The sequence below is a fragment of the Pseudomonas frederiksbergensis genome (assembly GCF_003732275.1).
GTDB classification, from domain to species: domain Bacteria; phylum Pseudomonadota; class Gammaproteobacteria; order Pseudomonadales; family Pseudomonadaceae; genus Aquipseudomonas; species Aquipseudomonas frederiksbergensis_H.
Map to the genome: position 1 here is coordinate 1 of NZ_MOBM01000017.1, position 56,852 is coordinate 56,852.

Annotated in this window: 55 protein-coding genes, 1 tRNA gene and 3 pseudogenes (1 of these 59 running past the window's edge); 29 read left to right on the forward strand and 30 right to left on the reverse strand. The window is 52.0% G+C overall.

Annotated elements, in window-relative coordinates:
• On the forward strand, positions 1 to 506 hold a 506-nt coding region (locus BK662_RS35045; protein WP_123358428.1), incomplete at its 5' end, for a hypothetical protein.
• A gap of 77 nt (positions 507 to 583) precedes the next feature.
• On the opposite strand, the gene BK662_RS13220 is transcribed toward BK662_RS35045, so the two are convergent.
• From BK662_RS13220 to BK662_RS13230, 3 genes and pseudogenes are all read right to left on the reverse strand, one after another.
• Positions 584 to 970, reverse strand: coding sequence for a GNAT family N-acetyltransferase (locus BK662_RS13220; protein WP_123358429.1), 387 nt, complete (start codon positions 968 to 970; stop codon positions 584 to 586).
• Positions 971 to 1,148: 178 nt separating this feature from the next.
• A complete protein-coding gene (locus BK662_RS13225) occupies positions 1,149 to 1,571 on the reverse strand; it encodes a hypothetical protein (RefSeq protein WP_123358430.1) in 423 nt (140 codons plus the stop codon).
• A 237-nt stretch (positions 1,572 to 1,808) separates the two neighbouring features.
• Positions 1,809 to 1,979: pseudogene (locus BK662_RS13230) on the reverse strand (IS66 family transposase); the annotation flags it as partial.
• A 101-nt stretch (positions 1,980 to 2,080) separates the two neighbouring features.
• Here BK662_RS13230 and BK662_RS13235 point away from each other — a divergent pair.
• From BK662_RS13235 to BK662_RS13245, 3 genes are all read left to right on the forward strand, one after another.
• Entirely contained in the window at positions 2,081 to 2,476 is a 396-nt protein-coding gene (locus BK662_RS13235; protein ID WP_123358431.1) for a VOC family protein, read from the forward strand.
• A 542-nt stretch (positions 2,477 to 3,018) separates the two neighbouring features.
• Positions 3,019 to 4,137 carry an iron-containing redox enzyme family protein gene (locus BK662_RS13240; RefSeq protein WP_123358432.1) on the forward strand — a complete coding sequence of 373 codons (1,119 nt, stop codon included), beginning with the start codon at positions 3,019 to 3,021 and terminating at the stop codon, positions 4,135 to 4,137.
• A 15-nt stretch (positions 4,138 to 4,152) separates the two neighbouring features.
• Positions 4,153 to 4,719, forward strand: coding sequence for a TetR/AcrR family transcriptional regulator (locus BK662_RS13245; protein ID WP_259695910.1), 567 nt, complete (start codon positions 4,153 to 4,155; stop codon positions 4,717 to 4,719).
• Between the two features lie 159 nt (positions 4,720 to 4,878).
• On the opposite strand, the gene BK662_RS13250 is transcribed toward BK662_RS13245, so the two are convergent.
• From BK662_RS13250 to amcB, 8 genes are read right to left on the reverse strand one after another with little or no spacing between them, the layout of a single operon-like run.
• Entirely contained in the window at positions 4,879 to 6,057 is a 1,179-nt protein-coding gene (locus BK662_RS13250; RefSeq protein ID WP_123358434.1) for an MFS transporter, read from the reverse strand.
• Positions 6,057 to 6,842: a hypothetical protein gene (locus BK662_RS13255; RefSeq protein ID WP_123358435.1), complete on the reverse strand. Its 786-nt coding sequence runs from the start codon at positions 6,840 to 6,842 to the stop codon at positions 6,057 to 6,059. The genes BK662_RS13250 and BK662_RS13255 overlap by 1 nt, the downstream gene beginning before the upstream one ends.
• Positions 6,835 to 7,866, reverse strand: coding sequence for an aldo/keto reductase (locus BK662_RS13260; RefSeq protein ID WP_123358436.1), 1,032 nt, complete (start codon positions 7,864 to 7,866; stop codon positions 6,835 to 6,837). Before BK662_RS13260 ends, BK662_RS13255 begins: the two co-directional genes overlap by 8 nt.
• Positions 7,867 to 7,868: 2 nt before the next feature.
• Complete coding sequence (locus BK662_RS13265) at positions 7,869 to 8,552, reverse strand: thioesterase II family protein (RefSeq protein ID WP_123358437.1); 684 nt, start codon at positions 8,550 to 8,552, stop codon at positions 7,869 to 7,871.
• Positions 8,553 to 8,560: 8 nt separating this feature from the next.
• A complete protein-coding gene (gene amcH / locus BK662_RS13270; protein WP_123358438.1) occupies positions 8,561 to 9,913 on the reverse strand; it encodes an adenylate-forming 2-oxoglutaryl-ACP ligase AmcH in 1,353 nt (450 codons plus the stop codon).
• A complete protein-coding gene (gene amcG / locus BK662_RS34650; protein ID WP_148057932.1) occupies positions 9,910 to 10,434 on the reverse strand; it encodes a cispentacin moiety biosynthesis protein AmcG in 525 nt (174 codons plus the stop codon). Before amcG ends, amcH begins: the two co-directional genes overlap by 4 nt.
• Complete coding sequence (gene amcF / locus BK662_RS13275) at positions 10,435 to 11,535, reverse strand: cispentacin biosynthesis acyltransferase subunit AmcF (protein WP_123358439.1); 1,101 nt, start codon at positions 11,533 to 11,535, stop codon at positions 10,435 to 10,437. It abuts the gene before it with no gap.
• Positions 11,536 to 11,544: 9 nt separating this feature from the next.
• The gene (gene amcB / locus BK662_RS13280) at positions 11,545 to 11,790 is read right to left on the reverse strand and encodes a cispentacin biosynthesis acyl carrier protein AmcB (protein WP_123358440.1); all 246 of its coding nucleotides are present in this window, start codon (positions 11,788 to 11,790) and stop codon (positions 11,545 to 11,547) included.
• A 577-nt stretch (positions 11,791 to 12,367) separates the two neighbouring features.
• Between amcB and BK662_RS13285 the strand changes: the two are divergent.
• The 3 genes and pseudogenes from BK662_RS13285 to BK662_RS13300 all read left to right on the forward strand — a co-directional run.
• Positions 12,368 to 12,598 (forward strand): annotated as a pseudogene (locus tag BK662_RS13285) (IS66 family transposase zinc-finger binding domain-containing protein); the annotation flags it as partial.
• A gap of 692 nt (positions 12,599 to 13,290) precedes the next feature.
• Complete coding sequence (gene ltrA / locus BK662_RS13295; protein ID WP_221179105.1) at positions 13,291 to 14,520, forward strand: group II intron reverse transcriptase/maturase; 1,230 nt, start codon at positions 13,291 to 13,293, stop codon at positions 14,518 to 14,520.
• 82 nt (positions 14,521 to 14,602) lie between these two features.
• A pseudogene (locus BK662_RS13300) lies at positions 14,603 to 14,809 on the forward strand (transposase domain-containing protein); the annotation flags it as partial.
• 9 nt (positions 14,810 to 14,818) lie between these two features.
• Here BK662_RS13300 and BK662_RS13305 read toward each other — a convergent pair.
• Positions 14,819 to 15,739, reverse strand: a complete 921-nt coding sequence (locus tag BK662_RS13305) for an AraC family transcriptional regulator (protein WP_123358514.1) — start codon at positions 15,737 to 15,739, stop codon at positions 14,819 to 14,821.
• A gap of 124 nt (positions 15,740 to 15,863) precedes the next feature.
• On the opposite strand from BK662_RS13305, the gene BK662_RS13310 reads away from it, so the two are divergent.
• From BK662_RS13310 to BK662_RS35265, 7 genes are all read left to right on the forward strand, one after another.
• Positions 15,864 to 16,826: an SDR family NAD(P)-dependent oxidoreductase gene (locus BK662_RS13310; RefSeq protein ID WP_123358442.1), complete on the forward strand. Its 963-nt coding sequence runs from the start codon at positions 15,864 to 15,866 to the stop codon at positions 16,824 to 16,826.
• Between the two features lie 352 nt (positions 16,827 to 17,178).
• The gene (locus tag BK662_RS35260) at positions 17,179 to 17,520 is read left to right on the forward strand and encodes a hypothetical protein (protein WP_123358443.1); all 342 of its coding nucleotides are present in this window, start codon (positions 17,179 to 17,181) and stop codon (positions 17,518 to 17,520) included.
• A gap of 100 nt (positions 17,521 to 17,620) precedes the next feature.
• Positions 17,621 to 18,877 carry a TolC family protein gene (locus tag BK662_RS13320; RefSeq protein ID WP_123358444.1) on the forward strand — a complete coding sequence of 419 codons (1,257 nt, stop codon included), beginning with the start codon at positions 17,621 to 17,623 and terminating at the stop codon, positions 18,875 to 18,877.
• Complete coding sequence (locus BK662_RS13325) at positions 18,874 to 20,358, forward strand: efflux RND transporter periplasmic adaptor subunit (protein WP_123358445.1); 1,485 nt, start codon at positions 18,874 to 18,876, stop codon at positions 20,356 to 20,358. Before BK662_RS13320 ends, BK662_RS13325 begins: the two co-directional genes overlap by 4 nt.
• Entirely contained in the window at positions 20,355 to 23,513 is a 3,159-nt protein-coding gene (locus BK662_RS13330) for an efflux RND transporter permease subunit (protein WP_123358446.1), read from the forward strand. Before BK662_RS13325 ends, BK662_RS13330 begins: the two co-directional genes overlap by 4 nt.
• The gene (locus BK662_RS13335; RefSeq protein ID WP_123358447.1) at positions 23,510 to 23,860 is read left to right on the forward strand and encodes a copper-binding protein; all 351 of its coding nucleotides are present in this window, start codon (positions 23,510 to 23,512) and stop codon (positions 23,858 to 23,860) included. Before BK662_RS13330 ends, BK662_RS13335 begins: the two co-directional genes overlap by 4 nt.
• 1,136 nt (positions 23,861 to 24,996) lie before the next feature.
• On the forward strand, positions 24,997 to 25,287 hold the full coding sequence (locus BK662_RS35265) for a hypothetical protein (protein ID WP_123358450.1): 291 nt from the start codon (positions 24,997 to 24,999) through the stop codon (positions 25,285 to 25,287).
• Positions 25,288 to 25,507: 220 nt separating this feature from the next.
• Here the strand turns inward: BK662_RS35265 and BK662_RS13355 are convergent, their stop codons facing one another.
• A complete protein-coding gene (locus BK662_RS13355; RefSeq protein ID WP_123358451.1) occupies positions 25,508 to 25,729 on the reverse strand; it encodes a hypothetical protein in 222 nt (73 codons plus the stop codon).
• Positions 25,730 to 25,979: 250 nt separating this feature from the next.
• On the opposite strand from BK662_RS13355, the gene BK662_RS13360 reads away from it, so the two are divergent.
• The 3 genes from BK662_RS13360 (at position 25,980) to BK662_RS34790 (ending at position 27,144) form a co-directional block, all read left to right on the forward strand.
• Positions 25,980 to 26,399: a hypothetical protein gene (locus tag BK662_RS13360; RefSeq protein WP_123358452.1), complete on the forward strand. Its 420-nt coding sequence runs from the start codon at positions 25,980 to 25,982 to the stop codon at positions 26,397 to 26,399.
• A gap of 66 nt (positions 26,400 to 26,465) precedes the next feature.
• On the forward strand, positions 26,466 to 26,648 hold the full coding sequence (locus BK662_RS13365; RefSeq protein WP_185047122.1) for a DUF2934 domain-containing protein: 183 nt from the start codon (positions 26,466 to 26,468) through the stop codon (positions 26,646 to 26,648).
• A gap of 298 nt (positions 26,649 to 26,946) precedes the next feature.
• Entirely contained in the window at positions 26,947 to 27,144 is a 198-nt protein-coding gene (locus BK662_RS34790) for a hypothetical protein (protein WP_259695911.1), read from the forward strand.
• Between the two features lie 141 nt (positions 27,145 to 27,285).
• On the opposite strand, the gene BK662_RS13375 is transcribed toward BK662_RS34790, so the two are convergent.
• The 5 genes from BK662_RS13375 to BK662_RS36010 all read right to left on the reverse strand — a co-directional run bounded on the left by BK662_RS13375 (position 27,286) and on the right by BK662_RS36010 (position 31,257).
• Positions 27,286 to 27,495 (reverse strand): hypothetical protein, encoded by a 210-nt coding sequence (locus tag BK662_RS13375; protein ID WP_123358454.1) that lies wholly within the window; start codon positions 27,493 to 27,495, stop codon positions 27,286 to 27,288.
• A gap of 84 nt (positions 27,496 to 27,579) precedes the next feature.
• Positions 27,580 to 27,897 carry a DUF7693 family protein gene (locus BK662_RS13380; protein ID WP_123358455.1) on the reverse strand — a complete coding sequence of 106 codons (318 nt, stop codon included), beginning with the start codon at positions 27,895 to 27,897 and terminating at the stop codon, positions 27,580 to 27,582.
• Between the two features lie 229 nt (positions 27,898 to 28,126).
• On the reverse strand, positions 28,127 to 29,032 hold the full coding sequence (locus tag BK662_RS13385) for a hypothetical protein (RefSeq protein WP_123358456.1): 906 nt from the start codon (positions 29,030 to 29,032) through the stop codon (positions 28,127 to 28,129).
• 710 nt (positions 29,033 to 29,742) lie between these two features.
• Positions 29,743 to 30,882 (reverse strand): AAA family ATPase, encoded by a 1,140-nt coding sequence (locus BK662_RS13390; RefSeq protein ID WP_185047123.1) that lies wholly within the window; start codon positions 30,880 to 30,882, stop codon positions 29,743 to 29,745.
• A gap of 258 nt (positions 30,883 to 31,140) precedes the next feature.
• Positions 31,141 to 31,257: a DUF7693 family protein gene (locus BK662_RS36010; protein ID WP_446033147.1), complete on the reverse strand. Its 117-nt coding sequence runs from the start codon at positions 31,255 to 31,257 to the stop codon at positions 31,141 to 31,143.
• Between the two features lie 403 nt (positions 31,258 to 31,660).
• Between BK662_RS36010 and BK662_RS13395 the strand changes: the two genes are divergently transcribed.
• The gene (locus tag BK662_RS13395; protein ID WP_123358458.1) at positions 31,661 to 31,996 is read left to right on the forward strand and encodes a hypothetical protein; all 336 of its coding nucleotides are present in this window, start codon (positions 31,661 to 31,663) and stop codon (positions 31,994 to 31,996) included.
• A 337-nt stretch (positions 31,997 to 32,333) separates the two neighbouring features.
• Here BK662_RS13395 and BK662_RS13400 read toward each other — a convergent pair whose 3' ends face one another.
• From BK662_RS13400 to BK662_RS13425, 5 genes are all read right to left on the reverse strand, one after another.
• On the reverse strand, positions 32,334 to 32,567 hold the full coding sequence (locus BK662_RS13400; RefSeq protein ID WP_123358459.1) for an AbrB/MazE/SpoVT family DNA-binding domain-containing protein: 234 nt from the start codon (positions 32,565 to 32,567) through the stop codon (positions 32,334 to 32,336).
• A gap of 62 nt (positions 32,568 to 32,629) precedes the next feature.
• Positions 32,630 to 32,911 (reverse strand): hypothetical protein, encoded by a 282-nt coding sequence (locus BK662_RS13405; RefSeq protein ID WP_123358460.1) that lies wholly within the window; start codon positions 32,909 to 32,911, stop codon positions 32,630 to 32,632.
• A gap of 367 nt (positions 32,912 to 33,278) precedes the next feature.
• A complete protein-coding gene (locus BK662_RS13415; protein WP_123358461.1) occupies positions 33,279 to 34,436 on the reverse strand; it encodes a HEPN-associated N-terminal domain-containing protein in 1,158 nt (385 codons plus the stop codon).
• A gap of 42 nt (positions 34,437 to 34,478) precedes the next feature.
• Positions 34,479 to 34,799: a DUF7693 family protein gene (locus BK662_RS36015; protein ID WP_446033148.1), complete on the reverse strand. Its 321-nt coding sequence runs from the start codon at positions 34,797 to 34,799 to the stop codon at positions 34,479 to 34,481.
• Positions 34,800 to 34,895: 96 nt separating this feature from the next.
• Entirely contained in the window at positions 34,896 to 35,513 is a 618-nt protein-coding gene (locus BK662_RS13425; protein ID WP_123358462.1) for a 3'-5' exonuclease, read from the reverse strand.
• Between the two features lie 209 nt (positions 35,514 to 35,722).
• Here BK662_RS13425 and BK662_RS35275 point away from each other — a divergent pair, with 209 nt between their 5' ends.
• Positions 35,723 to 35,845, forward strand: coding sequence for a hypothetical protein (locus tag BK662_RS35275; protein ID WP_259695912.1), 123 nt, complete (start codon positions 35,723 to 35,725; stop codon positions 35,843 to 35,845).
• 320 nt (positions 35,846 to 36,165) lie between these two features.
• Here the strand turns inward: BK662_RS35275 and BK662_RS13430 are convergent, their stop codons facing one another.
• The 3 genes from BK662_RS13430 to BK662_RS13440 form a co-directional block, all read right to left on the reverse strand.
• Positions 36,166 to 37,344, reverse strand: coding sequence for a relaxase/mobilization nuclease domain-containing protein (locus tag BK662_RS13430; protein WP_123358463.1), 1,179 nt, complete (start codon positions 37,342 to 37,344; stop codon positions 36,166 to 36,168).
• Positions 37,341 to 37,634: a plasmid mobilization protein gene (locus BK662_RS13435; RefSeq protein WP_123358464.1), complete on the reverse strand. Its 294-nt coding sequence runs from the start codon at positions 37,632 to 37,634 to the stop codon at positions 37,341 to 37,343. The genes BK662_RS13430 and BK662_RS13435 overlap by 4 nt, the downstream gene beginning before the upstream one ends.
• Positions 37,635 to 38,054: 420 nt before the next feature.
• A complete protein-coding gene (locus tag BK662_RS13440) occupies positions 38,055 to 39,428 on the reverse strand; it encodes a tyrosine-type recombinase/integrase (protein ID WP_123358465.1) in 1,374 nt (457 codons plus the stop codon).
• A gap of 79 nt (positions 39,429 to 39,507) precedes the next feature.
• Between BK662_RS13440 and BK662_RS13445 the strand changes: the two genes are divergently transcribed.
• From BK662_RS13445 to BK662_RS13470, 6 genes are all read left to right on the forward strand, one after another.
• Positions 39,508 to 39,592: transfer RNA gene (locus BK662_RS13445), tRNA-Leu, on the forward strand.
• Positions 39,593 to 40,145: 553 nt separating this feature from the next.
• Entirely contained in the window at positions 40,146 to 41,465 is a 1,320-nt protein-coding gene (locus BK662_RS13450; protein WP_063321340.1) for a tyrosine-type recombinase/integrase, read from the forward strand.
• The gene (locus tag BK662_RS13455; protein WP_123358466.1) at positions 41,456 to 42,115 is read left to right on the forward strand and encodes a hypothetical protein; all 660 of its coding nucleotides are present in this window, start codon (positions 41,456 to 41,458) and stop codon (positions 42,113 to 42,115) included. The genes BK662_RS13450 and BK662_RS13455 overlap by 10 nt, the downstream gene beginning before the upstream one ends.
• Before the next feature lie 77 nt (positions 42,116 to 42,192).
• On the forward strand, positions 42,193 to 42,414 hold the full coding sequence (locus BK662_RS35280; protein ID WP_063321337.1) for a helix-turn-helix transcriptional regulator: 222 nt from the start codon (positions 42,193 to 42,195) through the stop codon (positions 42,412 to 42,414).
• Positions 42,415 to 42,536: 122 nt separating this feature from the next.
• Positions 42,537 to 45,011, forward strand: coding sequence for an AICE element replication initiation protein (locus BK662_RS13465; protein ID WP_259695913.1), 2,475 nt, complete (start codon positions 42,537 to 42,539; stop codon positions 45,009 to 45,011).
• Entirely contained in the window at positions 45,011 to 45,301 is a 291-nt protein-coding gene (locus BK662_RS13470) for a hypothetical protein (RefSeq protein WP_063321336.1), read from the forward strand. The genes BK662_RS13465 and BK662_RS13470 overlap by 1 nt, the downstream gene beginning before the upstream one ends.
• A gap of 361 nt (positions 45,302 to 45,662) precedes the next feature.
• Here BK662_RS13470 and BK662_RS35285 read toward each other — a convergent pair whose 3' ends face one another.
• A complete protein-coding gene (locus BK662_RS35285) occupies positions 45,663 to 46,088 on the reverse strand; it encodes a hypothetical protein (RefSeq protein WP_259695919.1) in 426 nt (141 codons plus the stop codon).
• Here BK662_RS35285 and BK662_RS35290 point away from each other — a divergent pair.
• Positions 46,008 to 46,196 carry an HNH endonuclease gene (locus tag BK662_RS35290; RefSeq protein ID WP_259695918.1) on the forward strand — a complete coding sequence of 63 codons (189 nt, stop codon included), beginning with the start codon at positions 46,008 to 46,010 and terminating at the stop codon, positions 46,194 to 46,196. The genes BK662_RS35285 and BK662_RS35290 overlap by 81 nt on opposite strands.
• 1,569 nt (positions 46,197 to 47,765) lie before the next feature.
• On the forward strand, positions 47,766 to 48,260 hold the full coding sequence (locus BK662_RS13480) for a hypothetical protein (RefSeq protein ID WP_123358468.1): 495 nt from the start codon (positions 47,766 to 47,768) through the stop codon (positions 48,258 to 48,260).
• 184 nt (positions 48,261 to 48,444) lie between these two features.
• Here the strand turns inward: BK662_RS13480 and BK662_RS13485 are convergent, their stop codons facing one another.
• Positions 48,445 to 49,449, reverse strand: coding sequence for a hypothetical protein (locus BK662_RS13485; RefSeq protein ID WP_123358469.1), 1,005 nt, complete (start codon positions 49,447 to 49,449; stop codon positions 48,445 to 48,447).
• Positions 49,450 to 50,123: 674 nt separating this feature from the next.
• Between BK662_RS13485 and BK662_RS13490 the strand changes: the two genes are divergently transcribed.
• Together BK662_RS13490 and BK662_RS13495 are read left to right on the forward strand one after the other, a co-directional pair.
• On the forward strand, positions 50,124 to 50,909 hold the full coding sequence (locus BK662_RS13490) for an HNH endonuclease (RefSeq protein WP_185047124.1): 786 nt from the start codon (positions 50,124 to 50,126) through the stop codon (positions 50,907 to 50,909).
• 93 nt (positions 50,910 to 51,002) lie between these two features.
• On the forward strand, positions 51,003 to 51,929 hold the full coding sequence (locus tag BK662_RS13495) for a putative phage abortive infection protein (protein ID WP_123358471.1): 927 nt from the start codon (positions 51,003 to 51,005) through the stop codon (positions 51,927 to 51,929).
• A gap of 148 nt (positions 51,930 to 52,077) precedes the next feature.
• On the opposite strand, the gene BK662_RS13500 is transcribed toward BK662_RS13495, so the two are convergent.
• Both BK662_RS13500 and BK662_RS13510 read right to left on the reverse strand, forming a co-directional pair.
• Positions 52,078 to 52,761 carry a hypothetical protein gene (locus tag BK662_RS13500; RefSeq protein WP_123358472.1) on the reverse strand — a complete coding sequence of 228 codons (684 nt, stop codon included), beginning with the start codon at positions 52,759 to 52,761 and terminating at the stop codon, positions 52,078 to 52,080.
• Between the two features lie 467 nt (positions 52,762 to 53,228).
• On the reverse strand, positions 53,229 to 56,852 hold the 3' portion of the coding sequence (locus BK662_RS13510) for a hypothetical protein (RefSeq protein ID WP_148057933.1). It continues 51 nt past the right edge of the window; only the last 3,624 of its 3,675 coding nucleotides appear in the window; the start codon falls outside the window, past its right edge; its stop codon occupies positions 53,229 to 53,231.

Consider the following 56,852-nt stretch of genomic DNA (forward strand, 5'->3'; position numbering starts at 1 on the left):
AGTGGGTCAGTTTTCAACCGGTAGGGTGGGTCAGTTTTGCATCGGTACTGACAGACAATCTCGTGGATGCAATGAATACACGCCTCGCAGAGCGCCTGTTAGAAGAAGGATGCAACCCATCCATGTATGCCATCGGCTCCCGTGGCGGGGCGTCAGACGCCTTTTACCTAAGCCACAGGGACACGCAGTGGCAGGTCTGTTATACGGAGCGGGGTCATGATTCACAGCCAATCTATGCCTCAGGCAGTGAGTCTCAAGCATGCGAGTTCTTCTTTCAATACATCATGGCAATGCGTCATGACCACTGTGTTGGCTTCTTTAAGTCCAAAGACAACGCCGTGGCCCTGGAGCACGAGCTCAGAGAGCTAGGGGTACTCAGTTGGTCTGATAAAATTCCCTACGCTGGCAAACACGATCCTCGGCACCGAGTCTTTGTCACCGGTAAGGAGATATTCGTGGCCAGAGAAGCCCTTGGCGTAGTGCCGCGACGCGACACTGGTGCTTAGTAAGCGTTCGGGCAATACACGCTGCTCACCAGTTTTATATTTTGATCAAGGTGACGTGCTCGCCGAATTTAAACTTACTATGCCCCGGAAGAATCATACCGTTTGACAAACCGACGCTCGTCGACCGCGTAACCTTGCTGCTGATAAAAAGTGTGAACCTGTATTCGGTGGTCACTGCTAGTCACCTCAGCCCGGACGCAAAGTTGCTCTGTAAAAAACGCGTCAGCAGCGAAAACTAGCATTGCCCCTACTCCTTGTCCTCGGAAGTCATCATCAATGACAAGGGAGGTAATGCGTCCGAGCCTACCCGGCTGATGAAACAGTTCAAGTACGTGTAAACTTATGACACCGATAATATTTTCACCGTCTTGTGCCAGCAGCACGGTATCGCGAGCGCTAAATTCTAAAGCCTCAAGCTTATCTCGGATTAGCTTTGGCGAGGCTTGGTAGCCTACCCTGAGGATCGCTTCGCGTCACATACTCGAGGCAGGAGCCGTATGCGGTAGTTCCGCACGTACGGATCTGTGCGGGGGGCGGCAGGTAACTGCCGTCCCTACCGCGACCCCTCTAAGGTGAAAGGGGCAGCAAAAAAACGCCCGAAATAATGGGTGTTTTGAGGAGGCGGTATATGGCCATAATTTTTTATGAGTTTCTGACGCCAATTATTGTTGCCTTGTCGGAGTTGTAGTCAATGTAGTGCCATGAGTTAAAAGTTGTATTGCATGGATAAATATCGCCAGTTTCGTCTTTGAATTGGAATTCCCATCCTTTGCTGTTCTGGAAGTTAATGCGGTATTCGTAAATTGGCCCTCTGTCATGGCTAACATAACCTGCCGCAATCCCTATTTTTTGAACTTCTGCTGAAGGGCTAGTCTGCGGAGCCCCAGGAATCCATTGCAAGCTTAAAAAGGGACTGTCTTGTAGTTCGTGCGATTTAATGTTTTCGAGAATTTTCTCTTCGGTGTATCCATCCTTTATTGGATACCCGACCTCATACTTGTGGCCTGCTTTAGATGAAAGCTCAACAATTATGTGGGTGTTGGTGGTGCGGATTTTGTGAGTCATTTTCTTGTCCTTGAAAGAAGTTTTCCATGGGTGAAGCAAGTCGAGCATAGCAGTGATAAAGCCTAGCGCTAGTTGAGGGTGTGCAGAATTTTGTGTAACCGGGGGGCGCGGCTACTGCCTCGGCAGTCTTTCCGCGTAGCTCATCATAAATCGGGCCATGTGAGTAACAGCGATCCCCGGCCTTGCGTCTCTCCACCGAAGGTTCCGACCGGTTTTCACAGCGAATTTCAATCCATGTAGCGACCCCGCAAAGAGCCAGTTCTTTCGTCCAAGAGCCCATGGTCGGATCTGGTTCTCGGCCCAATTGTTTTCTATGGGTACGGCCCCGTCGTCGAGGTAGCGCGACAGCGCTGCCCAGCGTTTCAGGCTGTAATCCAACGCGTGCTGACGCAGTTGCCGACACAGCAAGTGAGTGAAATCGGTAATCTTCTGCCGCATAAGTGGGTGCCGGCATGACCTTCACAAGGTAAAGTTGAGTCGACGGATGCCCTAACCAATCGGAGCGCCTGATGTTCAGCCATGTCACTATCGGCACCAACAATTTCACCCGCGCCACAGACTTCTATAAGCGCCTGCTTGCACCGCTAGGCATCAACCTGCTTGCGCTCAAGCACAAGCCAGACCGCGCTCTATTCACTCAAAGTACGACTACCTCAGGTACGGCGTTCTGCGTCTACAGCCCGTTGAATGGCGAACCAGCGACACCAGGTAACGGGTCAATGGTTGCGTTCGAAGCCCAAGCGCGGGCGCAGGTTGATGACTTCTACGCGGTCGCTATGGCTAACGGGGCATTAGACGAAGGCGCACCAGGGCTGCGTCCTCAGTACTCTCCGGATTATTACGGTGCTTACATCAGAGACCCCGACGGCAACAAGATATGTTGTGTATGTCACAGCGCTGACTGACCTTCGACTTTTGCGCTGATGAGGTTGCCGACTCAGCGGGTTCTTACCTAAGTCACGCAAGGTGACTTGGGCAGACGCTTACGATTTTGCTCAAAGACTGGCTGCTGGTTCTTGTCATGGTGCGTGTGCTCAGTGCGACGTCCTTCAGTACCTGGTCGCCCTCGCGGGCGGTGAGAGGGGAGGTTGTGTTCAAATTTTTTCCATTGACTTGGTTAGCGATCCGCGTTTGCAGTTTGGTTTTCGAAACTTGAAAAGTGCCTCACTCGGTTTTCAGCTATTTGCCTCACACAGCAATGCGTACATGAAAAGCCGTATTGAGGAGGCCGCGGGTACTAAGCGCAGTGGAATGAGGGACATCCTACCTCACTGTTTCAACTACGTATTCTAAATCACTATGTGATCCAGCGATGAATCAATGGAAGAAAATCCAATACCGGTAAAAACAGCATGCTGATTAGAAAAAAAGTCCACGGCAGATATCTTGATGAGACAGACCTGTATGTATATAATGAGTGTTCTCATTTGGTAAGGATGCCCCACCCATGATCGTCGATGGACAACAAGTTGCAGGACTCCCTAAGACAGAAAACCTTTCTAAGGCTATGGTTGATGTGATGGAGCAGCCATTGCATGAGCGTATAAGGATTTTAAGAGATATCGAATTCCTTGATGAAAAAGTAGATTCGATAAGCGGATATATGGAACGCTTTCTCTCATCTGTGATGTCAGAACTAAAGTTTGCCTTTTCTGAGTTTGAAGAAAGGAGCTTGTATTCGGTACATAGATCGTTGTTTCTTTTGTATGAGTTGCAGGTCATCGATCCAGCACACTCGGCGGCGACAAATCAATACAGTGTTTTCCTTCAGAAAGTGAAGAGTGCAATTGAGAGTTCTTGGTTGGCTAGTCAAGCGGTTGCTTCTTTTGTGGAGGCGGAGCCAATCTATGATATTGAAGAGCAGCTTGTGAAACTCTACGAAAGTCATCCTGTTACCAATCATCGCCTATTCGACTATCTTCGTGATACGGCTGATATGGATCAGTTGATTAGTTTTTTTAAAAGTGATTGCGCACTAAATAATAGGTTTTTTGATCTTATAGTGTTGACGCTAGTGGGTGCGCGCCCCAACACCAGAGTTGAAATATCGAAAAATATATGGGATGAAGCGGGGCAAGGGAACGCCGGAAAAAGTCATGTTGAGCTATATAATTCTCTTCTGGTTTCGCTAGATATTGACCTTGTTGGTGACGATTATGCATCGCTGTTGAGTTGGCAGGGGCTCGAAGGATATAATCTGTTCATGATGGGGGCCTTGAATAGACAGCATTACTTTAAACTGCTGGGTATCATGGCTATGACAGAAATGTTGGATCCGCAAAATTATGACAAATTAATCTCCGGATGTCGTCGCTTAGGGGTCTGTGATGAACTGCAGCTTGCATATTATGAAGAGCATGCGGAAATCGATATACTTCATGCGAAGGGATGGGTTGAGAGTGTAGTGCGCCCTATTGTTAAAGATACGCCTAGTGCTGGGCAGGAAATATATATTGGCGCAAAGTATCGACTTGATTCCTGCAATAGATATTACGATTATTTGTTAAATGCTCTGGAGTCCGAGAGGGCGTCGAGGATTCATGAGGGCTTTGCTAGTAGGAAATGATAGAGGATTAGGATAGTGGAAAAAAAACAGGCGATAATCGAGACTGCCACAAAACTTTTTGAAGAGCATGGATTTCATGCGGTGGGCATTGATACGATAATCGCCGAAGCTAAAGTTGCTAAAATGACGATGTATCGTCATTTTAGCAAGAAAAACAATTTGATCGTAGAGGTTCTGAAAGCTCGAGAGTTGATGTGTAAAAGCTCAATGGATGAATTGGTTTCTCAATTTGAATCTCCGATTGAGAAACTCCAGGCAGTTTTTGAGTGGCATAATAATTGGTATCAATCTGATAGCTTTACCGGATGTATGTTTGCTCATGCGGCATCGGAGTTTAATAACGGTGCTGACGAAATAAAAGACGCCGCTGCGAACCAGAAAATTAAACTTGTGGAGTTTGTAGAAGGGATCTTAGTTAGTCTGGTTTCGGCCGATGAGGCTAAGAGGCTTTCACCAATTTTCATCATGCTTCTTGATGGTGCTACGCTGTCAGCTCAAGTTATGGGGCAGCGCAATGCAGCTCGGGATGCATGGAATGCTGTACAAGCTCTTTTGTCAAGTTCTATAAATTCAGAGCGGTAGCACGCAGAAAGCTGGTGCTCTGAAAAGTTGGTGTCTTTCTAGCGAGGCGAGGGAAAAATATTTGAAAGGCTACTTGCTGTTTTGGATGGTTGCGTCAGAGGTTGTTGAGCGCATTGAAAACAGCAAGTGCAGATCGTTTATGGGGTGGAGCAACAAGAGTTATTGAGCATATTCTAATTTTTTGTTGCGGTTTTTTACTAGGTTATATGCTGATAGGGCTATGACGAAACCACCAAAAAGGCACACAGCTTCTGAAGTTTGCATCAATGTTGATAAAACCCCAACGCAGAAGACTGGAATTCCTACCCCAAGATAAATTGCTATATTGTATGCTGCAAGAATCTCTGTTCGTGCCTCAAGCTTGGAAATGGTAGCGTTTAAAAGCCTGGTTGCTCCTAGGAATGTTAAGCCGTGTCCGATTCCTCCCAAAACTGAGCTGGCTAAAATTATGGAAAATGCGGATGAAAATTCGCCATAGATCAATAAGCTCGCTGCAATAACGAGTGTGTAGTAACCACATTGTAAAGCTATTTCTGGTTTCAAACGCATTCCTAGCGCTTGAGTGATGCCGGATACTATAAGGACAGCGCCGGCAGCAATGGCGGGATAAATCAAGTTGCTGTTAGGTAAGTGGCTCGCCACTACAACTGGAACTACCGAAAGAAATATCGCAGGAACTGTCCAAGCTAAAAATGCGGCAGTTGCTGATCTTTTGAAAACATCTTTATGGCTGTGAGGGACGCGCGGCAGATTTATCTTGGGATTACTATTTTTAACGTGGGGCATTGAGAAAGTGAGTGGCAGCATCATGCAAAGGAGTAGAACAATGATCAGATAAGGAGTGAGCGTAGGGTGAGCGAAATATTGTGCAATTAATGCCCCTATAATTGGCGCCAAGCCCCCCCCGTTAGTCATTGCAAGTCCAGTTGCTAGCGCGGCTCTGTGATGGTTGCCATTGGGTTCCAGTCGAACAATAGCGGCTGCAAGATTACTTGTAGACAAGCCTACTGCTATCCCCTGAAAAATACGGCCACAAAGAAAGTAGGAAAACTCGTTTCCTAGTCCAATTATTAGTGTACCGATAATCGAGCAGGTGAGAGCGGTAAGTATTACTATGCGTAACCCATATTTTGAGTGTAGCCAAGACGATATCAGAAGGGTAGGGATAAGACCGAATATGTATGCTGCGAAGACTTCAGTGATTTGAAGAGCATTTAAAATGTTAAGTGATTTGTAAAGTGGGTAGACACCCGATGCTATGTTGGTACTCATCATGAGTAATATGGAACAGGTGACGCAAGCCCAATACGCAATTTTTGACTGAAAGGAATTAGACATTAGCTTGCACCAGTGTCAAGTAAGATTTCGGCTACAATCGTCTCGTCCTGAATTATCTGGGCGTGAGCCAATGTAGGGTTTATATGGAATTCGAATGGGAGTCTTGGATCGGTGTACCGATAGAATTTAACTTCTATGGACGAAATGCTTAATTTGTATCTGTGCTCGATATTGGATAGCACTATTTCAATGAGCGATATCGCGGGGATGTGATCCATTCTCTTGCCATCAATCAACCTGTCAGATTCGCCAGGTATGTGCCTGAAACTGTACTCGGCATGGTTCTCTGTTACGCCCTCTGCAGGGGAAATGCTTATGTCTTTATAATCATTGAAGTTTCTCGAAGAGCGTACGAAACGCTCCATGCTCTGAGGCAGGATACCAAATTCAAATTCAACTGAATAATGTTCTTTGCTGAGCGAGGTTGTAATAGTAGATCGTACCGAGTCGATTCTGTTCTTTTTTTGATTTGTGATTTCGAAGGCTATCTCATGACTTGCTCTCGTTTCGATGGCTTCAAGCGGAGTAACATCAATAGACTTTACTGAGATGGTGACCCCTTCATCGAAACCATAATGTTGATGAATCAGCGCAAGACTGAGTGCGCGTGCGGCAAAGATTTTATTTAACATCTTTGACGTGTACGTATTAAGGTTGTTTGCAGTGCCCGTAGATTGCGGTGAGACCTTTACAAGGTAACTGGAGTCGTGGACGCTCCAGTCCAGCAACTCTCCTCCGCCAATTTCGAAAATTGTCCTGTCGAGAATGATTTTGAGGTTATCCATTTCGGCGTCTCAGATTGGAGTCAGTGATGGCAGGAGGCAAGTAACCACGATCATCATCGCTAACAGTCGTCCCAGGTGGGACAATCTCGTCAATTATGTCCAATAGCTCTGCCGGGAGCTGCGTATCTACTGATTGGATAGTGGCTTCAAGGTGGGAAATTGTTCGTGGCCCGATTATTGCGGATGCAACCCCGGGGTGGTTGAGAACAAACGCAATTGCAGCTACATTCAATTGGATGTCAAATTTCGCGCACGCTTGAGACAGTTGCTGAACGATACGAAGCTTTGTCTGGTTAACTGGTTTTGACATGTCATATCGGTCGCCCCAGTAGCGTGATCGCTCGGTTGCAACATCAGAGCCGGAGTTAATCTTGCCTGCGAGCCATCCACCTGCTAATGGACTCCAAACAGAAGCGCCAACTTTGTATTGCTCGCAGAAGGGAAGTATTTCCCGTTCAATATCTCGTGCTAAGATTGAGTACGGTGGTTGCTCAACCATAGGTCGGGCTCGCTTTGATGTTTCCGCTATCCATTGGGACTGCATTAGAGTTGTGATTGGGAAAGTTGACGTTCCAAAATATCGGATTTTCCCGGCTTGCACTAAGTCTTGCAGTGTTGAAATGGTTTCAGACAGTTCGGTATTAGGGTCTGGTCTGTGCAGCTGATAGATGTCAATCCAGTCGGTGTCTAACCGACGAAGACTTTCTTCAACAGCCTTGGTAATCCAACGCCTGGAGCTTCCTCGTGAGTTAGGGTCGGCCCCCATAGGGGAGTTGACTTTAGTCGCGATAATCACACGGTCTCGTTTCTTGGATTTTTTAAGTGATCTGCCTAAAAAAGTTTCACTTTCCCCTCGGGAATAAGAGTCGGCGGTGTCAAAGTAATTGATGCCCAGTGAAAGTGCTCGCTGAATAATGTTGTCTGAATCATCAAAAGTGTTCTTGCCCCATGCACTGAGCATTAACGTTCCAAGACACAGCTCGCTAACTTGAAGGCCGGTGCCTCCCAAGGTTCTATACTTCATTTTTATTCCTTGAACTCGTTAATGAGATTGGCGACAGCTTCAGCTTGGTCATAGATAAAATAGTGCTCACCATCCATAAAATTGAGTTCCACCTTGGATGACGTAAAGTCTTGCCATTGGAGAAGCGCCTCGGTGTTGGTCATGACGTCATCCTTACCAGCTAGTACCAGTATGGGGACGTCAACTTTTTCGTCGTCGGGCGAATACTGGTGGACAATTTTCTGATCTTTTCTAATGATCGTTAAAAACTGTTGTGCCATGGCAAAGCTAAGTCCTCGAGGTGCACCGCCAACGGATTTCAGCTCCTCAAATAGCTTCTCATCATCAAGGCCTGCAACTCGAAGGCCCCAGTCGGTCTGGTAACCTGGAGCATTTCTTCCAGATACGACCAAAAGTGTTGGGAGTTTTCGTTTTTTTCTTTTAAGAGCTTTTAGCGTTTCGAAGGCTAAAAGAGCACCCATGCAATGTCCGTGCAGGATGTAATCGGATTCTTCGTTCGGGATTTGGTCAATCGAGTCTTCAATGCATTCGTGAATTGTATTGGAAAATGGTTCAGTGCCTCGCTTTCCACGACCAGGAATTTCAATTGGAACTACTTTTCCAATGCTCTCGGGAAATTGATGTTTAAATGCTTTGTAGTTGAGTGTAGACCCGCCTGCGTGGGGGTACGAATACATATTAGTCATGAGTGCCCTTATTTTTGAAATTCTGTAAAACTGGCATGAGTTATTTCGGCTGGCATTTCAAAGCGTTGCAGCCGTTGTTCAAGAAATTTACTAAGATCTGAGGTTTCGATTGATGTATCTTCTCGTGGACTCACAGCTAATGACAGTTTTCCGTCAGTAGTCAAAGTGGTCTTAGCAAATCTGACTGCCGGGTGGCGTTCGGCAGTTTGGCTGATACTTTTTGTGTTTACCTTTTCACCCCGAATGAACACGAAGTCTTTTGTGCGTCCAACGAAGCGTAAAACACCCAGTTTGTCTTTGGTAAACAAGTCGCCGGTAGCTAAGAATCCATCTGCTCGCAGTGGCTGTGTGACATTGTCGCCAACTTTTCGATGTAGTGCCGTGGGAGTTTTTATTAAAAGCTCTCCTGGTTCATTTTCCCGAGGGGAGTCGATCCTGGTTTCAATTCCCTCAAGCGGCAGACCTACGGAGTTTAGTTGTTCCACATCCGCCGAATGAGCCGCTAGCGTAGCGACCCGCGGCCCAGCTTCTGTTAGCCCATAAGTAATGTATAACTCATTTACAAATGGTTTGGTTCGAATTGCATCGACATCACTTGACTTTAATTGATCGCCACCTACGCTTAAAACCCGTATTTCAGGTAGGCAGCTATTGCTCTGTAGTATTTCGCGTACAAGCGTTGGGGTGATCGCTGAGACGGTAATATTTTTTTGATGGGATAGATTTGCAAATCTTTCCACTGTGAATGGAGGCCCATCAATGATTAGTTTGCAACCGCTAATCATCGATCCAATCGCTTGGGCTACCATCGCATACGAGTAATACATTGGAAGGACTAATAGCTGAGTGTCCGAACTATGAATGCCCAATGCTTTGTTATGCATGGCTGCGTTGTTGACCATGGAGGAAATGCTATGGACACACGCAGTATTAATGCCTGACGTCCCAGATGTAAGTATCAATGCTTCATCCGGAGCGTAGGCCGCAGGTGTATTGCGAAACTCCAGAAATCGAAGAGTGCCAATTTCAACGTAATGATTAGCACCGTAAAGAGCAGGATTTATTTTGGCGCCAACGAGCCCCGAAATTTTTAAGGACTCCTGTAGATCCAAAATTCTAGTCGATTTCAGAGATGGAGAAGCGGGTACAGGTACTAGCCCGTTTGCGACGATAGCAATCCAATGTTGCAGAAACTCAAAGCTGTTGGACGTCAGGATAATAATCGCTGACCCGGGCTCCAAGTTGAGGTTTGCATACGAATCCAAGATTGAATTGAAACGTATTCTTACTGATGAGGTGTCCGTAAAACGCTTGCTAAAGTCTTCAATACCATCCAAAAGTAGTTTTGCTGCTGCACTCATTGCGCATCTCCTCCACTCTGGCAGACCGTACTGATTACTCCTGCGTCTAACGCTTGTTCATCGGAAATAAGAGTGCCCCCCAGCTTGTCAGAGTCGGTAAGATCTGTCGATTTCTTGTGAGTGATTACTAATACCGAGTGTACGCCGCTGTGTTTGAACCAGTATCTTGCTACAGATGTTACCGCCTTGCTTGCATTAGCTGGATTCATTGTCAGCGTTACAGATGGGCCCCGGAGTTTGTACTGGATGGCGGTGAGTCCAGTAACAACTCCTGGGTTAGCTCCAGCAAATTTTAGTGGGGAAATTTTACCATCTTTACTGGTGGCGGAAAGTGCACGCATAGTGGCTAAACTACAGTAGTCACTTACTACAATAATGCCGACGTTCTCAAGGCTCTCCTCTGGTACTTTGTTAAGGAGGGATGCGGAAAAATCAACAACGGCCCAGGCCAGTGGATCGGCGTAGAGCGAGGGGCGATTCATTGATGTAATCGATTCATATGTTGAAAATTTGACGTTCATTCATCCGACCCTCGCGATTAACGCAGTGTTGAAACCGCCAAACCCTAAAGTTACGGTGATACCGGTATTTGTATGAAGTGAAACCGGCAAATCCTCACGAAAGCGATTTTTAATATTGGGCATCGGTTCACTTAGACCAACGGTGGGAGGAAGGGCGGATTTTTTGAGTACGTGAATTAGGATAATAAACTCCAGTAATCCACACGCCCCAAGTGAATGTCCAAGCGCCCCTTTTGTTCCAAGAATCTTCAAACGCCCATTTTGGTTAAAAATGTCCTCAATGACCTTTGATTCTATTTCATCGTTGATATGTGTCCCAGTTCCGTGGGCCAGATATACTGAGATATCTTGCGCATCGATTTTTGCTGGTTTGAAGGCTCGTTGTATAGCAAGTCGCACAGAGTCTCCCGACAGATCAGGCGTTGTTAGCCCAGATGCATCGTTAGAGGCGCCATAGCCAACCAACTCACCAAAATGGGATGTGCAGTCTGTGGTTCTGCGTAATACAAGAGCAGCGGCCGCATCGCCGAGCACCATCCCATTCCTCTCCACATCAAAAGGTTTGGGAGTATCGTCGGTCATGGTACCTAACCCTGAGTGGGCTAGGCGTTTAGCTTCTGTGACGATGTCTACCGCAATGATGATAACAGTGTCGTAACTATGATCTTCAAGAAGCGCAGACGCCATACCTAAGGCATCAGAACCAGCTGAGCAGGCTGTTCCAATAACAATTGGTTCTATGGAGCTACCCAAGTCACGTGCACAATCGATCGCCCAAGTAGACATAGTATCGTCTCCAGGATTGTCAAGAAGGTGCCCGTAGCTGGTCGCAAAAATAAACGCCAATCTATCGTCGGTTGCATCTATATTGGCCTCAGATAACACGCTTTGGCCTACCGATAACGCGAGTTCACGTTGTCGGTGATGGTAAGTGTCACTTTTCACCGTGCTTTTGATGACGGCGGCATGATTGTTACGCAATTCAAATTTCGAAGGATGAATTGCGATACCAGATTTTGAGTCAAATAATGCCGCTAACGTTTCGGTTTCATTACCAAGCGGTGTTATCAACGCCTTCGCTATGACTGCGACACTTTTCATAGAGCACCGTTACGACTTGAGTTTGGTGATGAGAGCGGTGAGTGCGCGAATTGTTGCAAAGTTTTCTGGAGTGAAGTCTTTATCTTCGATTTTTATCTTATACTCATTCTCCATTTGGTCTTTCAGCTCTACAAAACCCATGGAGTCGACGCCGAAAACGTCTCGCATTGAGTCGTCAAGTTGCATGTCTGCAATAGCGACTTCGGCGTAAACGTCACTCACCAAAATTTCTTTGATTCGTTGTTCGATGTTCATATTTCACCTTTGATTTTTAGTGTGTTTGGACTTTGCTGTTAATTTTTACATGGGGCTTTTGTTGCGGAAAATTAAGCGATATGCGCCGAAGCCTTACCCATCGTATTTAAACGGCATGCGTAGGGATATGACTTCTTTTTGGCGATTCAGTAAGAGATGCTCCTTATAAAGGAGATATCTTTTGGAAAGATATTGGCGGCCTTAGAGTCCAAGCTCCAATGGTTGAAGCGTGACTTCAAAAAAATAATACGGCCGATTGAAAATTCAACAAAGGAGTAAGCTTTCATCCGTGAGCATCTCGTTTAGTCTGTAGTTTTATTGATATACATCAATAGGAAGCAGATACATGAGATATCGACGCCCTCTGTCCATTCCATGGAATTACTTTGAAGCTCTATGTGGTGAGACAGGTCTGTATCTTACGTCTGCTGTTTTTTACTTGGCAAGTTTTTTTCAAAATATTTCAAGAGCTTGCGCCTCTAAATGGTGCGTTCTGGCGTGTTTTGGTGCGCTTTAGGAAGCATTAAATGCGAAAAGCATGCAGTGCATGCTTCCTCTTACTCCGCTCGCCATTTGGCTGAAGTACGTGCCGGCACGATTTAAGGTGATTCGCCATGTCTGCCCCAAGCTGGGCTGCCGGTGCTGCGAACACATTGCCCAGGTGCCGGCACCGAGTCGACCGATTGCCCGAGGCCCTGCAGGCCCCGGGCTTCTGGCCCATGTGCTGGTCTCCAAATTCTTTGATCACTTGCCGTTGTATCGACAGTCCGTAATCTTGAGATCTACCACCTACGCTGCCCGAGGGATGTGCAATTTTCCTATGCCGATGATGTACAACCTGGTACCTAGAGGTGCCTTTAGCAGGGGCTTGAACCGTGTGCTGGGAAACTCCTATGTACGGTTCTTAGGGGGTTGGACGCGGGCAACCGCGTCTGACTACCCGACAACCAGATCCACCCATCGGCACTTGGACGCTCGAACTGGTTGTGTGTGTCACGAAGGAGTCGTCATGACGACGAGATGAAAACGGCGGCATGACACTCCATGTTCCAAGTTGGATGGAGGTAGGCCCTCCGGTCAGGGCGTGCAGGCGTACTGATCAAACGACCCGATGCTGCGAACATGTTCAGCATGTTGGTGGTGAGCGATTCGGGAAAAGGCAGAGTAACTACTGTCACGTAAGGCTCAGGTAGTTGAACGAAAGTGAACTGACTGATGAAGCGACGAAATCTCCACTGGTGTCAAAACGGGCTTGTATAGCCGGGCCCCGAGAAGTGCAGAGGACACCTGTCTACCGACTGCACGGCGCCCGTTGTTAAGGCAGCAAGAACTTGAGCCAGGCCATTTTGGGGAACGTGAGAACCTATCCTCGGCACGTATCGTGGGGATAGGGACGGACTCACCCGTAGTAGTGATGAAAGACCTGTAATGGGAATGGAGCGAAGGGGTGGGGATCACTTTCGTTGTGCGGGACACAACTCAAACGAGGATGACGTTTTAGTGCCGCGAAAAGCATTCGAGATACCGAAGTCGCTGGTGTGGATGGCGTATCAGGATGTACGCCGCAATCGTGGCGCGCCGGGCTGTGATGGTCGGACGCTCACGGACTTTGATCGGCAGCGCGATCATAACCTCTACCGCATCTGGAACCGGTTGTGCTCAGGGTCGTATTTCCCGCCACCTGTACGGGAAAAGCGCATTCCGAAAGACAACGGCAAGGAGCGCATCCTTGGCATCCCAACGGTCTCTGATCGGGTAGCTCAAGGCGCGGTGAAAAGATATGTGGAGGCTGTGATCGATCCGATTTTTCATCCTGACTCGTATGGGTACAGACCCGGAAGATCGGCCCACGATGCTTTGCGTCAATGTTCCATTCGGTGCCGTCGTAAGAACTGGGTACTGGAAGTGGATATCAGCGCGTTCTTCGACCACGTTGGGCACGACCTGATCATCAAGGCTCTGGAACATCACCAGATGCCGAAATGGGTGATCTTGTACTGTCGACGCTGGCTGCAAGCGCCGATGCAGAGTGAGACGGGATTGCTTCAGGAGCGGGGACGAGGGACACCTCAAGGGGGTGTGATCTCGCCCTTGTTAGCCAATTTATTCCTGCATTATGCCTTTGATCGTTGGATGGACAGGACGCATCGCGGCGTGCCGTTTGAACGGTATGCCGACGATATTGTTATTCACTGCACAAGGATGAGCGAGGCTGTTCGAATCAGGGAGAGCCTGACGCGACGGATGAGTGAAGTAGGCCTGACCATCAACGAAGAAAAGTCGAAGATTGTCTACATCGATACATTCGAGCGGCACAACGTTGCGACTAGCTTCACCTTTCTCGGATATGACTTCAAGGTGCGAACCCTGAAGAACTCCAAAGGCGAACTCTTTCGTAAGTGCATGCCGGGAGCGTCGATGAAGGCGATGCGCAGGATGGTAGACACGATCAAACACTGGCGCATCCATCGATCCACGACTGATGACCTGAGGGATTTTTCTCGCAGGTACAATGCTGTGATTCGAGGATGGATCGAATACTATGGTAAATTCTGGTACAGAAACTTCAGCTATCGATTGTGGAGCGCGTTGCAATCGCGCCTGCTCAAATGGATGAAGAGCAAGTACCGAATCTCTATACGTCAAGCGGAGCATCGGCTGCGTCTTGTTCGGAAAGAGAACCCGGAGCTGTTCGCGCATTGGTATTTACTACGTGCATCGAATGTGTGATCAAGAGCCGTATGACGGGAGACTATCACGTACGGTTCTGTGAGCAGCCGAGGGGTGAAACTCCCTTCGGCTGACTCGACTCGCCGGGTCGCTACGCAGCGGTAAGCGGGCGGCGGCGATCATGAGCTTGATCCAGTCAGCCCGCATGAATGGGCATGATCCGTATGCGTATCTCAAGGATGTGCTGACGCGGTTGCCGACGCAGCGAGCCAGTGAGATCGAGCTGCTGCTGCCACATCAATGGATACCTACCTTACTTATCAAAGCATGTGCCTCGTCAGCCTACTGAAGATCGGCCCTAATGCTGGGATATGGAAGCCACTCTCTCTCTGTATTCACGAGGCGAACACGTCATAATGCGCTTGAAAGCGTGGCTAAATGCACTGTCGGAGTCATAGCCCAGCTTTTGTGCTATGGACGAAATGGTGGTGTGGTTTGTTTTCAACAATCTCGTAGCTAATTGCATGCGCCAGCGCAAGACGTACTCTAAAGGGGCGACACCAGATTTTTGCTTGAATCGCAAAGCGAAGGTCGAGCGAGAAACCCCCGCGATTTTGGCAAGGTTCTCGACCGTCCAAGAACGCGCCGGATCGGCATGAATGGCTTGAATGGTCGCCCCGATACGTGGATCAGATATAGCAAGCAACCAACTCGGCGCGCTATTTCCTTCTTGGATCAAATAAATTCGTAGAACCTGCACTAGCATGATGTGGCCGAGATGCTGAACCACAATCGAGTTACCAAGAGACGGATTGGTGAGTTCATGAGCAATACGCTGCAAGGCCCAATTCAGCACGGAAGCTTGATCCGAACCACTTTTGATGACGGCGACGGGAGGCAATCCGTCAAATAGAAGGCGGGCTTCCTCACCGAAGGCAAAACGTCCCCCGATTAGGAAAAACGCATCGGCTGTCCCACAACTGGCGATGCCATTGACGGCATGGCGATAAATCGCATCCGAGTGGATGGCCGGAAATGCCAAGTCGCTGCGGAGTGAAAACGCCCGCTTACGTGGCAAAAGAAAGCAATCTCCGGCCGTCAATCGGATAGGTTGCTCCACGCCTTCCACCACTAGCCAACAAGTCCCTTCAAGGATTGCATTGAACTTGATGCCGTCGGGTGGCGGAAAGTCGACGGCCCAGTCTCCACCAGCCTTCAGACCTGCAAAAAAAGAGCTATGAGTATTTAGGAGGGAGAGGGCTTCGGACAGGGGATCCATAAGCTGTATAGGACGATCTCGACAGATAATTGGACTTTGCTGCATTCACAGTCCTAAGTCTAGTCTAGACAATGGTGATCGTGGGTTTTGCCCCTATTCCATGTCAGATGCACAAGGACACGCCATGACTAGCAAACAGTCTCCCATCCACTCGGGTTTCGGAGCGGTAACAACCGCAGCAGAGATACTTGAAGGGTGCGATCTATCCAAAACCACCGCCATTGTGACTGGGGGCCATTCCGGCCTGGGCCTGGAGACGACACGGGCACTGACCAATGCGGGCGCGCGTGTCGTTGTCGCAGCACGTGATGTTGAAGCTGCTCGCGCAAAGACTAACGGAATCCCTAATGTGGAAATCGAGCGACTGGATCTTTCCGACCTGACCAGCGTGCATGACTTCGCACACCGTTTCCTGGCAAGCGACCGACACATCGACATCCTGATTGGCAGCGCGGGAATCATGGCTTGCCCGGAAACCCGCGTAGGGGCGGGTTGGGAGGCACAGTTCGCTACCAATCATCTGGGGCACTACGCCCTCGTGAATTTGCTATGGCCTGCGCTCAAGGGTCGTGCAAGGGTGGTAGTAGTGTCATCGGCAGGCCATCACCAATCGGGTATCCGCTGGAACGATGTGCAATTCACGCAGGGCTACGACAAGTGGTTGGCCTATGGGCAGTCGAAGACGGCCAATGCATTGTTTGCTGTCCACCTTGATCGGCTTGGTCAACACGAGGGTGTCCGTGCTTTCTCCCTTCATCCCGGCAAGATTCTCACACCGCTCCAGCGTCATCTGGCGCAGGACGAAATGATTGCCGCCGGCTGGCTAGACGTTAACGGCCACCTTGCCGACCCGACTTTCAAGACGACGCAGCAGGGCGCGGCCACCCAAATTTGGGCCGCAACAGCTCTGCAGTTAAATGGCATGGGAGGTTTGTATTGTGAGGACTGTGAGATCGCATCGCTGGACGCAAGCGAACCACCATCCTTTGTCGGCGTCCGGCCTTATGCCGCCGACCCTGATCAAGCCGAACGTCTTTGGGCGCTATCCGCTCAACTTACCGGGATTGACGCTTTTGAAAGGAAATGAGTGATCGAGATAGAGCGTCCATATCTGCGCTGCTCTTTGTTCGTGGCTAGAGAGCTTTACATCGGCTGCGCATCGCAGAAACCGTCCATCGAGTCGCCGCCGCTGTCGCGCACGACGGAAGAACCAGACAAAGATCCTGGGCGGACAGTAGTTCATCCGCATTGGACGGGTTAGGGAAGGCGACTTCGCTGGCCGGTTACGTTCAGACGTGTCGATACCTGGTCATTTACGTCTATTTTCTATACGTAATACTGGCTTAATTCCTTTTGGGTTTTATTTTCAAAGTCGAACTTTGACGACAGTCTGACCGTGTCCTTTTGTAAGAGCCATTTGCAGCGACTACACTCCACCGATGAAACGCTATCTGCGGTTATGCATCATCTTCATGATTAGCTTGGCGCTTCCCCTCAGCGGGATGGCGGGCGTTCAGGCACCGACAGAACCTTGTCCAATGAAGACGATGGGCATGGCAATGATGGACGACATGGGGATGGACTGCTGTAACGATATAAAAAGCCCTTCCGAGCACGGCAAACCGTGTAAGCCGGGTCAGGAATGCAAAACAGGCGGCATGCTGCAAGTCTCGATCTTCAAGCCTCCTGTAACCCTATTTAGTCATGTAGTGCTTTCCTTCTCCAGCGATTCCCTACCCATACAGACTCCGTCCGGGGTATGGCGACCGCCTCGCGTTTGATTCCTGTCCCACATTGAGCCTCATTCCACATTAACGGGATGGACTAGCTGTGCGCATGTCTTTTGATGTGTGCAGTGGATGATCACCAGGAATCGTAAACATGAACTCCAAGTGCTATTGCACAGGTTGGACTCTCCTGTCCGGCCTCGCGGCGAGCATGCTGGCATTGCCGAGCCTGGCTGCCGCATTGACACTCGACGAAGCGTTGCGGCTGGTTGAAAACAATGCGCCGTCGCTGACCGCGCAAGATGCCAAAATTCAGGCTGCCAGCAGTGCAGCCATCCCTGCTGGTGAATTACCTGATCCCAAACTCCTGGTGGGCGTGCAGAACTACCCCATTGGCGGTCAGGATCGCTGGAGTCTCAAGCAAGACTTCATGACCATGCAAATGGTTGGGGTCAGGCAGGAAATGCCCAACAGCGACAAGCGTAAAGCACGCATTGAAACTGCCGATGCGGCCATTGATCGAGCTGTAGCGGAGCGCAGGATAGAGCGTTTGAAAGTTCGCCAATCCACGGCATTGGCTTGGATCAGCAGCTACTCAATTGAGCGCAAAGATGCGCTGTTCCAGGACTTCTACAAAGAAAATCGCCTGCTGACCGATACCGTCCGGGCCCAAATTGCCGGTGGGCGCGCTCAACCCGCCGACGCAGTGACACCCAAGCAAGAAGCGGCTCAGTTGGCGGAGCAACAGGACGATCTGATTCTCCAGAGAGCGCAAGCACGAGCCGCCCTCAAGCGCTGGATTGGCTCCGCCGCTAATGACAAGCCTATGGGCAGCTTGCCTGAATGGCCTGTCGATATTGCAAGCTACTCTCATAGACTGCAACACCATCCCGAGTTGGCAGCGTTTGCGCCGATGACCCGCGAAGCGCAAGCCAAGGTTCGTGAAGCCGTGTCGGAGAAACAGTCCGACTGGAGCTGGGAACTGGATTACCAGCACCGTGGCCGTGAGTTTGGCGACATGGTCAGCGTGCAGTTTTCCTGGGATCTGCCACTGTTTCCTGACTCTCGCCAAAACCCCAAAATCGCGGCCAAACAGGCTGAGCTCAGCCAGCTTGAGGCCGAGCGAGAAGCCCTGTCACGCGAGCACACTCAGCAACTGGAAAACGAACTGGCTGACTATGAGCGCCTGAATCGTGCCGTGCGCCGAAACCAGGAAAGCTTGCTGCCGTTGGCCAAGGAAAAGGTCGAACTCACCATGGCCAGTTACCGTGCCGGCAAAGGCGATTTAAACGCCGTTGTTACCGCCCGACGTGAGCTTATCGAGGCCCGTCTCAAACAGATCGACGTGGAAGAGCAGCGAGCGCTGACCAGTGCGCGTCTTTATTTTGCTTATGGGGAGTCCAGCCAATGAACCTCAAAAAATGGAATGGGGCATTGCTGGTGGGCATTTCGTTGGCATTCGGTGTTGCCGGTGGTTACTGGTTCGCGCATCAGCGCATGAGCGGAGTACCAAGTACCACCCCGGAGCAGAGCCTCAATTCCCCGGACGAACGCAAAGCCCTGTATTGGTACGACCCCATGTACCCACAGCAAAAGTTCGATAAGCCGGGTAAATCCCCTTTCATGGACATGCAGCTGGTTCCTCAGTACGCCAGCGGTGCAGGAGATAGTGCGACCGTCAGTATCGATCCGAGTCTGTCTCAGAATCTCGGTCTGCGTTTTGCGAAAGTCACCCGTGGAATTTTTGAATCCAATCTCGACGTCACAGGAATCTTGGGATTCGACGAGCGTGATGTCGCTGTGATTCAGGCTCGCACCACTGGCTTTGTGGAGAGGGTCTATGCGCATGCTCCTGGCGATGTACTCAAGCCCAATGCGGCGTTGGCGGATATGCTGGTGCCCGAGTGGGCAGCCGCCCAGACAGAGTTCCTTGCCCTTAAGCGCAACGGTGATGCTGACTTGTTGGCTGCCGCCCGCCAACGACTGAGGCTCACAGGGATGCCGGCAACACTGATTGCTCAGTTAGAGCGTGGTGGTAAGGTTCAGCCCTACATGACGCTCACAAGCCCCATTGGTGGTGTGCTGCAAGAACTGAATGTACGTGCGGGTATGACCGTGGCGACCGGAGACACCTTGGCACGCGTCAATGGTTTGGGCAGTGTCTGGCTAGCCGTGGCCGTTCCTGAATCAGATGCCGGGTCGATTACCGTGGGGCAGGCGGTCGAAGCGCGTCTGCCAGCCTTCCCAGGGACAATGCTCAATGGCAAGATCAGCGCGATTTTGCCCGAGACTAATCCGGACAGCCGCACCCTCCGTGTGCGAGTGGAACTACCCAATCCGGATGGGCGCCTTAGACCAGGTTTGACGGCACAGGTACGCCTGAACCGCTCAACTGAGCAAAGTGTGCTTTGGGTGCCAAGCGAAGCAGTCATTCGCACCGGTCGCCGTGCGCTGGTGATGCTGACTGAAGACGCCGGTCGCTATCGTCCAGTGGAGGTGCAACTCGGACAGGAAAGCGATGGCAAGACGGAAATATTGAAAGGTCTGGAAGAAGGCCAGAAGGTGGTTACGTCTGGCCAGTTCCTGCTCGACTCGGAGGCCAGTCTTAAAGGCATTGTTGCCAGCTCGGAGAAAGAGTCACCACCCAGCGCAACAGGCTCCAGCTTTCATGAAGCAGATGGTCAGATCGTCGAGCTCAACGACAAAGAAGTCACGCTCGCCCATGGCCCCTTTAAGACGCTGGGCATGCCTGGAATGACGATGACTTTCCCACTCGCCAATCCGGCTCTGATGCAGGGCCTCAAAGCGGGTGACAAGGTTCGTATCGCGGTGAGCCAAACCGATGATGGTTTGCGTGTTGAGCGCCTGGATAAATCGGGGAGCCAGCCATGATCGCTGCCCTGATTCGTTGGTCAGTAGCCAACCGATTCCTGGTGCTACTGGCGACATTGTTTGTCACGGCGTGGGGCATTTGGTCGGTGCAGAGCACGCCCATCGATGCGCTGCCGGATCTCTCCGATGTGCAAGTGATCATCCGCACCCCTTATCCTGGACAAGCACCGCAGATTGTCGAAAACCAGGTGACCTATCCGTTGGCCACCACCATGCTCTCGGTGCCGGGAGCAAAGACCGTGCGAGGTTACTCCTTCTTCGGCGACAGCTTTGTTTATGTGTTGTTCGAAGACGGTACCGACTTGTACTGGGCCCGCTCGCGGGTGTTGGAGTATCTGAGTCAAGTACAAAGTCGGTTGCCAGCGAGCGCTAAACCGGCGTTAGGGCCGGATGCAACGGGGGTGGGTTGGATCTTTCAGTACGCACTGATTGATCGCAGTGGCGGACATGACTTGGCGCAGCTTCGAGCACTTCAAGACTGGTTCCTTAAGTTCGAACTCAAGACGTTGCCCAACGTTGCGGAAGTCGCCACCGTGGGCGGCATGGTCAAGCAGTACCAGGTTCAACTTGATCCTCTGAAACTGGCCAGCCTCGGCATCACCCAGGCTGAGGTAACCGAAGCTATAGGCAAGGCCAATCAGGAAACCGGTGGGGCCGTGCTGGAGATGGCAGAGACCGAGTTCATCGTGCGCGCGTCCGGCTACCTGAAGACGCTCAATGACTTTCGGGCAATCCCGCTTAAGTTACGTGCGGGTGGCGTGCCGGTGAACCTTGGCGATGTCGCCACGATCCAGTTGGGCCCGGAGATGCGGCGCGGTATCACTGAACTCGACGGCGAAGGCGAGACCGTCGGCGGCGTGGTGATTTTGCGCAGCGGCAAGAACGCTCGCGAAACCATCGCTGCGGTCAAGACCAAGCTCGACGAACTGAAAAGCAGTTTGCCGCCCGGCGTAGAAATCGTCACAACCTACGACCGCAGCAAGCTGATCGACCGCGCTGTGGAAAATCTCAGCCACAAGCTCATCGAAGAGTTCATCGTCGTCGCGTTGGTGTGTGTGATCTTCCTCTGGCACCTGCGCTCATCGCTGGTGGCGATCATCTCCTTGCCGGTTGGTGTATTGATTGCCTTCATCGTCATGCGCTACCAGGGCATCAACGCCAACATCATGTCCTTGGGCGGGATAGCCATCGCCATTGGCGCCATGGTCGATGCCGCCGTGGTGATGATCGAGAACGCCCACAAAAAGGTTGAGGCTTGGCACGCGGCCAATCCAGGGGAGGAGCTGAAGGGCGAGCGTCATTGGCACGTGATGACCGAAGCAGCCGCAGAGGTAGGCCCGGCACTGTTTTTCTGTTTACTGATCATCACCCTGTCGTTCATTCCGGTGTTCACGCTGGAAGCGCAAGAGGGGCGGCTGTTCGGCCCACTGGCTTTCACCAAGACCTATGCCATGGCTGCAGCGGCGGGATTGTCAGTGACCTTGGTGCCGGTGCTGATGGGCTACTGGATTCGAGGACGAATTCCCAGTGAACAACAGAACCCGTTGAACCGGTGGTTGATTCGGATCTATCAGCCAGCCCTGGACACGGTCTTGCGTCGACCAAAGCTCACACTGCTGGTCGCATTATTGGTATTTGTCAGCGGGGTGTGGCCGATCTCTCAACTAGGTGGTGAGTTTCTACCTCCGTTGGACGAGGGTGACCTGCTCTATATGCCTTCAGCTTTGCCGGGACTGTCGGCGCAGAAGGCCGCGCAACTGCTGCAACAGACCGACCGACTGATCAAGACCGTGCCAGAGGTCGAACACGTCTTCGGCAAGGCAGGTCGTGCTGAAACTGCCACCGACCCGGCACCGCTGGAGATGTTCGAGACCACCATCCAGTTCAAACCACATGAGCAATGGCGTCCAGGCATGACCCAGGAAAAGCTGGTGGCAGAGCTGGATCGAGTGGTACGAGTCCCGGGACTAACCAATATCTGGATACCGCCGATTCGTAACCGTATCGACATGCTGGCGACCGGGATCAAAAGTCCCATCGGCGTGAAAGTTGCTGGCACCAACCTGGCGGAGATCGATGCAGCAACTCAGGCAGTCGAGCGAGTGGCTAAAGACGTGCCTGGTGTCAGTTCGGCTCTGGCCGAGCGACTGACAGGTGGCCGCTATATCGACGTGGATATCGACCGTAAAGCCGCAGCCCGCTACGGACTGAATATCGCCGATGTGCAGTCCATTGTGGCCGGAGCTATAGGGGGTGAAAACGTCGGAGAGACCATCGAAGGGCTCGCACGCTTCCCGATAAACGTCCGTTATCCCCGTGAATGGCGGGACTCACTCGGTGCCTTGGAACAGTTGCCAATCTATACCCCGCTAGGTAGCCAGATCACCCTCGGCACGGTGGCGAAGGTCAAGGTCACGGACGGGCCGCCAATGCTCAAGAGTGAAAATGCACGCCCTTCGGGCTGGGTGTATATCGACGTGCGCGGGCGCGATATCGCATCCGTGGTAGCCGACCTGCGGCGAGCTGTCAGCGAGCAGGTCAAATTTCAGCCCGGCATGAGCCTGAGCTACTCGGGACAGTTCGAGTTTCTCGAACGGGCCAACGCACGGCTCAAACTGGTAGTGCCCGCCACGTTGTTGATCATCTTCGTGTTGCTCTACCTGACGTTCGCGCGCTTCGATGAGGCCTTGCTGATCATGGCCACGCTGCCATTCGCACTGACGGGCGGTGCATGGTTCCTTTATCTGTTGGGATTCAATCTTTCGGTCGCCACCGGGGTCGGTTTTATTGCCTTAGCCGGTGTGTCTGCCGAATTTGGCGTGATCATGCTGCTCTATCTGAAGAACGCCTGGGCTGAGCGTGAAGAGCTCGGCGACAGCTCTGAGCGCGGGCTGTTGGCGGCGATTCGCGAAGGTGCTGTGCAGCGCGTTCGCCCCAAGGCCATGACCGTTGCGGTCATCATTGCGGGTCTGTTACCCATTCTGCTGGGCAGCGGAACCGGTAGCGAGGTAATGAGCCGCATCGCTGCACCCATGGTGGGCGGCATGGTCACCGCCCCTTTGCTTTCCCTGTTTGTCATTCCGGCAGCCTATCGCCTGATGCGTCGCCGGCACCTCTCAGTTGAACCCCTCAACCCTCAAGGAGAAGTCGTATGAAACTGACCCTGATTGCAGTTACAAGCACCGTATTTGCGCTTTCACTTTCTGTCCACGCGGAGGACATGCCAGGCATGAAAATGGACGGTATGGAGGGCATGCAGATGAAGCAGGATACAAAACAAGCTCCAGTCGCTAACGCCGAGGGAACGATCAAGGCGATCGATCCTGCGAAGCATACGGTAACCATTTCCCACGGAGCTGTTCCAGCCGTGCAATGGCCGCCGATGACTATGGCTTTTTCCGTGACGGAGGATCAGCTGACAGGGCTGACGGCTGGAGACCGAGTGTCGTTTTCATTTCGGTTGGAGGGTGGCACAGCAACAATTGTGTCCATTAAAAAATGAGACTGTAGTGATGAAAATTACCGGCACGCTCTGTCGCGCCGGTTTCTACCGTCTATGCCCAGCCCAGCCCAGCCCAGCCCACGCCACAAGCATGGCAGAGCAAGTGCGAATACCACGGTCAGGGATCCGCTGAGCAGAGTGTTCGGGCTAGCCGCTAATAGTTAAGGGGGGGCTTGGTGAGGGTGTGAAGATGATTTCGAGATTTGTTGTTGTCCCTGCAATCCCAACGGAAACGGAATCAATGCGCAACGGATCGCGCTTCTACTGTCCGATTGCACCTATAGGCTTCAACCTCTATGACAATGAGGAGAAGTTTCGTCTGAAGACTACCTATCAGACCCGAGAAGAAGCCGAGGGAGAGGGTCAGCGGCTTAACCTTGAGCGGCTTCAAAGCGTCCTTTCGGAACGGGAATCCGTGATTTCGCTATAAGCATTCACTCCCGCATCGTCATCAGGGGCGCGGTTTCCGAAACGCGTGGATCAGGAGCGCGCGGAAGCACGACCTACACCACTCTGACGTGGATGCTCGGCATTCAGAAGCGAACAAACAGCCTCTGCCTTCGTCCTAACCTTGAACACGCCATGCTTGCTGGCTGAACCTCCCTCTACGAGATCTACAACTCTGTATCGCTTGCTGCCATCGTCCAGTGTGGTGGTTTCAATCACTCTGAATCTTGCGTGCATAGTTGCTTTCCGTGCATGACATTGGTGTCCTACAAGTACCGGCAAAAGGAGGTGATTTCAAGAACGGGACGGGCTTGAGCTGAGACAATTTATGACAGTGCAATGCGCTCGTCTTTGCGCGGAGACTGGATCAGAGTAGGTGGCATGCTGATGCATTTTTCCCTTAGTCGATGCTTCGGGCCAGCAGGGCCCGGCTAAGCTTTAGGTTTTTCTGATGGAGGTACTGATGCTGTCATCGATCCCGGTGCCGAAATTTCTGGCATAACCCTCTCATGCCCTCGACCTTAAAAAAGAAGAGCGAATAACCTGTACAGAATTTCTGGCCGTGTACAGGAATCATGGCCAATTGTCCGATTTATCATTCAATCTTGACGCACCCCGTTGCGTCACTGCCTCGCTGCGCTAAGGTGAATTTTCCGATAACTAAGACTAAAGTCGTAGGAGGATGCGGAATGCGAATTCGTGGGGATGTGTTTTGGCAATGGGCTGATCCAGCACTTCACCATCGGACACACGATGAGACGTTAGACGATGGCACGTTCATTGATGTCCAAGTGAGGCTGTCGCCCTCGGGAATCACCCAAATGTTCATCGGCGTGTATGCGGCAAGCGGTATGGCTTTGCATGAAGAGGCATTTGATTCCAGACCGGGCGAATCAATGACTCGTGCTTTAGCTTGGGGCGTAGGGTGTGCAAGGCGGCTCGCGATTAGTCTCAAGCAGACAGAAAGGCATGTAGCCTAGCTCTCATAACAGCAGCTTGGTAGGCACCTGGTCATCTGATCAGACGTCAAGTGACGTCCCATCATCCTTCACCCAAGCTGCTTTCTTGTACCCCCAAGATCAAGGACGGAGTAGCAAATTCTGTTGCAGCGCTCAGTCCGGCGCCTCATCAGTCCTGGCCGCATTTTGACGTTCGAATTATTTCGAGCCTTTTGTCGGGGCAGGGGAGTTTAGGCGAGCGCTAGGTGCCTTCGCCTATACCCTTGATAGATCGTGCGTAGAGGGCGGTTGCCTTCTCGATGAGCCTTGCTCGTTCTTGTGGACTGATAAAATCCTGATCTTCAAATTCATCCGCGAGATGCAGCAGTGCCTCGTACTGCTCTTCTGCGTCCATCCGAATCTCAGGCTGGTTAAACAGTTTTTCCCACGATGCCAGTGCTTGGGTTTTGCGAATGTCGTTCATCACAAAAGACCATTAGGTGTGTGCTTCGGTAGATCCCCATGGAATCCGTGAAGTTCGAAGGTGAGGACGATCAGTAAAAGGTGTTTGGATAGTGTGTATGCATCGTTTTGGCAGCCTGATTGGACTGACGTAAGGGCGCATCGCCGATGGACTCTGCCGCAACGCCTACGGTCAATATGGATAAAAGGTATTTGATTCCTCGGCAATAAGGCCTCGCGCCACGACCTTCGTGCTCGCTCTGGAGACGATCATGAACACAACACATTTTTCCCCGTTAAAACATGAGCGTCATCATCCCCCTCTAGTGAGCGAAAGCCCGCAGGACGCCGCTAGGGCGGACTGGCTCTACAACGCAGCGGAAGAACTTCTGCGCGGCAACAGCGAGTCGTTCCAACGTCGCATGCGTCCTCAACAAGGCGTGACTGCTGAGGAATTTGCCCTGGCAGTGGATGAGTACGTGAACAATCGTCTTGCCGATAACGAGGTGCATACCTCAGCGCTGGGCTGGCTGATCATCACCGCCGAGCGAGGACATGCCGACAAGACTGCTACAGCAGAACTGCTGGGCAATTGTGATCACCCGTTGGGCAAGCTTGGCGAGATTGCCGAGGCGCTGCTTGAACCTCTCGCGGATGACGCTCTGCTAGCCAAAGCTGAGGATGAGCCATGAGCACATACCTTTGGGATCAGCTAGTTTAAGAACCAGGATCAAATAGCGACTCAGAGAGGAATGACAATGATTGACGATTCGAAAGTCCGAGAAAGAGCTTATGAGTTGTGGGAAAAAGATGGTCGTCGGGAAGGATCTGAAGAGTTTTATTGGCGACTTGCGCAAGAACAGCTTGAGACAGAAGCCACACGTCAAGCTACTGATAGTGAGTGGCCGGCAAAAGGCGAAGCCAGCCGCGTTGATCGCTGATGACTAGGGGTTCTTCACTCCACTTCCGATACGTTTACCTCGTGCGATTCCGCTGTTGGTGATGGCGTCTATGACGCTCCAAAAGAGTGGCAATTTGACTGTTCCTGCTAACTCACAACAGGTCACCCGCCCACCAGCACGTAGGGCAAAAACGGGACGCTTCAGCACCATTGAAAGCGACCGCTTGGTGGCATTGATTGCTGTCTTTGAGAAAGCCTAGATCCTGTTCGAGGATGACGTCATCGCTGCAACGGAATGTATGAGCGCGCCGGCTCGGGGGCTCAGTTCAAAGCGTCCGATGGAGATGTTGAGCACGAGGGTGGAGACGGATTGTCCGGCCTGTGGTCACTATCGGGTTTCAGATGCGCTCGTGTTGACGCTGATGGAACAGGGGCAGATTTTCGATGTGAGCAAAACAAGGATTTGGCTTGCCAGTAAGCGCAAGGAAGAAGCTATTCCGACCATTGAGATCCACGAGACGCTACTGGTGCTGTGAATTGGTTTTTGTTTGAGCGAGATGGATGCCTCCGGCGCGCATTCGCTTTTAATGGTCGCAGCGAATCAAAGCCCATATGGCTGCCGTCTCCCAAGACGCAAATCCAGCTACTCAACAGGCTTCTTCTACGTATTGGAAGGATCACTCCGGTGCCATCAACACAGCGAGCGTCATATTGATGAACTCTTCATTTGTTCTGATCGTGTCTAGCGCACCACGCACGTTGCCTCCAACCTCACCCGATCCACGCTGCTCGGCCCAGAGCGTCAGTTCCATGATTGCAGCCTCAAGGGCTTGCTGGTTTTCGTTGATCTTATAAAGCAGGGAAGGGAGTAGGTCAGAGTTTGGCATCACGATTCCTCCATGAAAAAAGGACAGCGTAGCAGTAGAATAATTTGGTGGGATCTTTCGCTCGGCTATTGATGACACGCGTAGTCAGAGCGCGTTTAGCAGGCGCTCAAGCTGCTCTCGTTCCCAGCCACTTAATAGTTCGACTGGATCCGTGCCATAGCGTTGCCAGTCTTCAACAGTCCCGACGCGACCACCAGGCGATCTGCAATCCTCGCAGTAATCTAAGGTGCCGCCGTCATTGAAAAGCGTGAGCAGCCAGCCATCGATCTCAACAGTCATGAGACCGTTGTAAACCTCATTCCAAGTTTGCAGAGAGGCCCGATGCATTATGCGTGTGCCCAGCGCGACGTCTTTCAGTACCTGGTAGACATCACGGGCGGTGAGAGAGGATTTTGCGTTCAAAATTTTCCTGTCGACTTGGTTAACGATCGGCGTTGCAGTTTAGTTTTCGAAACTTGAAAAGAGCCTCACTCGGTTTTCGCCTGATCTTGCTAGACCGCGAACATTTGCCAGCGCTCGAAGCGATCGAGCGCTTAGCGGCGGAACTGGGCATCAAGGCGTTTACGGTACTGGCCAGCTATTTGGCCCAGGCCCATGCGGTCTCACTGAAAGCCGGAGTTACCACTCGGCTTTATTCGTTCACATGTGTCTGCGTGGCTCCATCACTTGTCGGGTTCAGCCCTTCGTCAGTGGAGGACTGATAACCTGGCACTGCGTAAATCTGGATAAGATTGCTGCGCCTGTCCGAGAGCTCGGAAATCTTGTTTCTAATTCGCAGCTTTTCACCTGCGTTGGGTTCGATCGTTTTGTCATTCAGGCGGGCTTTTTCTACCTCTATAGCTTTGTCGATCATCTGAAGTGACGCATTAAGGTCAAGCTTGCCCGCTCCGGTTCTGGAATTTGCACGGGCGAGAATGTTGGAGATTGCGATGGGTATCGAGCACAGTTCGTGGTATCCAATCACATCGGCTATCGCAGCAGCTCCACTGTAGTCCTGCATCTCCTTATTGTGCTGCTGCAGAATTCGATTGAGCTCAGTTTTTCGCATGGTGATAATTTCTTTCGCAACAGTCGGGATTAACTCACCACCGTACATTTCGTTGTTGATCGAGCCGCGCATTTCGTTTGTCACTGCCGATGTCCCCGCGAGATTCTGGGCTGCGCGGCCACCTACGATTGCTGCTGCAGCAGCAGTGGCCGTGGTGATGGTGCTATACCAAACGTTAGTGACTGCTCTTCGGCCATAGATCGAAGAGATGAAGTCTCCGCAGTAAATATCGGATTGAGCTAGCAATTTGAACTGAGCTGCGTTTCGCTTGGCTTTGTCATCCTTTATTTCAGCAATGATGTCCTTGGTAGACTCCAGTTTGACTTCGGACACCTCGATAATCGGGTCTGCACGGTTTGGGGGAGTGAAGTGAACAGGGCGCGCACCGCAAGCGGAGGTCAACAAAATTGCTGACAGGGAAAGGCAAAACTTCAGCGAGGCGGTAGTTGATCTTGTCCAATCAGTGACTCCGTTCGTAGTCCCTTCCATGGCACCCTCTCCGTGACGATTTAAGCGGTGAGTTTGGGTATAGCAGCGATTGGCCATAGCGTTAGAGAAATACTCGATATCTCGCCTGACCAACCGTGAACTTTAGAAAAGCATAGAGCGGCCAGAGGCAAACATAATTAGGGCCTGATGTCGGGTATTAACCTTCCTGTCTTTGACTTCTTTCAAACGCGTTTCTGATCTGTGCCTAGTAACAGGGGAAGCCCCGGTGCCGGTAGCCTCATGCAGCAAGTTTGACCTCCCGCCCCGGTAAAACAGGTCACTCCCTTTTCGTGAGTGACCTGCGATTCATCGCGTTTGATTATTTCTTCTTAGGCTTTCCCGCGTCATCACGCTTATCACGGACTTGGCCATCTTGATTCCGAGAGCGGGGTTGAACGCCGCCGCCTGGCTTCGGAACGGTTACGTTTGGATTCAAAGGTCGTCTGTCAGTCATGCTGTCGTCCTTGTAATTGCTAAATCACGAAAGATGGCTCAGCCATGAACATTTCTTGTGTCGCAGGCATTTCGAAAATCCATAGCGCCGTTGCTGAGCGTAGACCACGAGGACGGTGAGAGAAGAGGTTGTATTCAAAATCGCTTACCGTCGAATGAGCGATGCTAAAACTCATTGCTTGGCTACGAGCAATGGAGCGCTCAGACCTTGGCGGAGCCGAGTGGAGCAGGATGCCCTGCAAACCGAGTTTTCTATATCACTTCCAGTTGTTGCGAAGTCGCCAATGGATGAGTTCATCTGCCAGGCGACGCATCTCCCGAGCGGCATGTGAGCGCGGTGCGAAATCTACGAATGCGCTGAAATACCCGTATTCCTGCGCCGGAGGAGGGGCGTCCTCCAGCATCTCGATGGCGATCCGGTACGCGCCGGTCAGCTCAGTATGCAGAGGAGGAAACTTCAGTGAGTCGACTAGCTCAAGCACTCGCTCGCGGCGCCGGCAGGTCGAGTATTTCGAGTCGATGATGTCCTGATACTGTTCATCACTCAGCTTCACAAAATCGCCAACAAATTCTTCGAGCTCAGTGCTGACGCCTCCGACATCACAGTTTGTCAGCAAGCCGAAGTAGCTAGGTGTTGTCTCGCGGCATTTGATGTTCTGCAGCGCCGAGACGAATCTCCCAGCGCTGCGCACAGCCATCGAACAGTTGGTGTCCACGACCACGGCAACCAGATTTGCAAAGCGCCGTACCAGTTCGAGCTCAGCGTTCACATCAAGCAACACGTAATCATGCCGCGCGATCAGTTCGCTGAGCTTTTCTGTAGCTCGCTGTTTTCGTTCCAGGGCTTCGAATTCATCGGCATGAACGAACTGGTAATTCGCTTGTTCGTTTGGGGGCAAAGCGGCCAGATGATCGCGAATCCGCATGCGTCGCTGCTTCACCGCCGATGGGAATGTGATGAGGTCGCGCTCATCGAAGAATCCAACTCGACTTGCCCAACTGCCTGGGGCCGGTTGTTCGCCATCTTCGCATGCATAACGGTGGTTATAGTCATTCGTCACGACTGCTACCCGAAACCCCAGCTCAGCGAGTGCGACTGCGAGGTTCACAGTGATGGATGTCTTTCCAACACCCCCCTTGTAGCAGGCGATAGCCAGCGCGAGCCCACGTGGTTTTACATCAATCTCAAGACCTAGTTTTCGTAGGTCGATCCCTGAACGAGCCAGGAAGCTCCACAGCGCAGCAGGGGAGGGTAAGCGTGAGGTTACGTTGCCGCTATCGGTTTCCCAGGATCTCCAGGTTCTCTCGGCAACGTTGGCCCACATCGCGGCCAGATTGACGCTGACGCCGGCAGCCTCACGGAGTTCTTTCGAATGCTTTCGTAGTTGGTTGTCCATGATCGTCCTCCAAATTCGTTGGTGTCTGAAGACTAACCAAATCCGAGATGGCGAAAAATTATGAGCAGAGTGCCGGGCTTTTTTCACTACGAGCATTGTCCCGCGATAAGTCTGCTATGAGGTCGGATGAAGAGCTCTCCAGTGGATTCCAAACCTTCGCCACTTAAAACGACGGTATCTGAGGCGCTGCCAACACGGTTACCTAGTCGACCTCTGTTCCCAGGCACTCAGTAGGTCGGCAGGATCAGCTCCTTCCCGCTACCAGAGTTCGAGTGTCCCGACTCTACCATCAGGCGACCTGCAGTACTCGCAGTAATCCAGGGTGTCACAGTCATTGAAGAGGGTGAGTACCCAGCCATCAGTGCTCATGGGCATGAGGCCCGGCAATCACGTAGGCAATCAACATATAGCTTCTCAGCGGGCTCACGTGACTGGCTCCGACAACGTGGTTTTTGGGTCATAGCTATAGGCGAAAACTGATTGTGAGCCATGGCAGGCCTCACAGCAGCATCCTGACATTGCCAAAATCGCCTTTGAACAATCAGTTGACAGATAACTCAGTGAGTCTTGAGCCTGTTTCTTACAGGGAATGGCAGAGGCCGCATTCCCGAAGCGGCACATAGCACTGAAATTGTATGGAGTGCATATCTACTCCTCGGCCTTCTTAGGTAGGCGGCAAAATTGCAGCGTTACTTTTTGTCTCGTATTAAATAGATGGGCGAGTGACATTGATCTCTGCTAGCTTTTTGCCACATCCAAATGTCAGGGAGTGGCCAAGATGCAAGCGCAGGTTGATATCCGTTCGTGGCTTCATAAGCAAAACGACTGGCTCCAAGAAGCGGCAGACAGACTCCTTAATAAAGGGGCTCTTGGCCAAGACGACCTAGCGGATCTGGTCGCCCTGATCAAAACACCAGTCGGACGCAAACCGTCGACGCACCGCCCATTTGCAGAGTTGAACCAGGGGAATGCAGCCCAGCAAGAGCTGAGACTGATACGAATCGGGGAAATAGCCGGTATCGAAAATCTTGAGCCGCGCCGACCACTGGAGTTTGGCATCCACAATCTATCGGTGATCTACGGTCATAAGTACCTGGCGGGAGCAGCTTCATAAGCGTCGTGCCGCAGCGGTGTAACAGTCCGAGCCCAGGAGCGCCTTCGGTGGAAGGTGCTTCGCCTGCCCTTAGCTAAGCGGCGGTGTGACGTAAATGGAGAGATCGCTTCTTCGGGCCAATGGCCCCGGATCACCTCCGTTCGTCAAACCATTAAGAGATGGAGGCGAAAATAGAAGCCCTGGAGCCGCGAACCTCCGGGGCTTCGTTTTTTCTAACCGAGATGCTCCCGTTTACATTTGAAGCGTTCGGGCTGGCCATGCAAATGGCTGCTTTCAGGTCACACCAGAAGGTCGACTAGGCGAATCACCCGAGCGAATCGCGGCGGCCTCATATCTCCTAGGCGTTGCCATGTTGTCCGCTATCCCAGACTTCAGCGAGCTCGTCTATGCGATCCGCGATTTGAGGTTTTTTTGATAGGACAAGGCATCGCGTGTTGCCGACAAATTCTTCAATCAGATACACGGTGTCGCCAACATCAAGCTCGAGCTCCTGCAACGCCTCATCGGGAATCCGAATCGCACCGTCACCATCCCATTCTTCGATGATGACTTTCAAAGGTGGCTTTCTCACGTGTGGTCTCCATTGGTTCTGAATCGCCAAGCCGCTCAATGCCCGTAGAATCTCGGCGACACTTACAGACCCGGATAATCATCAAGCCTTAGGCTAGGGGCATCTCCGTCTTCCGGCTCGTGCTTGGGCGTATGTATCACTCCAGCTTCGGCGTCTGCACGCATCTGCTCGAGCTCTTTGTGAAATGCCTTGTCCTGAACCGTGGGTTTGCTGGTGTACGGTTTTCTGTCTGGTACAGGCTGGGCCGCATAGGTTGTTACCGCATCTGGGTCGTACTGTAGTTTTTCTTGGACTTGCGACTCCAGCATTGCACGGAGCGCGTCTTTATCGGGACGGGTAAGCAATTTGTTACTCCTAGTGGGCAGTCAGCGTTGGCTCATTGGCTTGGTGGTGTGAGATGGGGCGCCCAAGCATTAGCACCAACCGCCTGCGTTGAATGATGTTATCAAGTATGAAAATAGCAAATGCCGGATGCATGTCTCAGCCTAATGTTCGGCATCGGCATCGGCATCGGCATCGGTATCGGTTTCGCGAGACCGGCTTTCAACAAGCACCAACTATTTGCAGTTGCCTGTCTTTCGATATCCTGAAGCTTGGGTCTCGGATTCTGACGTGAAGGAGACATGTTTTTTTCAGACGCCTGTCCATAGCCAGGGCACCCCATCGAGAGGTGGTATACCTGGCTCTTCCAGTTACTGATGATCGCACCTGTCAGAGTCGCACAATCTGAGCTCGTAGGAATCTGAGCGGAATATCTGCTCGCGGTGAGTAGGTACTCCGCTCAGGCTCTAAATCATCCAGGAACAAGACGACATTGCGTTTACCTTGCTTTGGCGCCGCTACGCTCCCATACACTATCCCATCGAGCCGACCGGATTCGAACGGGTAATCGCGGAGGAACTCAGTCACCACTTGCGACGGAACGTATTCGGTGTGCACTCGGTCATCCCGAGCTACGGGTTGCATGATCTCGTTCGTGAAGTAGTGAAGAAAAGAAAGGAGAAGACGTCGTCTATATGGCTCCTCGGAGAAGATCCCCGGTACATCAGGAAGTCTTGATAGATCTAATAGACGTAGTGGCCTGATCACCTCAAAGCACCCCACACGACTCACCAGCTCCTTCACTTCATAAACAGCGGTTCTGCGGTCTAGGGCGGCGTAAAACATTGGCACACCGGCCGGGTTCATCCTGTTGGTCTGGCAAACATGCCGAGGAGGAGGGCCGAAATCCTTAGCGGTCGGTGAGCGCCCCTTAAATCCTGGTCGTGCACGGTACAGTAAGAACCCGGGCACTGCCGTCTGGATCAAATCTTCGATCTCGACCAAGCGTGCTATTGCTGTGAGAAGATCCATCGGTGAGTAGGCATCATGGCTGAGATCTTCAGCGTCCAGATTCTGAAAGAAAAATCGCCGTTCGTGTTTGATGTGGTTACAAAACCTGTCCCACGCGAACCGCATAGCATCATCTTCATCCAGCGACATCCAGTTACGGTGACACCAGATATCGTCTGTCAGCGTGAAGGAGATTGCACGGCGCAAAGACTCGTTGAAGTCCTTGGGCAAATCCATGCAACACTCCTCGAATACCAGCTCATAGGTCGACCACGTCTCGCCTTGGTAACCACCATCTGCGCTGATGTGGGGCAGATGATCTGCAGCTTTCCCGTAGTGCTGAGCCAATAAAGCTTCTATATGTTCGCAAAGGTCGCTAAGCGGTGCCGTAGGTGCGGTATATTCGCAGCAAAAGTCGCACCCACGACGGCCACCCCATTCTCTGATCCACTTTTTTAAATCGTCGTCACTAAAGCAATTGGCGCAGACACTCTCCATCAGAAGCATTTTCCTGGTTTTCTCACGTGTGGTCTCCATTGTATTTGAGTCGACAATGGTAACGTGGTTTTGAAAACAGGCTCAGAGCGCAGCGGCTAAACGCTCGAGCTGCTCACGCTCCCACTCACTCAATAGCTCGATAGGATCAGCTCCTTCGCGCTGCCAGAGTTCAAGTGTACCGACTCGGTCATCAGGCGACCTGCAGTACTCGCAGTAGTCCCGGGTGTCACAGTCATTGAAGAGGGTGAGTCTCCAGCCATCTATCTCCACGGGCATGAGGCCGTGATAAATCTCGCTCCAGGACTGCGTGGAGCTTCGCGTCATGATGCGTTCGCCGAGCGCGACGTCCTTCACTTTGGTAGATCTCGCGGGCCGTGAGATGGGAGGTTGTGTCCAAATCATTCTGCGCTTGAGTCATTGTTTGCCAACGCTAAATTACGGTGTGGAGTGGGGTCAATGGAAGGTCGCCTCTTCGGGCCAATGGGCCCGGCTCATCAATTAGCTAAGCATTTCCTTCACTATGGAAGCCACATTTCTAGCATCGTCTATTCCACGGTGAAAGGTACCCTGCCAAACCAACCCCATTGACTCTACTGTTTGCTTAAGTGATTTTGGTCGATTGTCATACAAGCCTGCATGCCATTTCCAAGCATTGAAATGGGTCAAGCCTTCGAGTAGGGAAGGGCACGCAGCAAACCCAGCATCGCGTTCAAGCTGCCTTGCATCATAGTCACCCCACGATGCCCAAGCAGCGTTTGGATATCGCGCAATAAACGCTCCTAGCTCTTGGCCAACCTCCACATAGGTTCCTGCACTGTCCACATCCGCTTGTTGAATGGATGTGAGCTTTTTGCAGAAGTCGGTAAGTATGGGGTTGATTTGAGGTCGGACGAAACGTTGGAACTCATCGACGATCTCAAGCGTCTCCAAATCGATCACCACCACGCCAATTTCAATCGTTTCCATCTGGTTAGGGACGACTGCAAGCGGCCTTGGTGATTCCGACTCATCCACCTCGTCACAGGTTGCCTCAAGGTCTACGCAATAGAGGTAGCGGTATCGCGCGAGGACGTTTTGGATGGCTTGGAGGTGAAGGAGCTTTGCTTCAATGCTCATGGCTGAGGACACCTGATGTGTGAGTACAGAGAAAGCACCGTGATTTCTCAGAACAATGGTCTCAGGATTCACGAAGGCAATTCAGAAAGCCAGAGACAATCTAGATGCTTATGATTTTCACCAGAGAAACCGTCGAAAAAATTGTGCAGAGGGAGCTTTTCGCGATTTCTGAACCGCTGGCTTCCTGTTTTGCCGAATGCCATTGATCAATGGCTGATACCGAAGTTGGTGGTGTCGAGCAACTCTACTGGCCTGCTCAAAAAGTCGAAAAAATCGGTTTACTGCTGTCGACATCAGCGCGCCAACTAACGGTGCTGTCCGGCTCACAATGATCCAAGACATTTTTTGAAGTTTTTGAGAGTTTTAACGCTGCGGGATCTGAGGCCCAATGGAAGAAACCGTCTTTCGAACCAGTCGATGTCACGCGCTACGACATCATCGAAACCCCTGCAATCCTGACACCTCGCATCGTCGTACTCAAAGTCGGCGATCTGGTGCGTGCTGCCAGCTTTGTCTTCAACAAAAAGCTCGCCGCCGTTTTCCTAGATCTTGGATTGGTTGCGTTTGGATGTAGTCATCGCCGTTAGGCATGCTGAAAACATACCCAGCGATGCATTGGCCGGGGACGCCATCAATGACCACGAAGCTCGCGTTATGCAGGCTGTGGATCAAACTCATACTCCTGTTGTTTTCTAGCTGGTAGTACCAGGGGCTGGCCTGGGATGTACTCGACATAATACTTTGATGGCCTATTGTTGGCGCCTTTGAAGGTCAGATCGATGCCAAGCAAGGCCTCCAGGGCTTCCAGGATCAATCGGGTGTCCCGGTCGAGGCGCCAGTTTGCGCTTTTGACTTTGATTGGGATTCTTCGCGCGCCGCCCTGGAAGAGTAGGTAAAAGTACCGGAGTCGCTCAGATCTTTGATGTTCGTCTTGATCTCTTCGAGCAATTTCGATCTGAAGCTCATGAATGGTTTCTGGGTCATACGATATTCCTTCCTGCGTGATGAGTTTGTTCCAGGTGAGGCGAGAGCGTTTGAGCTGGCGTCCGCTGATGTGTTTGCTGTCGAGCTCGTAAGAGATGCCCTTGGGCTGGCCGTCATCGTTGAGCGTTAGATGGATGTAGACATTTTGCTTTCTCAGCGCTGCGACGAGATCGAACATGTCGCCGTGGATTGCCTTGGTGTGCTCGATGGCGCCTGCGATCTTCGCGATCATTTTGTGTTTCAGGGGAAGGTCGTCGTCACGAATAGAGGCTTGGAGCTGGGCGTGAGTGATCGCTACTCCCCAGGTTTCTTTGGGGCTCGGGGCTTTTTTCAACCAGAACATGTCTTCGATCTCGGACACTGAATCCAAGCTCGTAGAGCGCTCGTTGCTGTCTTTCACCATGCTGAATTCGTCGTTGAGCCTGATGCGGTTGGCAACGATGTGAACGTGCTGATGATCTTTGTCCTGATGCATCACAGTGACGTATTGATTCTTCTCGTCGAAGCCAAGGTCTGTCATGTACTTCCGAACTGATGTGCGCCACTGAGCGGGCGTCAGAGACTCGCCGGGACGCAGTGAGAGCATCGCGTGAAAGACAGGCTTTATGGGCTTATCAGAGTCGATTGTCATACGTCGCAATGTCTCGACGCTGTCGAACTCGCGGATCATCTCCAGTACGTCGTCTTCACTTCCTGCGAGCAAGGATGGCAGTGGATCGTTAGCAATGCAGTTAGAGTCGATAGTCAGGATTTGGCTGATTTCGTGGTCGTGCTTAGTGCAGCCAAAGATGTACCGGATGCGCTTCTTAAACGACCCGGAGGACTTGGGGAAGATTTTGCCAATCATGCTGCACCTCCCATGTTGATGTGGGCGATGTGTTTGACCTTTTCCAGAAGTTCACTGTTAGGCCGCTCGGCGTTGATCAGGGATGCAAGATTCATCAGCTCCCTGGCAATCTGCACTACCTCAACACCAACTTTTGGTTTTACCTTCCCGTGAGCAACGTAGTCCCGGATAAAAGCCCCTGCGGACTTGTAACCAGCCTCGGTGATTTTGGAATTAAGGATGTCCATCTCAGGTCTGCTGAAACGGATCGTGATCCTGGCGTCTTTCTTTTGCTTCTCAATGACTTCCATCTTGGCTTACCTATTATTGTTTTTATTGGTTAGCTTTTATCAACGCAACACCCGAAGGGATGTGAGTAGTCGCTTATTGTCTGCCACAGACACAACTGGCTAGCTACTGATATAAGACTATTATGCCGGTGGATCTATAGTGGGCGGAAGTGTTTTTCAGAATATAGTGATTTATTTTCGGTTATACGAAGGTTCGCTGTTAGTGAATGCGAACTCGCAGTAGGGGAGTGCGAGTATCGGTTACCTCGCACTATATGAGAGTGATTTCGCAGTAGGTGAGTGCGGATTCACGGAGGAAGAGTGCGAACATGGCTGGATGTCGCAGTATGTGAGTGAGGATCCGCAGTATGGTAGAGCGATTTGGCAACCAAGAGTGCGAAATAAGTCAAGGTGTGACTAGGTTGCTATTGGTGGTCATGCTTATGAGTGTGCTACTAGCTGGCCCATTGCTTTTTGATCGAGCGGGGCCAAAGTTTCCAGCAACCCTCGGCAAACAACATCCTTTCCCATTTTAGACATTGTATAAATATCGCTTTCCACCAGTGTAATTGCGTTCCTGACCTCCGAGAGATAATCGGTTTTATACCCATCCGTCACATCCACGGATCGCCCCTTACCATCATGGTTAGATAGAACCTTAGTATAGTACTGGCCGATACGAGCTCGTTGAGCCGTCGAGATGAAACTAGCCCGCATAATTTTCCGGGGTAGGCTTGTACCAACCTTTTCTTGAACTCTAATCAGAAAATCCCTGACGCTGGATTCACTGATTTTATCTTGTGAAACTCCGGAAAAGACGTATTCGCTGATTGAATGCTTCGTTGCATAAAGTAGTTGGCAATACGCACTGTCACTTAGTACCAGATGAAACTCCTGTCCGTTTTTCAGAGAGTCAAGTTCGTTCAGTTTTGTCCGCGCCGAAAAGATGATTGATCTAGTGGGGTGGTGTATATCCTTCTTGCGAATTTTTGCAATTTCCCCTGGCCTCACTCCGCTAAAAAGCATAAAAAGGACGGCGGCTGAAACGGTTTTAAAAGATGTCGGCACATCCCGCAATGGCCGCTGATCAGCAATCGCCAGGCACTCTGTAATAAACACCCCAAGCTCATTAGGATTTATGCGTATCTTTGATCGTCTATTCTCGTGCCAAAGTTTTAGCGTGGTCATGATGTCAACTGGATTGTATTCAATCAGCCTTTTTGAGCCGTTATCGTAAAAGGTCACGGCAAACGAAAAGATCGAGCCAAGCAGGGATAGTGTCTTGTTAGCTGTCCGCTCCCGTGGCGCGCCAAGTGTCCCATCCTTTTTTGGTACTGGCTTAGTCACCTTTGCGTGCAGGGCGGTCACATCTTTAGCGGCTATCGTGCTCAAAGGCCTGCCGGACAAGTGTGGAACGATGTGATTCTTAAAAGTCTTGCGATAGTCTGCGATGGTGCACTCAGTGAGCTTCGCTTTTGCGATCAGCATGTCCTCGAATGCGCTCTCGACAGTCACTTCGTCCTGCAAGTCTTTCGTGGTTTTTTCCTCCAGCATCGCTTCCAGGTTCGTGTACACCGACAGGGCTTCGTCGCGAATCATCGGAATTTTTGTAGTGCGTTTGTCGTAAGCACCTAGCTTAATCCTATGGTCTCGCCCCTTGATTTTGCGAACGACGAAAAATGTTTTACCACCAGCCTTTGTTACCCGGACGGCAAGGCCCTTGGCTTCGGTGTCGTACACCATAATGTCGGATTTGCCTTTCGGGCACGTCAGGTTGTCCAGCGAGGACTTGGTAAAATTGATTTTCATGGCCATAAGGGGTGTCTCATTTCCTAAGTGATTGATTCTGGTTTTGTTTTAGGGTTAAATCAGCGCCTGCTTTTGCATTTCCCATGCCCCGATGGTGAAATTGGTAGACACATCAGACTTAAAATCTGCCGCCGCAGGGCGTGCCGGTTCGATTCCGGCTCGGGGCACCATCTCGCTTCATATCGTCTAGCTTCATCTCGCCTCATCAAAAAACACCCCTATCTATCCCCAGCGTCTACCGAGACCTTGGTGTTTTTTGCTGTCTGCGATTTGGTATCCAGCACCTTAAATTTGGCAGCCGGCTTGGGAGCTATTTGGGAGCTGACTTGGGAGCTTTGTTGGTAGCTTTCGCCATTCCAGGCCTGCCGAGCTCAGCTCTCACCCGCTCTTCAATGCAGCCAAGAATGTCCGTAAGTTATTGATTTAACAAGTTTTTAAGCCTATAAGCACGGGCAAAAGCCGGCCTCAGCGCTCAACTGCTTTTGTATGCTGGCGAGGGGTAAGATGACTTAAAATCCCCCGCTCGTAAGGGCGTGCCGGTTCGATTCCGGCTTCGGGCACCAATAGTATGATTTCAGATGTTCCCGTAAACATCTGAAACCTAGAGAAACCGGCCTTGTAGCCGGTTTTTTTGTGTCTGAATATCCCCGTATGTTCCTGTACAGCCCCACGATTTAGGTATACGTTTAGGTATATATCGATTCGATATCGAGGCGTATACCTATGGCGCGCACCGTAACCCCCCTTACCGACCCCAAATGCGAGGCCGCCAAACCCCGCGCAAAGGACTACACCCTGTTCGACGGGCAAGGGCTTTTTTTGCTTGTAAGGGCCACCGGCACCAAGGTCTGGCGCTTCAAGTATAAAAAGCCAAGCGGTAAGCCTGGTCTGGCAACGTTCGGCAACTACCCGGCTCTCGGTCTGAAAGCCGCCCGCGCGCGTCGAGCCGATGCACTCGAGTTGCTGGCGCATGGCCAAGACCCCATCGAGAGCGCTAAGCAAGCAAAGATCGAGGCGGCCAATGAGGCGGGGAACACCTTTGAGGCGCTGGCCCTGGAATGGCACGCCAGCATGGCCGGCAAATGGTCGAAGGATCACGCGGTCAGGGTGCTGAAAGAGATTGAGGTTGATCTTTTCCCCATGCTGGGCAAACGTCCCGTATCCGACTTGAAAACCCGCGACCTGCTGGCCTGTCTGAAGACGGTAGAGAAGCGCGGCGCGCTTGATGTGGTTGGGCGACTGCGTCAGCGCATCGCCGGAATCATGCGAATCGCCGTTCAGCGCAACTTCATCGTATACAACCCGGCGCTTGATCTGGTGGGGGGGACTGCCACCCGCAAGACCAAACACCGCCCGGCCTTGCCCCTTGAGCGGTTGCCGGAGTTGTTGCAACGCTGCGAGGCTGACACCGGACGACCGCTTACCTGTCTTGCTGTAAGCCTCGCTTTACTGGTGTTCATTCGTTCTAGTGAGCTGCGTTTTGCTCGCTGGTCGGAGTTCGACTTTACCCGGAGCATGTGGACGATTCCCGGCGAACGGGCACCAATCGAGGGCGTCAAGAGGTCGCACCGAGGAGCCAAGATGGGGACTCCGCACCTTGTCCCGTTGTCACGCCAGACGCTTGAAGTGCTAGAGCAGATACGCCGGCTAAGCGGGCGTTTTGATCTGGTGTTGCCTGGCGATCACTACTACTGGCGGCCAATGTCGGAGAACACCGTAAACAAGTCACTGCGCCGTATGGGGTACGACACCAAGATAGAGGTTTGCGGGCACGGTTTCCGCACTATGGCCTGTTCCGCGTTGGTCGAGTCCGGCCTATGGTCGCGTGACGCGGTTGAACGGCAAATGAGCCACCAAGAGCGCAACGGCGTGCGCGCGGCCTATATCCACAAGGCTGAGCACCTGGAAGAGCGTCGGCTGATGATGACGTGGTGGGCTGACTACCTGGACGCCAACCGGGAAAAGCACATCACGCCCTATGATTTTGCACACCGGAACACTGATGTGGTGAGCGTGGAGAGGGGGCTACAAGCATGGAAATAAAAAGGGGCAAGCGATCAAAGGCACTTCCAGTATTCGACAATCAACCCGAATGGGGTACAGGTGATTTGGTCGATGAAAGCCTGTCTGATGCTGCGCGGGCAATTATCGCTGACTTGGCCGGACATCACGACGGCGATCTTCAGGAATGGTTCAAGGAAAGGCTTGGGTCCTACAGAGCGGTCATCCGCGAAACGGAAAAAGGCCCCGCGCGCCACGAAGAACTTCGCCATGTGCGGCAGGTGCAACTGCATCTTCAGGAAACGTTACGGGGGCTAAACAATCTCCCTCCTTTCGCCGAGGGTTACATCAACGACGCCTGCTGGCGAAGCCATGGGTGCTTTTTCAGCGGTGGCTTGCTTTCTGACCTTATGGCGAAGGCCGCCATGGTGTCCGATGTGTTGGACATTACCGAGCAGAAGTTGGAGGCGGCTCCAACTATTCGTGGCGTGAAGCCGAAGTATCCGCGAGATGATTTGTTGGCTGATACCGCGGACAAGCTACGGCAGTCTTCCTTAGCGAAGATGACCAAACGCAAAGCAGCAGAGCTCGCCCGAGAGCTTCTCGTTGCTGCAGGAGTCGAGGTGCCAGCGGACATTGTCGAATATGAAAAATTGATCCGACGTGCAAAAAGGGGGGAAATAAGCCTCTAACTAATCTCTTTTGAGCACTGCGACAGCAATCGGGGGTTCAACAAAAATGACTCTGTACCCGATACGGAGTCACTCAAATGCAGCCAGCAACAATTCCCCCGAAAGCTCTCATCCGTCAGCCAGCGCTCTGTCTATGGCTGGACCTGTCCCGCTCTGGCCTAGACAAACTCCGCAAGAAAGACCCGACGTTCCCGAAGCCAATTAAGGCCAACGAAAGCCGACAAGCCGCGGCTTATTACGTCTTGGCTGAGGTGGAGGCTTGGTTACGGACCAAGATTGAAGCGAGAGACGCAGTATGAGCCATTCATCATCGCTTACAGCTTCCTGGAAGCTTCGCGTAATGGCCGCCCTGCACGTTGATTTCTTCCCGTCTCCTTCTAATTGGTCCTGGCGCAAAGCCAAGCAGCGCGGGGTGTAACCCATGAAAAGTCAAAACGGCGCCCATGCGCCGGCGGGATCGGCTTGGCTGAAATCCATGATTGGGCCAGTAGCCCGGTACCTTCTTGGCGAGCCAAATGCCGCAATGAGCAAGCCGACCGAGTTTCGATTCGGAGCGCATGGCTCTTTATCCGTCGATCTGGAAAAGGGGGTATGGCACTCGCACGAAGACGGGCGCGGTGGCGGCGTATTGGATTTGATTGCCTGGAAAACCGGCATCACAAGTCGGGCTGAGCAAATGGGCTGGCTTGAGCAGCACGGCTTAAAAGAAAAGCAGCCGGCGCCATGTCCTGAAAGTCCTGATGTCCTACCGGCCAGCCGTCGCATGTCGGCTTGTTATGACTACACCGACGAGGACGGCCACGTTCTGTATCAGGTTGTCCGCTTCGAGCCAAAGGACTTTCGCCAGCGTCACCCGGACGGAAACGGCGGCTGGGTGTGGTCGGTGAAGGGCGTGCGTCAGGTTCCCTTCCATCTGCCTCAATTGCTGGGCGCACCGTGGGATACGCCAGTGTTTGTCGTGGAAGGCGAGAAGGACGTACTGCGCTTGGAATCGCTGGGACTGGTCGCAACCTGCAACACCGGCGGCGCTGGCAAGTGGCCTGATGCGCTCAACGAATTCTTCGTGCGCCGCCGCGTAGTGATTCTGGCTGATAACGATGAACCGGGACATAAGCACGCCACCAAGGTTTGTCGGGCTCTGAGTCTGGCAGAGGCCGGAGTTCGCGTGCTCTGCCTTCCAGGGCTGCTGCCGAAGGGCGACGTATCCGACTGGCTGGACGCGGGCGGCACCGTCGAGCAACTCCTGCAAATGGCGGACGCTCCCGACAATCACCAGTTCGAAGGCGACGATCAGCAGCCAGTCGAGGAACACTTCGAGCCCGGTGATGATGCTGACGAAAAACAGAGCCAGGCTTCTCTGCTGGTCAAGTTCGTGGAGCAACGCTTCGAGCTGTTCCACGATCAAAACAAGGACGTCTTCGCCAAGGATCGCACGACGGGCGAAGTGCGTAATCTAGCCGCGCGCCAGTTCCGAGATGCACTGGTCGCCGGCTTTTACTCCGACAGTGGAAGGGCGCCCCGAGATCAATCGGTCCGGGAGGCGCTGGGCACCCTGGCCGGCCTCGGCCGATTCCATGGAGACTGTCAGGAGGTACACCTGCGCACTGCCGGTGCCGCTGGTGATTACTTTCTCGACCTGGCTGTACCAGGCAGTAGTCGAGCGGTTCACATCCGGCCGGGTAAGTGGGAGATCGCCGAGTCACCCGAGGCCATGTTCGTTCGACCTGAATCCATGCAGCCGATTCCGGCTCCCGCTCCGGGTGGATCGATCGAGCAACTTTGGCACGTGGCGAACATCCCGCGCGGCTCCCGTCTGCTGGCCCTGGCTTGGCTGATCGAATGCCTGCGTCCTGATACGCCTTATCCAGTGCTAGAGCTGCTGGGCGAGCAGGGGAGTGCGAAGAGCACGACACAAACAGCACTGCGCCAGCTCATTGATCCGAACTCCTGCCCATTGCGCAGTGCACCGAAGTCGTCGGAAGACCTATTCGTTTCTGCTGGTGTGTGTGCGGTAGTGAGCCTGGAGAACGTCTCGCACTTGCCCGCAGCAACTCAGGATGCCATGTGCGTATTGGCAACCGGAGGCGGCTTTGCCAAGCGCAAGCTGTACTCGGATGCCGACGAAAGTGTTATCAGCGTGAAGCGCCCTGTCGTGCTGAATGGAATATCAGCGGCAGTCACGGCGCAAGATCTGGTGGACAGAACGATCACTATCGAGACGCCGGTTATCAGCGAGCGGCTGGAAGTGACAGACCTTTGGCGGGAACACGAAGCCGAGCGTCCGTGTTTGCTGGGGGCGCTGCTGGATATTTTCGCCAAGGCGCTGGAGTTAGTTCCGCAGATGCACATCCCCGCTGACGAGCGTCCGCGGCTGGTTGAATTCGCTCGCCTGGGTATGGCTGTCGCCGCCGCAGCGGGACATGAGCCCAAGGATTTCCTGCACGAGTTCAATTCCAGTCGGCAGGAAAGTCTGGCTCGCACCATTGACGCTAGCCCGGTAGCTGCTGCCGTAGTGGAACTGGTCGAGGCGCGTCCGCACGGAGTTACCGCCCCGGTAAAGGAGATTCTACGTACCCTGGAACAGTACCGTCCAACCGGCTGCGATTCGTGGCCGCGTTCCGCGAAGGGGCTAGGGGACGCCCTGCGACGTGCCGCTCCAGCTCTTCGGCAGATAGGCATCGAGTGCAAGCCCCTGGGTAAATCTGGGGGGACGGTGAAGTGGGGCATCGGGAGAAAGTTATCGAAGCAATGTCCTGCAAGTCCTGATGTCCTGCCAGACGATCACCCCGAGCAGGACATTGGGACTTGCAGGACTTCGAGTCGGCAACTATCCCCCGACAACACCGGTACTTCGCCGGACATGGTCTTCGATGAATCCGACGCGGAGGCCTTCTGATGAAAGTTATCGACTATCTCCGTGATCGCGGGTTCAGTGCCAAGGTGGTGGGTAACCGCTTAATCGTCTGGCCATCTATCAGGCTGACACAGGAGGAGCGCCGCTATATCAAGTTGCACCGTTTGGAGCTGATGGTCGAAGTGGCGGCCAACGATGGTGAAGCCCGACGCAGTCACTGGACAGTGTCCGTGACAGGGTACGGTCCCTTCACAATGATCGGTGAGCCAATGACTCATGCCGAAGCCTTGGTTGAAGCCCGAATGCTGTGGCCTGGCGCGCAGGTCATGTAGTGCTGAGCCCGGACAACTACCGGGCTTTATTCTTTTACGCAGTTGATTGGTGACAATTTCGCTTCTATGGGTGTTCAGGAGCTTGGCGGCAGCATCAATTTAACGGGGAGTTGTGTCCGGATTGGTAGGGACGGTCCATTTTGAATGCCGCGACTTATGTTAGGGCTGATTCTGCGGGACATGAATTCATGCCAGCTATCACTAGGGCGCGATGTGTCTACTCCCCTGAAGTATTTGCTGCTATCCACGGCCATAAGGCGAGCGTTTATTGCCGGAGTCAGATTGGCGTGGTCCAGTGCGGTGCCCCGCCGCACCGAGGCGGATGCAGCGAGCCTCGCCGTTGAGCATCTGGTGCTTGGTACTACGTTGCGGCGCGCGAGGGGACCAGACTACTAGTTGATAACTGCTTTTGTTTTGGCGTAGATTTGTCCATGTCGTTCCCTTCCAGGGGCGATGTTGGGCCAGTTCGAGTGACTTGACTGGTACCGTTTTTTGCCTTTAGGCGCAGCGGACTTCCTTTTTCATACAGGAGGCCGCCGTGGCCCATAAGTCTGTTATCAAACATCGTTCCGCTGCTTTCGATCGCCAATGTGGCCGCTGCTATTACTGCGGCTTTCAAATGTGGCGCGATACTCCTGAGGCCTTTGCCCGCATCTATGGCCTTTCCCTTCGACAGGCTAGGCACTTCCAATGCACAGCCGAGCATCTGGTCGCCAGGCAGGATGGCGGGAGAGACACCCGCTTCAACATTGCAGCCGCCTGCCTGCTGTGCAATCAGCGCCGCCATAAGCTCAAAGATGCACCTAAGCCGAAGGAATACAAGGCTCTAGTGCAGAAGAGGCTGAGCAAAGGTGGCTGGCACCCGCTCCCAGCAGGTACCCATTTATCACCGTGATCAGAAAGGCAGCCTTGACTGGCCTAGACGCGTCTATCGGTAAAAATTCGCTTACGGCAAAGCCAAGGTGTTACTGCTCAGCCTATGTCGGCGCAACGAAAGCACTGGCGATATCTTCGTCCCCAGTGCAACCGATTGAGGCCAATCGGGGGGATTGGCGTACTCGAGCAGACTGTGATGTCGAGCATAGGGTTATGCTTTTTCCCGAGCTGTTAGAAAAATGTAGATACACAGCGACAGAAAAGCTGCTGCGCTCACGACTCCTGCTATTGTCAGCATCAGAAAATTCATCTTTCACCAATGGCATAGCGTTCAGTTAAGGGGTGACCACTAGTGTAGCTTTCGGGCGTCCCGAGTGAGCGAAGCGAACGGACTTGAACCTTTTTTATGCGTCATATATTAATTATGAATATTGAGCGTGCTATCTTTTTTTGCAGGCATTTAGAGCGGCAATAGTTACTGTGCGCCTAGGGTCATCAGAGGGGTAGATGGGATGCACATGCGCTGATGCTCTAGTACCCTCAGGTGTGTCGGTGAACTCAATAACCAAGCCAATTGGAGGGGTGCCGGCGCCGTGATTTCCGGTAACAGTTACTCGATAGGACGTAGTTGTAACCTCCCAAAAAGGCCCCATTCGTGTGGCCTCGGTTTGCCAATATTTACCCACACAACGGCCCGCTTGAGTTACGTCGCCAGCTAAATACATGGTTGAAAATGGTGGTTCCTGTAGTGTCCGGGTTGCAGTTATTATTCCGACGCTGCAACCATCAAGCGCTAACAGCATAGGAAGAAAAGAAAAGAAATATCTCATTCGCATGATGCTGCTCCAGATAATTATAATTCGGCTCGACAGGTGTACCATTATAAATAGACACCAATTACTGCGATCTGCTTTCACCAGCTTGGTGGATATCATTCCTTATCCTCTCGTCTCCTCCTAACCAGACGGGGCATTGTGACAGTCGGGTGAACCGCTCAAGGGGGTTATATACCATGGACGGAAAGCCCATTCTGCTCGATAAATTCCGGTATCAGGCCAAGCATAGCTACTCATTTGCCATTGCTCCATCAACCGGAGGCTTTTGGCCGTTACCTGCCCGATTCAAAGCCCTGTTTTATGAGGCCGGCATTGTCGCCAAGTGCGAAAGGCGCGCCGCGGATGTTGAAGCCAATATCTATTGCGTCTTATTTCTCAATCCAAAGAGGCAGCTCCATCAAGGCTGCTTCAAGTGCGAGCTGGTTTTCATACATCCTTACGAAAACATCAGGTAGAGGGAGGGCTGAGCACTCATGACTTCGACTCCATTCGAAAGGCCAAAAAGTATAGCAGAAGGGCAGCCTTATTATTTCTACACTACGAGGTTTAACTATATCGAGGAGTTTTCAGTAGTACATAGCCTATGTGCACCTAGCCCAGTTGCATCACTGCGCCCTCACTGTGTTCGTCGAGGTTGGATGAATCCGGCGCCCTGCAGCCGAGTAGAGGAAAAAGATTGCGCGATGGGAATCAATCCAGCGCGTCGTCTGATTTGAGCTAATATCAAAAAAACATATTGAGAGGTGCTTGAGATGCTAATAGCTAAATTAAATGCCTTGGCAATCGAAGGCAGAGCAATGCTAGATGAGGCTAAAAGATTAGAAAAAATGCTCCCGCAAATGAAGCGTGACGGTTATGCCGCACTAAAAATGAAGTATCCTCAAATCGAACAGAGAGACTGGACAGGGTTGGTTAAGGCTTTACAGCTTGGTAAGTTGCCGGTGAATATGTTGGAAGAGGCAAATGTTATTTATGAAAAAATATCCACGTGTAAAGAGCAGGCTGAGGCGGCCAAAATGCGCGGCAAAGAACTATACGACGTCAGGGCCGCGGCCGATACTCGACGAGTTCTTGATCCGGATGTCCATCCTATTCCTGTAGGTCATTATCCAAAACTCCGGAACTGCACCCAGTATCCTCAACGAAAAGATTGTAACGTTGGCGAGTCGGAGACTGAGAAGTGGGCGCGATGCAAGTTTATGGTGCATGGAGAGAAAGATTGGCACTGTACTGCCCCCTCAAAATAATGTTTATTCGCTAGTAATTTTATAAATGAGGTGGAATAAAATGTGCGATTAAGACGAGTTTGGTAGTTTCTAGTCTGCACTTCCACCGCTCTTGGGTTAGCAGGTCAAATTCATCATCAGAGAGCGGGAGAGCCTCAAGAAGTGCCTATGGGGTGGGAAAATCGGCACTGATTTAGACATACTCCTAAGCCTCAGAGGGAAGCTTGACCTGGCGATACTCAAGTGGAAGATTCAATTTTTCTTTGAGGTATCTGAGATATCTCTCGTCCTCAGCACTCAGTGCAGTCCGACCAACCGCAACCAGCCTAACCGCTTTTTCTGGTAGCTCATTCCAGTAGTACGCGTACTCGAGTAGCTGACCAATCGCCAAGCGCAAAACCCTACGGGTGCAGAAATCTGACTTAACCTCGAAGAGGATGTTCTCCATTTCCGTTATTACGGTGACATCTACAAAATTTTCTTCGAAGACGATATTCGCCCCTGGGTATTCAATCTTCAGTTCCTCATGCAGGGCGGCCTGCATTATCCCATGCTCTGGCGAGCACTCCCGTCCCGAGCCGCCGCTCCTGAAATATCTGTCTTGAATGGGAGGAAGATTCTGTCCTTTCCGAGCCGGGCGGCGTGTATTCACCGTTTCTGGCAGGGAGGCCTCGTGATTAAGCTCAATGAGTTGATAACGGTTGTAGTGCTGCACGGGGTCCCCAGCCTCGGCAAATGTGTTGGGCGGATACCACTCAACATCTATTGGGCGAAAACGAACATTTAACACGTAAGGAGCCCATTCACCGTTCCCCAAGCCACTTCTATCGCCATCTACAGCGTCTATTTCCTCCAGCATGCGGTCATACCACCCAAGCCGTTTGTAATGATCCAAGGCTGCAATGCCTTGAGCATCATCTAGGAACTCGATATGGCGAATACGGGCTACATAACGGCGCCCATCGGGAGAAATGGTGAAGAGCACGACATCACCTGCTCGCTCACCACGTGCGAGCCGTGACTCCCAACCCTTGTTTACTCCTTGAAGAAAGCCATATTGCCAGCCACCAATTTGCCACTCGAATCGAAAAAGCCACTCCTCGTGGCCATAGCCGTGCTGTGAGGAAAAGGTATTCGATGCTTCGACTGCGCTCCTCGTGGGGAACTGCCAATTGGAGTCATTTTGACAGATGCGGGTGATATAGTTCATTACTGTCCTTGTCGTCGATTTACGGCTAATTGCCATTATTTAGAATGGCAAAAACAAAACCTCAATCCAAGTGCTATTCGAAAGCGGCTGAATTTCTTGCGGCCGACAAAGGCAACCTGGCGGTGCTTACCTGGCAGGTGGTATTGGTACATTACTGGTTCAGAAGAAATTGAATCGGGTTGAGCGCCCTGGTTTGCAGGGTGTGAGTTTCTAGTCAGTCCAATCCATCACCGAAAAAGCTGATGATTCTAGATCGTGTTCGGCAGCAATCGACCCAGAGTGTGTAAAAACGCATGCGCCGTTTTGAAGTCTGCATTGCTACGTAAAATCTGCTGGTGCTTGTGTAATCAGCAGACTAGAAATTTGCGTAGGAGCGCGATTTTTGTTCCAGCCCTGACTGTCAAACGTGTTCTAAAACGGTTTTACACAGCCTCGACCCAAAGCTGACGATGGCGAAAGACAGGAATCAGCCATAATCACACCGTAGACATGATGCACATGACTCCGTAATGTGCGCAGAAGTCATACCTCTTTACCTGGCCCGCTATGTCGCGCGTGCTAACACAATATACAGGCCGATCAGGGAGTTACACATGAGCAAGGAACGTTATCAGACACAAATGGCGTGCCCCCAAAAACTGCGTCGTCTACTAAATATTTAAATGGTATCGAAGATGAGTAACGTTCTTCAAAGTTGTCACGCTTTCAATTTCAGTGAGTCGTACTCCTACGCTGATAAAGTACGGAAGGCTATTTTCGAAAATGATTTTTCGATTGATCCAATGGATGTAGCTAGCGATTTGGAAAACCAAGTCGCCAAACCGCAAAAATGGTCTCTTTTACACGATTACATAGATCATGTAGTTCGTGATGATTTGAATTTTTACTTTCGTGGTGGTGGATGGGATTACGATGATGTACGCCCCGTATTTTCTATGCTTGACTCACACAAAATCCAATATTTAACACTTGTGCAGTATATCGAAGAGCAATTTCGAGATGATGAAACTGGGGAGACAGTATTAGTTACAGAGGGGCTTGTAGAAAAACACAAGTATGAGTATGTGTCAGAGTATCTTGAAGACAAAGCATTGAACGGTCTTGCTTCTTTAATTGTTACGGAGGTTTTCACACTGCTTTTCGCTGATCGTGAAGCAATGAAGGCCTTCAATCTAAAGATTGCTATGAGCTTGGAAAAAAGAACCCCTAGATGTACATACTGGCCCAAGTGGCTAGAGCGGGCATTATTTTGCAGAGAGAAAGGTCTTTGTGCAATTTGCAAGTCGGACTTGACTTCACTATTTCATGTGTGCGGAAAGCTTGCAATTGACCATATAGTTCCTATCGCTCTAAACGGGGTAAATGACCCGACTAATTTACAAATACTTTGTGAAAGCTGCAACGGAAAAAAAAGTGGTATTACTGTGGTTACGTCGAATTCTATGCCTGTATTTTGGTAGCCGATTTAACAACTGGCTAAAATCACTCACTTCGTTCGCTTGGGTCGTCTGAAGCCGGCCACTTAGCTTACCCGTTATGCCTAAAGAGGAAATATGGCGCACCTGAATCTAGAACAAAAATTTGAAACCCTGACACCTGCGCTGTTGTTCAAATGGTTAGCATGGATACTAGCGTTTGCAACAGGAGTCGTAGGCATGGTTTTCGCATTTTACTTTACGGAATTTAACGGGAAATTTAGCAGTCAAAACGCCGACTGGGGAACTTTTGGTGACTTTATAGGCGGCACGCTGAACCCAATACTTAGCTTCCTTGGGCTAATTGCCCTCCTGCTAACAATTGTTCTGCAAAGCAAGGAGCTTGAATCTACTAGAAAAGAACTAGAGCGCTCAGCATTAGCTCAAGAAAAATCCGAGTCGGCACTAAGCGAGCAATCGAAGACGCAAATAAAACAACAATTCGAGGGCACCTTCTTTTCATTGCTAGATCAACACAATAAAGCGTTGGAAAAAATATCAATATCAACAGGCAAGTGGACTAACGGCAGATCAGACGTTGATCTTGTCAGGGAGGCTGTTTTTGAAAGGCCAGCCTCAGATTTAGCCGGAGCCAAAGATGCTCTTGAAAAGAAAAACGGGTTATGTGGCCACTACTTCAGGGTTTTGTATCAAACATTAAAATTTATTTCAACCAATGTGCCTGATGGCCATATTGGAATAAATTTCAATGAAAGCACTATTAAAAGTGCTCAGTTTGCAAAAAACGAGAAAATGTACAGCAATATTCTCAGATCTTTCTTGAGCTATGACGTAACTCAACTTCTTGCTATAAATTGCTACTGCACCAGTACTCAAGATACATACTGGAATTTCAAGCTGCTGATAGAGCGCTATGCTTTTCTTGAACATATGCCCTTTACAATTGATAGTAAAAGCAATCAATTGCTCTTGAATACTGAACAATTTTACGATCAAGCAGCATTTGGCCAAAGCCAATTCAAGAAAAACCCGGGCGCAGCATAACGTTGATGAGGCAATTGGAGCTGTTGTCCTACAAATAGAGATCGCGAAACTTAACGAGCAGTTCATGTCGTTCGTTTGGCTAACAGGGGCGGGCTTTAGCCCGTCCCAGTGAGCGAAGCGAACGATTTGAGCACGTTGTTAGCCAACGTTACCACGGTATATTTCTGGCCGTAACCCCTAAGATATTGAAAGCACTCGTTAGTAGTGCGAACAAGAAAAGAACCCAAGGTATCAAATAATCAGGGGTTTCTTCTTTTCCTGTTAAAAATTCAAATATTTTCCAGGCCTTAAACCATAGAAAGTGGAACCATCGGTATTTTATTGTGTAGCCTCTGAAGTCATTTCCCGGCAAACGCGGTTCTCTGTAATAAGCTTGATAGCTCAAACATAATTCCCCGTACTCGTACTTCAGTTCTTGTGGGGTAGTGGAAAAGTCAACGTTGTTGTACGTGTTTATACTTTTTTCTAGCGCATAATCTTCTCGCTCTTTCTGAAAATTATTTTTTTGGTTTTTTATATAGTCTTCTCTAGCGCGTTTCTCTAGCAGCCTGTAGAGCAAGGACTCGTGCTTTCCGCTTAGGCTGGTGTTGATTGTCTTAATGACTCCATGCTTGATCATATTTCTCGAGCTCAGATAAAAGCGCCAAGCGAAGTAGAAAAGGATAGTGTGGGCAATCCATGGGAGTGCGGCTGGATTTGTGATTTCGTAATTAATAAATATAAGCCGGATAGAATCGCCAGCGGGCGCGAGCCCTAATGCCCAATACACGATGAACATCATTGAGATGAATTTAAGATTTCGAGAGTGTAAGTTAGGTTCGGTAAAGGCCATTTTGATACTTTTCCTTAAATATTTTTATGAGGGGCCGGGCTATGCAGGCTGTTCAGGTGGCTAACTGCTATTGGGTGAAATGCCATGTCGCGTTTCTTGTTGCGATGGCGTGTCGTATAACGTTCCTTGTTGTCCTGTAAGTCCTTGTCTAGCTTAGAGGTGGTCGCGGCAAACGCGACATTGCTCAGGAAGGAGCGCGACATGGATGACGGCAAGCTCTTCCGCCCTCTAGAGTCGAAAGCAGCATCAGTGACGCCACCCATTTGCCAGTATTGTGTCCACTTCTGGCCGAGGTTGTGTTAAAGCGTGTTGAACATCGAGCGCTGATCGCTTAATGATCAATTTCAACGTTCTCTTACGCAATCAGGGCGCTCCTGCTCGGTTAAATCTTAAAGATTTCGCGTAGCAACGCGGACCTCAGAACATTTGCAGAAGTGCCTCTGACAGCATGGTTGGTACGATACAAGTCAAGCCTTCGCCGCACTTGCGCGTAGAGCGGTGGTGATATCTTGCACGAGCAAGACGTCTTGGAGATTCATCAGCGCCTCTGCGCCAGGCGTTAGCCGGCCGTGTGTCAGTGCCGCGATGTCTTCCGCCAAGGCAACATGCCCAGCCGCAACCTCCTCGCTCAGCCGGCGCAGCAGCAGTTGAACAGGCTCTCCCTCTGCGAGCCTCTCGAACTCTATAAGGGCTCCGGCGAGCCTCCGCTCATCGTCCGCCCGAACCGCTTGTTCCACAACGGGACGCCCCTCCGTGCCAAGACCGAATCGGCGCAGCCCGTCGAGTTCGACGATAGAATCGAGTGCGATCTGCGCCGCTCGGGTCAGGGTGTCGTCCAGCCGGCTTATATGAAGTGCGTCGAGCCAATCATCGACGACGTACGCCGACGCAAGCAGAGTGGACACCCCCCCGACGGTCAGCCGCGAAATCGCAAGTCCACCGATGCGTGGCACGATCTGTATATGACGGCTTTCGCCTATGGCGGCACGGATGAGCGACTCCTTCTCCAGATACCAGATCAGCCAGTCGGTGGGTGATTCCATATCCACTATCGCTAGAAGTTCTAAGGTCGGCCAAGGCAAGGGGTTGTTCCAATCCGGACGAGCATGAAGTTCAAGCTCGATAGAATTTTTCTCTAGTTCAACTTTGACCTGTTGCAGGTACTTGGTAGTCCGCACCTGCAACTGGTGCTCGACGGCCATCCTGGCACGACGCAATGCGTTCCCAAGTTCGGCCCTACGGACTTCGGAGAGCCACAGTTGTGTCGGCCGTGCTTCTTGGGTACCGGCTTCTGCCGCAAGCAGGCGTAGCGATGCGATTAAGCTTTCAAGCCGTCCCAGTAATTTCTCCGGAGGAGCGCCAATGAGAGCCCAAGGTTCGCTTCGTGTTCCCTGCACGTTTTTGAGCAGGTCGCCCGCCCACATGACGAATGCGCCATACCCTTCCGGCAGTTGAGCGAAGCGTCGTAACAAGTCGCCAGAACAGTAGAACAACAGATTTTGTAACGGTGTGCTGTACTGCTCAGGGGCGCCGCCAGTCGGCGGCCCGTCCCGGGGCGGTGTAAGCGCGCGCGAAGCTTCGTGCACGTCGCCGAACCGCTCCCAGATCTTAGGCGGCGGCAGCTTACTCCGCAGCACGCCATCTACGATGCGTTCTAGTACCGGGACGAGCTGCTCCAACAATGCGTGGGCACGTTTTAAGTAATCCGTGTAGCTTTCTGTTCCGACCAACCTCGCCGCCGCTGCGGTCCAGTGTCGATTCCAATCGGGCAGCGCCGAGGGCGGCAGATTTTCGCGCAGTATGCGCTTGGTGGCGAGCGGATATCCCGGCAGGCCAGATGGAAGACTATCGGCGGCAACTGCATCGACGGCAGCAACCATTGCTGTAGGATCAAGTCCGAGCAGGCGATTGCACAGCTGCACTACCTCATCATGCACGTCCGTCTGAGCTGAGGGCGCGACGTGAAAGATGGAGCCGCGTAGCAGGCGACCTTCGAGCGCCACTTCGACCTCCACCGGGCCGGCCCATGGTGTTTCAAGCGGGACGCGGGCCAGCAAATTCTCGCAAACGTGGACGTCAGCCCAATTCGTCGCAATTTGCGGATCAATGAGTCGGGCGGCGCCTAGCAGGTCAGCAGCTTCGGTGAGGTCCAGCGTATCGAATGCGGGCCTAAGGGTGCTGAGCGCCGACCGGACGCTCTCGGGAACCTCCACGCCCACCAGTGCGCCCAAGAGCGCTCGAAGATGGATCGTATCGGCGGCGGCGAATAGCGCACTCATGGCGTCTGGAGATATTGTGGACAGAAGATTTAGCCGCGGATCGGACGCTGACCTAGTCCGTAAAACACGCACAGCTCCCTGTAGGCGTTCCGGGATTGGCAGAGATGAAAGGTCCAAGCCCGCCACGGCGAACATGACGGCCACGCAGACCTGCGTCGGCTCTAAGCCGAGCGACAATACTTCGGGCACCCAGCGCTTCAGCGTGGTCTCGACGTGGGCCTGGCCTAGGCCCGACAGAGCTGCCGCCATGACGACTGGGTCACAGTCACGTTCCAATCGTACCGCGAGCGCGTTCACGAGGGGGGCTGTTGCATCTGGAAGATGAACAATCACATAGGTAGCCAAGGCGTTTACGCTTGCGCCGTGGGCAGTGTGGACGGATTCTTCGACCGTGTGCGATAGCGTTGGCGGCGGGTGAGCATGGCAGAGGTCTAAGAGAGTCGCGGACCGGAGCTGGTGAAGGCCGCCCAATCGCCCATCCGCCAGTTCAGCTACGAGATGCTCGTCAACGAGCCGACGCTGCGCCCGGGTGAGGTCGCCTTGTGTGATGCCTAGTACACTAGGCAATCGTCCGCTTTCGATCGTGGCGCCGGCCGCGCCGGCGAGGGCCGTGACTCGGAGAATGGCCAGCTCCACGTCCCGGGTTTCTCGTAGTCGCCGGTCGACCTGCTCGCCGAGGACAATCTTGAGACGGTCACCGCGGGTCAGAATATGCGTGTACTCAAGCAGAAGTCCGTCGCTCCGACCCCACGGTTCGCGCCAGCCCGCCCAGCAGGTCTGACCTTGATCCGAAAGTCGACGCCAGATTCGTTCCGCTACCGCGTCCTCCACAGAGGGCCTGATCTCGCGAGCACGAGATCGCGAATTCAGTATGAATACATCTTCCTCTCTGATTGAGCCTAACAGCAGGATACCGCTTCCAGCGCCGGCCTCCCGGATTAAAGCATCCCAAAGACCGCCGCCCCCCCGACCGACGTCGTCCAGGACGAACCCTACCGGGGCAGCAGGTGAAGCTCTCAGCGCGCGCGCGAGGCGGGTGAGGAGGTGGGCATCAGCAGAATCGCCCCGCTTAACTTCGAACCATCGGGTTGTATGTCGAGCTGCCCGCGCGGCTTCCCACATTAGGGCGGACTTGCCGGTGCCTGATAGGCCAACGATCAAGGCTGCTCCACAGGCTTCCAACGCGGCAAGCACGGCACGGCGCGCCTCCGGCCGTTCGGCGACAAGGCCAGCGGCGAGGTGGCTGGGGCGCGTATCGACACCTTGATAGAATCTGGGATCGTCTGCGGGCGTGAGAAAATCGACGGCGTCACAGTAGCCGTAGCGAAGGGCCGCCTCCATTCCAGCCAGATCTAATATGGGCTCCATTCGACGGACACTCGTCTCTACGTCCGATACGGCCAGACCTTCAAAGCGCCCGTCCTTAACCAAGCCATTGGCATCCGCCAAGGTACCGATCTGGTTTAGCAGTTCGCCGTAGTGGACCTGTGCCGCTAGAGGCGCACAGGGCATAGTGTGACTGATGGTCGCCACCGCCACTTCAAATGGTGCCGGAGCGATCCAGACACGGGTGCGTGGTGCCAGCGTCGTCCAGCGCGGGTCGCTGCGCAGTGTTTTGGCCAAACCTGGGTGATCAGAAAGTACGTGGTCGACTGTCGGCCCCTGTGCCACAGGGCGCTCCAAGACTAGGATAAGATCGTCCGGTGTGGACGAGGCCGCTTCGGACCGGGCCCAGAGGGCCCGCACGAAGGCCACGACCTCTCCCATGGGGAACGGGCCCAAGTGGTCGCGGCGTGACTTCACTTGTGCAAA

Coding starts and splice junctions, on each gene's coding strand:
- BK662_RS13225 (WP_123358430.1), bottom strand. CDS start 1,571: ATGACTCACAAAATCCGCACCACCAACACCCACATAATTGTTGAGCTT.
- BK662_RS13235 (WP_123358431.1), top strand. CDS start 2,081: ATGTTCAGCCATGTCACTATCGGCACCAACAATTTCACCCGCGCCACA.
- BK662_RS13240 (WP_123358432.1), top strand. CDS start 3,019: ATGATCGTCGATGGACAACAAGTTGCAGGACTCCCTAAGACAGAAAAC.
- BK662_RS13250 (WP_123358434.1), bottom strand. CDS start 6,057: ATGTCTAATTCCTTTCAGTCAAAAATTGCGTATTGGGCTTGCGTCACC.
- BK662_RS13255 (WP_123358435.1), bottom strand. CDS start 6,842: ATGGATAACCTCAAAATCATTCTCGACAGGACAATTTTCGAAATTGGC.
- BK662_RS13260 (WP_123358436.1), bottom strand. CDS start 7,866: ATGAAGTATAGAACCTTGGGAGGCACCGGCCTTCAAGTTAGCGAGCTG.
- BK662_RS13265 (WP_123358437.1), bottom strand. CDS start 8,552: ATGACTAATATGTATTCGTACCCCCACGCAGGCGGGTCTACACTCAAC.
- amcH (WP_123358438.1), bottom strand. CDS start 9,913: ATGAGTGCAGCAGCAAAACTACTTTTGGATGGTATTGAAGACTTTAGC.
- amcG (WP_148057932.1), bottom strand. CDS start 10,434: ATGAACGTCAAATTTTCAACATATGAATCGATTACATCAATGAATCGC.
- amcF (WP_123358439.1), bottom strand. CDS start 11,535: ATGAAAAGTGTCGCAGTCATAGCGAAGGCGTTGATAACACCGCTTGGT.
- amcB (WP_123358440.1), bottom strand. CDS start 11,790: ATGAACATCGAACAACGAATCAAAGAAATTTTGGTGAGTGACGTTTAC.
- BK662_RS13305 (WP_123358514.1), bottom strand. CDS start 15,739: ATGGATCCCCTGTCCGAAGCCCTCTCCCTCCTAAATACTCATAGCTCT.
- BK662_RS13310 (WP_123358442.1), top strand. CDS start 15,864: ATGACTAGCAAACAGTCTCCCATCCACTCGGGTTTCGGAGCGGTAACA.
- BK662_RS35260 (WP_123358443.1), top strand. CDS start 17,179: ATGAAACGCTATCTGCGGTTATGCATCATCTTCATGATTAGCTTGGCG.
- BK662_RS13320 (WP_123358444.1), top strand. CDS start 17,621: ATGAACTCCAAGTGCTATTGCACAGGTTGGACTCTCCTGTCCGGCCTC.
- BK662_RS13325 (WP_123358445.1), top strand. CDS start 18,874: ATGAACCTCAAAAAATGGAATGGGGCATTGCTGGTGGGCATTTCGTTG.
- BK662_RS13330 (WP_123358446.1), top strand. CDS start 20,355: ATGATCGCTGCCCTGATTCGTTGGTCAGTAGCCAACCGATTCCTGGTG.
- BK662_RS13335 (WP_123358447.1), top strand. CDS start 23,510: ATGAAACTGACCCTGATTGCAGTTACAAGCACCGTATTTGCGCTTTCA.
- BK662_RS35265 (WP_123358450.1), top strand. CDS start 24,997: ATGCGAATTCGTGGGGATGTGTTTTGGCAATGGGCTGATCCAGCACTT.
- BK662_RS13355 (WP_123358451.1), bottom strand. CDS start 25,729: ATGAACGACATTCGCAAAACCCAAGCACTGGCATCGTGGGAAAAACTG.
- BK662_RS13360 (WP_123358452.1), top strand. CDS start 25,980: ATGAACACAACACATTTTTCCCCGTTAAAACATGAGCGTCATCATCCC.
- BK662_RS13365 (WP_185047122.1), top strand. CDS start 26,466: ATGATTGACGATTCGAAAGTCCGAGAAAGAGCTTATGAGTTGTGGGAA.
- BK662_RS34790 (WP_259695911.1), top strand. CDS start 26,947: ATGGAGATGTTGAGCACGAGGGTGGAGACGGATTGTCCGGCCTGTGGT.
- BK662_RS13375 (WP_123358454.1), bottom strand. CDS start 27,495: ATGCCAAACTCTGACCTACTCCCTTCCCTGCTTTATAAGATCAACGAA.
- BK662_RS13385 (WP_123358456.1), bottom strand. CDS start 29,032: ATGGAAGGGACTACGAACGGAGTCACTGATTGGACAAGATCAACTACC.
- BK662_RS13390 (WP_185047123.1), bottom strand. CDS start 30,882: ATGGACAACCAACTACGAAAGCATTCGAAAGAACTCCGTGAGGCTGCC.
- BK662_RS36010 (WP_446033147.1), bottom strand. CDS start 31,257: ATGCCCATGAGCACTGATGGCTGGGTACTCACCCTCTTCAATGACTGT.
- BK662_RS13395 (WP_123358458.1), top strand. CDS start 31,661: ATGCAAGCGCAGGTTGATATCCGTTCGTGGCTTCATAAGCAAAACGAC.
- BK662_RS13415 (WP_123358461.1), bottom strand. CDS start 34,436: ATGGAGACCACACGTGAGAAAACCAGGAAAATGCTTCTGATGGAGAGT.
- BK662_RS36015 (WP_446033148.1), bottom strand. CDS start 34,799: ATGATTTGGACACAACCTCCCATCTCACGGCCCGCGAGATCTACCAAA.
- BK662_RS13425 (WP_123358462.1), bottom strand. CDS start 35,513: ATGAGCATTGAAGCAAAGCTCCTTCACCTCCAAGCCATCCAAAACGTC.
- BK662_RS35275 (WP_259695912.1), top strand. CDS start 35,723: ATGGCTGATACCGAAGTTGGTGGTGTCGAGCAACTCTACTGGCCTGCT.
- BK662_RS13430 (WP_123358463.1), bottom strand. CDS start 37,344: ATGATTGGCAAAATCTTCCCCAAGTCCTCCGGGTCGTTTAAGAAGCGC.
- BK662_RS13435 (WP_123358464.1), bottom strand. CDS start 37,634: ATGGAAGTCATTGAGAAGCAAAAGAAAGACGCCAGGATCACGATCCGT.
- BK662_RS13440 (WP_123358465.1), bottom strand. CDS start 39,428: ATGGCCATGAAAATCAATTTTACCAAGTCCTCGCTGGACAACCTGACG.
- BK662_RS13450 (WP_063321340.1), top strand. CDS start 40,146: ATGGCGCGCACCGTAACCCCCCTTACCGACCCCAAATGCGAGGCCGCC.
- BK662_RS13455 (WP_123358466.1), top strand. CDS start 41,456: ATGGAAATAAAAAGGGGCAAGCGATCAAAGGCACTTCCAGTATTCGAC.
- BK662_RS35280 (WP_063321337.1), top strand. CDS start 42,193: ATGCAGCCAGCAACAATTCCCCCGAAAGCTCTCATCCGTCAGCCAGCG.
- BK662_RS13465 (WP_259695913.1), top strand. CDS start 42,537: ATGAAAAGTCAAAACGGCGCCCATGCGCCGGCGGGATCGGCTTGGCTG.
- BK662_RS13470 (WP_063321336.1), top strand. CDS start 45,011: ATGAAAGTTATCGACTATCTCCGTGATCGCGGGTTCAGTGCCAAGGTG.
- BK662_RS35285 (WP_259695919.1), bottom strand. CDS start 46,088: ATGGCGGCGCTGATTGCACAGCAGGCAGGCGGCTGCAATGTTGAAGCG.
- BK662_RS13480 (WP_123358468.1), top strand. CDS start 47,766: ATGCTAATAGCTAAATTAAATGCCTTGGCAATCGAAGGCAGAGCAATG.
- BK662_RS13485 (WP_123358469.1), bottom strand. CDS start 49,449: ATGAACTATATCACCCGCATCTGTCAAAATGACTCCAATTGGCAGTTC.
- BK662_RS13490 (WP_185047124.1), top strand. CDS start 50,124: ATGAGTAACGTTCTTCAAAGTTGTCACGCTTTCAATTTCAGTGAGTCG.
- BK662_RS13495 (WP_123358471.1), top strand. CDS start 51,003: ATGGCGCACCTGAATCTAGAACAAAAATTTGAAACCCTGACACCTGCG.
- BK662_RS13500 (WP_123358472.1), bottom strand. CDS start 52,761: ATGGCCTTTACCGAACCTAACTTACACTCTCGAAATCTTAAATTCATC.